Source organism: Psychrilyobacter sp., assembly GCF_037132775.1.
GTDB lineage: Bacteria > Fusobacteriota > Fusobacteriia > Fusobacteriales > Fusobacteriaceae > Psychrilyobacter.
On record NZ_JBAHZY010000121.1, the window covers coordinates 1 to 44,728 of the forward strand.

The window sequence follows — 44,728 nt, forward strand, 5'->3', positions numbered from 1 at the left end:
TATTCTCTAATTAGCTCTTTTCGTGCTAATTCATCAGGGGATAAATCTTTTCTTCTTTTTCTCATAAAAAAACCTCCAAATTAATGTAATTGTAGTTTACACTAATTTGGAGGTTTACACAAAATATGAGACAGACCCGGATTCCATCAAGAATCCTTCTTTTTTTATCCCATTATTTTTTCCATTAACTCATCTGAAATATCAAAGTTAGCATAAACATCGTTTACGTCTTCGTTATCTTCTAGGGCTTCAAATAATTTCATTACTTTTTCAGCCACCTCTTCGTCTTCTACTTTTACCATATTTTCAGGAAGCATCACTATCTCCGCTTCTTCATATTTATATCCAGCCTCTGTCAAGGCTCCTACTACAGTTTGTAGTTCAGTATGATCAGTTAATATTTCAAATGTGTCACCTTCTACAACTAGATCTTCTGCACCCATTTCTAGCGCTTCCATCATAAACTCATCGGCATCTAAACCCTCAGAATTTAATATGATTTGACCTTTTTTATTAAACATCCATGCTACTGCTCCGTCAGATCCCATATTTCCACCATTTTTAGCAAAATTTGACCTTACAGATGAAGCAGATCTATTTTTATTTTCAGTAACTACGTCTACGATAAATGCAGTTCCACCGGGACCATACCCTTCATATCTAATCTCTATATAGTCTACACCGGCTAGTTCTCCAGTACCTTTTTTTATTGCTCTATCTATATTATCCTTTGGCATACTTTGTTTCTTTGCCTTCTCTAGTGCTAGTCTTAATCTAGGGTTAAAGTTTAAATCTTTCCCACCTTCTTTTGCTGCTATTGTTACCTCTTTTGCTAACTTTGTAAACAATTGAGCTCTTCTCTTATCTTGAGCTCCTTTTCTATGCTTAATATTAGACCATTTACTATGCCCTGCCATCACTATTACCTCCGATTATTAGTTTCCTTTATATAACCTAATAATTTTATCATATTTAGAATAAGTTATCAAATTCCCTCTATTTTTGTCATTTTATAATGATATAATAAAAATTACTAATATATCCTCAAAAATAACTTAATAAAATTTAAAGAATAAAGATTATAAGTATATCCATGGTATTATCTATTGAGATAAATTTGAAGGAGATGAGTATAGAAAAAAATTATTTTTAAAATACACCATCCCAGGTGTTGTAGGGATGATGGTAACTTCACTATATATAGTTGTAGATGGAATATTCATAGGTAAAGCTATGGGGAGCGATGGTTTGGCTGCTGTAAATATGGTAGAAGCTGTTATTGCGCTCTCATTTGCACTAAATATTATGATTGCCACAGGAGGTGCTACCATAGTAGCTATAAAGATGGGGGAGAAAAAAAGCTATGAAGCCAGTAAGGTATTTAGTTTTTTTGTACTGATACTTATTTTAGTAGCTGCCGGGATAAGTCTTTTCGTTTTAGGATTTATAGAAGAAACTGCAAGTTTTTTGGGTGCTACCGGAACTTTAAAAACCATGGTTATAGAATATATGACTATAATCATGTATTTTAATATTTTTTTCATGGGGACATATTTTTTAGAGATTTTTGTTCGAACAAACGGTAGACCTACCTATTCAATGAATGCATTGATAATAGGTGGAGTATTAAATATAATTTTAGATTATATTTTCATTATTCGGCTAGGCTATGGTCTAAAGGGAGCTGCCCTTGCAACAGAAATATCTCAGACCATCGCTACAACAATACTTGTCATTGATTTCTTTAGAGAAGACAGTCAGCTCAAATTTGTAAAGCCTAATTTTCCCCTTAGTCTACTCATAAAAGGTATCTTTAATGGATCTTCAGAATTTGTAAGTGAATTCTCTTTAGGATTTATAATATTTATATTCAACCTTATTATCATGAGAGAAATCGGAAAAGTAGGCGTTTCAGCTTTTAGTATTATAAACTATATCAATACAGTTGTTTTTGCTATCCTTTTGGGAGTCTCCCAGGGGATACAACCAATTATAAGTTATAGTTTAGGAGCTGACGAAAAATACGTGATTAGAAGTATCTTTAATCTAGCTATAAAAACAGTTTTTATTATTGGCATTGTTGCTTTTGCATGTATGTTCATATTTAGCGAAAAAATAATCGGGATTTTTTCTGATAATAAAGAGTTCTTAGTATTTACTACTAAAGCCGCCAAGATCTACAGTTTTGCTTATTTTTTAAACGGTATCAATATGGTTATAGCAGCATATTTTACAGCTATTGAAAATCCTAAACTTTCTGCTTTTATCTCAGCCCTTCGGGGAATAATATTTGTTATTATGGGGAATATATGGTATATGGTTAACCATGCCTGTGGCAGAGGTTGTAACAGCTTTTATTGGATATAGATTTATTAAAAAATGTAAGATATTAAACCTAAAGGACTCTATGACTACAGTTTTATAATTAAAAGGAGGTGATTTCTTCGTGAAGAAATCACCTCCTTTTAATTATTTACTCACCTGTTTTATATATCTATACATTGTAGCCTCTGAGGTTTTTAATTTTTCAGCTACCTTGACTACCGACCCCTTTATCAAAAATACCCCTTTTAAATTTAATTTTTTAGTTTTCTCTATTTTTTCTAGATGATTCATCCGATCTACAGAGACCCTTGATTCTGTAATAACTTCATTTATTATGGAATCCATAATATCTTCAATGGAGCTTTCAAAACGCTCTTCCTCTCTATCTTCTTCTATATTGTTTCCGCCATAGTTGATAAAGTCTTCCATTTTTTTCTTCAGATCTACAAAATCTGAAATATCGGTATTTATTCCCAATAAACCGATAATATCTTCTTTTTCATTCCTAATGAAGTATGTAGAAGTTTTAAGCTGTCTTCCATCCTTCGTTTTCCCATATAGAAGTAAATATTTTTTATCACTATTTCTATTTTCTTTTATGTGTTTAAAGGAAAGATCAGCAAGTGGTCCTCCTACCTTTCTTCCAGAAATATGTCCATTTTTTATAGCTATTATAGAATTATTTATATTTCTTACATCATGAAGTACAATTTCATAACTAGGTCCTAGAAAATCAGCCATAAAATTAACTAGATGTATATAAGGTTTTAATTTAGAATCTATCATAATCATTCCCCCTTAAATTTTATAATTTATTTTACCATAAAAGTTTTTTTTGCCATAGAAATTAATTTATCCAAAAGATTCCCCCGTGCAATAACAGTGCATATATGATATAATGTATAGTATTTTAGAATAATTATTTTAGTGTAATGTAATAGAGGGAGAAAGATATGTTTTTACCAACTACCAGAGAAGAGATGAAGAGATTAGACTGGGATTCTTTGGATATAATCCTAGTTTCTGGGGATTCCTATGTCGATAGTTCATATAATGGAAGTACTGTTATAGGAAAATTTCTGTCAAAATATGGATTTAAGGTGGGAATCATTGCCCAGCCAGATATAGATAATAATGACGATATCAAAAGATTAGGAGCACCCAACTTATATTGGGCAATCTCTGCAGGATGCGTTGATTCTATGGTGGCGAACTATACTGCTACTAGAAAAAGAAGACAGAAAGATGACTTTACTCCAGGTGGGTTAAATAACAGACGTCCTGACAGAGCCACTATTTCATATACAAACCTTATAAAGAGAAATTTTAAGCAGACACCTAAACCAATTGTTATTGGTGGAATAGAAGCTAGTTTACGTAGGACTGTTCACTATGATTTTTGGACAAATAAATTACGTAAATCTATATTATTCAATTCAAAAGCTGATATCCTTTCCTATGGAATGGGTGAAAAATCCATGTTAGAACTAGCTAGTGCCATTCAAAACGGAGACGATCACACCAATATTCGTGGGATCTGCTATGTTGCAAAGGAACCCAAAACTGGATATTTGGAGCTACCTAGTTTCGATGAATGTAAAGCTGACAAGCATAAATTTATAGAAGCCTTTGAAAAGTTTTATGTAAACAATGATCACATTACAGCTGTTGGATTATCACAAAAACAAGATACCAGATACCTGATCCAAAATCCACCGTCGATTATTCCTTCAACCGAGGAGATGGATGAGATCTATGGATTAGAATATGAGAGAGCACTCCACCCATACTATAAAAAAATGGGAGATGTAAAAGCTCTAGAGACTATTAAACATTCGGTTACTACCCATAGAGGTTGTTATGGAGAATGTAATTTCTGTGCCATTGCAGTTCATCAAGGTAGAACCATCACTGAAAGAAGTATAGATTCCATAGTAAAAGAAGTGGAAGATATCTCTACAATGAAATCATTTAAGGGATATATATCTGACCTAGGCGGTCCTACAGCTAATATGTATGGAATTGAATGTCTGAAAAAGCAAAAATTAGGAGCCTGTAAGGATATCAGGTGTCTGTATCCTAAAACTTGTAAGGTCTTAGATGTAAATCATAATAAACAATTGGAATTACTGGATAGAGTCAAAAAAGTAGAAGGAGTTAAAAAAGTATTTATAGCTTCTGGAATAAGGTATGACCTTATTATGGATGATAATAAATGTGGCTCTCTATACCTTGAAAACTTAGTCAAAGACCATGTATCAGGACAGTTAAAGATAGCTCCTGAGCATACTGAAGATGAGATTTTAGGTCTTATGGGAAAACAAGGAAAAGATGTACTGAAAAGATTTAAAGATGCATTTTATAAGATAAATGACAGATTGGGGAAAAAACAATTTTTAACTTACTATCTAATTGCAGCTCATCCAGGGTGTAATGAGAGACATATGAAAGATCTCAAGAATTTTGCTAGTCATGAGCTGAAGGTTAATCCTGAACAGGTTCAAATCTTTACTCCTACTCCATCGACATATTCTACCCTCATGTATTATACTGAGATAGATCCATTTACAGGAAAATCTATGAAGGTGGAAAAAGATACAGCCAGAAAGTATAAACAAAAGGATATTTTAATCGATAAAGATGCTAGGAATGGATATATGGGAAATTCTTATAATAAAAACCATAAAGCATCTAAAGATAATATAGATCACGCTAACGAAACAAATAACAAACCTAATAAACCCAAAAACAATAAGTTTAAGGGTACAAATAAATTTAAGAAGAATTAAACAAATTACTCTTCCATCTTAATGAAGATTTCATGATTATTTAAATTAACTTCATATTTAAAACTTAATTTAAAATATGAATCGATCACTAGTGAAAAGAAATCGACGTACTAACAAGGAAAGAGTTACAGGAGGAAATAAATTATGAAACCAATAGTTGCCATAGTTGGTAGACCAAATGTTGGAAAATCTACTCTATTTAATAAATTAGTAGGAGATAGAGTGGCTATCGTTGATAACCAACCAGGTGTTACAAGAGACAGACTTTATAGAGAAACTGAGTGGTGTGGAACAGAATTCATCTTAGTAGATACAGGTGGATTAGAGCCTAGAAATAATGATTTTATGATGGTTAACATCAGAAAACAAGCTGAGGTTGCCATGAATGAAGCTGACGTTATTCTATTTGTTGTAGATGGAAAAGCAGGTGTTACTGCCTTAGATGAAGAGGTAGCATATCTACTTAGAAAGAAAAATAAACATGTAATCCTATGTGTAAATAAGATCGATAACTATCAAGCTCAATTAGAGGACACATATGATTTCTGGGGATTAGGATTTGAAGAGCTAGCTCCTGTATCAGCAGAGCATAAGGTAAACTTAGGAGATATGCTCGATACCGTTGTAAAACATATCAATCAGTTAGAGATGCCTGAAGAGAAAGAAGGGATCAAGATTGCCCTTATCGGTAGACCAAATGCCGGAAAATCATCTTTAACTAATAGATTATTGGGAGAAGAAAGAAGTATAGTCAGTGAAGTCGCTGGTACTACCCGTGATGCTATAGACTCAGCTTTTGAGCACAATGGAGAAAAATATGTACTTATAGATACTGCCGGTATTAGAAGAAAATCAAAAATAGAAGAAGATCTAGAATACTACTCTGTACTTAGAGCAATTAAGAGTATAAAAAGAGCCGATGTTTGTTTTATGATAATAGATGGTAATGAAGGTCTTACTGAACAAGATAAGAGAATTGCTGGTATCGCACATGAGGAACAAAAGCCTCTCGTTATTGTTGTAAATAAATGGGATATTGTAGAAAAAGAAACTAAAACTATGCATAAAATGAAAGAATATTTAAGAGTTGAATTACCATTCTTAAGCTATGCTCCTATCGAATTTGTATCTGCACTAACCGGTCAAAGAACATTAAAGTTAATCGATCATGTAGACTTAATTCATGCAGAATATAATAAGAGAATCAGTACTGGATTATTAAATACTGTATTAAAAGAAGCTATGATTTTAAATGCTCCTCCTACTAGAAAAGGTAGAGCTATTAAAGTTAATTACTGCTCACAAGTTTCATCTGCTCCTCCTAAATTTGTTATATTCTGTAACCATCCAGAATTATTACATTTCTCATATATTAGATATATTGAGAATAAGTTTAGAGAAGCCTTTGGATTTGAAGGTTGTCCACTTACCTTCGTAGTAAATAAAAAGGGTGACTAAAAAAAGAGATTCGAAGCCAAGGGCTTTGAATCTCTTTTTTTATAACTATATTATTTCTTATCTTTTTAATATCTCTTTTACAGGAACATTTACTATAAGTGCTCCTCTATTTCTATTTCTATTTCTATTTCCAGTCTCTACATCAAATTGAATATTTATCTCTTCTTGGTCTATCTTTATATATTTCGAAATCACTTGAATAAGTTCATCTTTCATTTGATTTAAAACAGTATTAGATATCAATCTCCTGTCATGGATTAAAACCAATTTTAATCTATCTTTAGCCACTGCACTTGATTTTTTTCTTCCAAATAATTTTTCAAACATATTTATCCCCCCATCTACCTAGAAAAAAAGTTTTTAAATTTGCTAGCAAAACTTCTCTTTTCATCTATATTTAAAAATGGGATATCTTCTCCTACTATCCTGCCTGCAATATTCATATATGCTTTGCCAGAAGGTGCTAAGGCTTTTACAGTAACAGGTTCCCCCTTATTTGTAGAGATCACTATCTCCTCATCATCTGGGACTACACCGATTATATCAAGTCCTAATATATCTACAATGTCATCCATATGTAGCATATTCCCCTCATTTACCAGCTTCATTTTTACCCTGTTTACAATAAGTTTAATCTCTCCCATCTCACTGGCAGTAAGTAAACCTATTACCCTGTCTGCATCTCTTATGGCGGATATCTCTGGAGTTGTTATTATTAGTGCCTCATCTGCCCCTACTATGGCATTTTTAAACCCCTGCTCTATACCTGCTGGACAATCTATCAATACATAGTCAAACTTTTCCTTCAGCTCAGCTACTAATTTTTTCATCATATCTGTTGAAACGTCCATCTTATCATTTGTTTGAGAAGCTGGCAGTAAAAATAATTTGTCATATCTTTTATCTTTTATTAGTGCTTGTTTTAACCTACAAGTCCCCTCCATAACATCCATAGAATTATAAACTATTCTATTTTCTAACCCCAATATTACATCTAAATTTCTAAGACCTATATCCGCATCCATAAGGACTACACTATAACCATTTTTGGCTAAACCAACTCCTAGGTTGGCTGTTGTTGTTGTTTTCCCTACCCCACCTTTTCCAGATGTAACCACATATACTTTTCCCATATCTGAGTTCCTCCTAAGTTATGACAATATTTTGTAATGTTTTTCTTGTTAATTTATCTATTATCATTATATTATTTTTTAAATAAGCTATATTATTTTTATTTCGTATAATTTGTTTACTTCGAAACAATATATTGCTACTATAATTTTTAAATAAAACTTCATCTATCTTAAGTTGAAATGGATTCATATTAGAGGCAACAATGAATGCTTCATCATTTCCCTTTGTTCCAGCATGAGCTACACCATTTAGAGTTCCTATGACTACTATATTCCCTTCAGCTTTCACAATAGAGCCCGGATTGACATCTCCTAAGACTACTATATTTCCAGAATATTCTAAAATTTCACCTGATCGGAGTGTCCCTATATGAAATTTTGTCATCCCTTCACTGACTATATTTGTAAGCTTTTCGACCTCTTTTGAAGCTAATTCTTTCCCGTCAGTCACAAATAAAATATTCATATCAACTGTTTCGTTTACAATATTCAACAATTCTAACTCTTCGTCTTCGTCCATCTTTCTACCTTTAAACTCAATAATTGATTGATATCCTATAAATAATTGCTTAGATTTCTCAAGCTTTTTCACTAAGTGATCCTTCAATTCCTGGAAGGAAATTGAAGGATTTAATATTATTATCAATTTGCCATTAGACCCCTTAAATATTACATTATTTTTCATATTTTCCTGCCTTCTAAATGTAATTTATATATCTGTTTTTTCTTCATCCGCTTTCAAATCACTATTACTTTCTATTTTTTTTAAAGTTTTTTCAATATTTCTTACTTTTTTATTCATCTCATTGATCTTAAATTCCAATGAGTTTAAGATCCAGAATTGAAAATGACTAACTTTTTGTGCCTCATTAATCATCCAAGCAACCTTTAATACGACCAGCAATATCGCTGCTGCAATTTCTATTTCCAAAGATATTTTTTTTAGTACTGCTCCAAAAATAATAAGTACAAATAATATTCCAAAAAAAGCTATATTTATTAAATTATTACTTGAATTACCCTTACTTCCACCAATCTGTCCAACTATATTACTTATTCTATCTTTTTCTTTTTTAAAATCATCCAATTCTTGCTTTAACTGATCTTCACCCTTCATAGTTTCTCCTTATTTCAACTTTTTATTGATTTCACAGCATCTGTCATCTTTAATGCTCTCACGGTTTCTTTCACCTCGTGAACTCTTATTATAGAAGCACCATTATAAGCTGATATCACTGCAACTGCTAAATTTCCTTCCAATCTATCTAAGGGAGGAGTTCCTAATATGTCTCCAATAAATCCTTTTCGAGAAGCACCTATTAATAAAGGATACTCTAGTTTTCTAAATTCACATAATTTTTTTATGATTTCTAGGTTATTTTCAAAGGTTTTACCAAACCCAATTCCTGGATCTAATATTATTTTTTCAGGTGATATTCCTGCTTTAACAGCAATATCTATGCTTTCTTCCAGACTTTTCTTAATATCTTTTATTATATTATCATATCCAGGATTTCTCTGCATATTTTTAGGGTTTCCCTGAATATGCATAATTATAACAAAAACCCCATATTTCGCTATCACTTTAGCCATATTGAAGTCATCTTTCAAACCTTTTATATCATTTATAATGTGTGCCCCTGCTTTGATACATTCCTCAGCTACGCGAGGTTTATATGTATCGATAGATATAGGAACATCCACCTCTTTTATTAACTTTTCTACCACAGGAAGTATTCGTCTCAACTCTTCCTCTTCTTCTATATAGGCAGCTCCAGGTCTAGTAGATTCAGCTCCTATATCGATTATGTCCACTCCCTCTTCTACCATCTTCTTTGCTCTTTTTATAGCACTATCTAGATTGACATATGATCCCCCATCTGAAAATGAATCAGGTGTAAGGTTTAATATTCCCATGGTATAAGTTTTATTTTCAAAATCAAATTCCTTATTATTAATCAACATCGGCATATACTCCTTTTTTATTAGCCACAGCCCCAAAATTAAATTTCTAAACACCGTATATGATATAAAAGATAGACTGCCTAGGCAGTCTACCTCTTAATTTTTGAGTCTGGTTATATCCCCCAGTCTCTAGGATATCTAAATTCTCTTCCCATAGTTCTATTAGATATTTTAGCTATGAGAGGTAGTTTTCTCTTATATTGATTGGTTTTTATTCTCCAAAGGATGGAATCTATAGTTTTTTCAGAGTACCCTATCTCTAAGATCTCATCCTTTCTATACCTTTCATCTACCAATAAATTAATGATTTCATCAGCTAAAAAGTATGAAAATCCCAATTCATCCTCATCGGATTGCCCTTCCCAAAGGTCGGCACTTGGTTTTTTCTCTATAACTTCCTTTGGAACTCCCATATGTTCAGAGAGTTCCCAAACTTGAGTTTTTAAAAGATCCCCTATGGGATTGATTGCCGAAGCTGAATCCCCCCACTGAGTACTGTAACCTAGCAAAATTTCGGTTTTATTAGAAGTTCCTAGTACCAATGATTTTTCCTTGGCTGAGTAGTCATATAGGATAGTCATTCTTTCACGAGCCATCTTATTTCCTTTTCTCAAATCTGAAATATCAGGTTCTTTGGCAAAATATACATCTAGCATCTCTGTAATTTCTATCTTTTTAACTCTCATCCCAGTAGCTTCCATTACCCTTTGAGCATCTTCTAAACTTTCACGACTAGAAGTTTTATAAGGCATCATTATCCCCAATACATTTTCAGGTCCCAGTGCTTTTACAGCTAGAAAAGCTACTATGGCAGAATCTATTCCTCCAGATAATCCTAAGACTACCTTTTCAAATCCAGCACTTCTAACCTCTTCTCTGATAAAATTTACCAGTATTTTTTCAGTCAATTCCATATTTAATTTTATTTTTGATTTAATATCATTCATATAAAAATCTCCTATTCAGACATATTCTTGTCTAAACCAAATTTACCTAATTTTTTGGATCTATAATCACGTAATAAGGTCAAGGCGGCCTGCTTTGTATTTACCCTGTCACCACTTAGAATCATCCCCATTCTAAGGGCAATTCTATCCAGTATAATTTCAGGTATCTCCTGCATATCTTCATCTGTTAATTTATATTTTTCTTGTAGAATTTTTGATTTTTTAAACCCGAACATTTTTTTTATAAGCAGACTAGCTACCTCTTCAATAGGTAAGATCTCATCTTTTATAGCCCCTGCTATTGCTAAATTATATCCGATTCTTTGGTCTTCAAATTTAGGCCATAAGATACCAGGAGTATCTAATAACTCCAATCCTTCTTTTATTCTAACCCATTGCTTACCTCTGGTAAATCCTGGTTTATTTCCTACTCCAGTTATCTTTTTACCAACAATTCTATTGATTAACTTGGATTTTCCAACGTTGGGAATACCGGCAATCATAAGTCTCGTCTGAACCTTTCTCAGACCTTTTTTCTTCATTCTTTCTAATTTTTCTTTCGCAACTTCATCTATTATTTGAAATAAAGCTTTCATGTTGTATCCAGTTTCAGCTGAGATTTCTAGTACATAATCAGCTGAATTATTTTCTTCGAAATAATTTTTCCAATATGCCAATTCATATTTTTCGACTAAATCAGCCTTATTTAAAAGAATTATTCTTTTTTTACCTTTCGAAAATTTTGCTATTTCTGGATTCTTGCTTGAAAGTGGAATTCTTGCATCTACGATATCTAATACGATATCTATTATTTTCATATTCTCAACTATCATTTCCTTGGTCTTTTTCATATGACCAGGATACCAGTTTATTTTTGTCATCGACATAATTATTTATCCTTTCTAAATTTATTTTTGGCTGTTTTATTCTGACCAATGTTCTTATCTTTAGTGAGAAAAATGACTCCTAATCCCTTGCATATTTATTTACTTTTTCTTTTTTCTTAGTCACTTCTTCTTGCTTTATCAAAAGAACGATCTCCCCTTTTATAGGATTGGCTTCCAATCTTTCGATTAATTCCGATGTCTTACCTCTGATTATCTCCTCAAACATCTTTGTAATCTCTCTAACTATGATTACATATCTGTCCCCAAAATATTCATTGACATCCTTTAGGGTTTTTAGGATTCTATGGGGAGATTCGTATAATACAACTACCCTCTCCTCTTTAGCTAACTCTTTTAACAGAGTTTGTCTACCTTTTTTCTTGGGTAAAAAGCCCTCAAAAGCAATTCTTTTCATGGATATTCCAGCCACTGAAGCGGCTGCCGTAAGTGCACTTACGCCTGCTATAGGAACTACTTTTATATCATTATTAAGAGCAGCATCTACAGCTTCATATCCAGGATCAGAAATACAAGGTGTTCCAGCATCTGTAACTAATGCTATATCCTTTCCCTCTAAAAGTAAATTTACTATATTCCCTACTTGATGACCCTTGGTATGCTCATCGTATCTATACACCATATTTTTAATCTCAAAATGATTTAATAATTTTCTGGTCACCCTAGTATCTTCAGCAAATATGTAATCTACCTCTTTTAGAATTCTTACCCCTCTGTAAGTCATATCCTCTAGGTTTCCTATTGGAGTTGCTACAATATATAACATATTTTCTCCTCTTACTCTTCTTTTTTTTATCTTAACTGTTTACTCTCTTCTACAACTTTATTTATATCTACAGTGTTTTTAGTCTCTGCTAGTGAAAATAATGAGATATATTCTATATTTCCCTTTCCTCCTGTTATAGGAGAAAAGTCCAATTGATGTAATTTTATTCCATATTCAGCTGCACTTTCTACGACCATATCTATGGCCATCTTGCGCTTCTTAGGATTTTTTATTACCCCACCTTTTTCAACATTTTCACGTCCTACCTCAAATTGTGGCTTGATTAAAGCCATTAATTTAGTGTCTTCATTCATAAATTTAATTAGATGAGGAATTACCTTAGTTATAGAGATAAAAGATACATCCATAACAATAAAATCTATGTCGCTATTATCAATATCTTCTAAAGTAAGATCTTTTATATGCGTTCCTTCAATAGATTTTACCTGCTCATGATTACGAAGTTTCCAATCTAATTGATTGGTCCCAACATCCATTGAATAGGCAAAAGATGCACCACTTTGCAGGGCACAATCTGTAAATCCGCCTGTAGAGGCTCCTACATCCAGGATTGTTTTCCCTAAAAAATCGAGATCCCATATTTTTATAGCTTTTTCTAATTTTAATCCTCCACGACTGACATACTTCAAAACATCACCTTTGATCCTAATCTCAGGGAGTTCATCGGTCCATTTTATCGCGGTACCTGCTTTTTCTATCTTTTTATCATCTACTATTACAACTCCTGCCATAATAGCTCTTTTAGCTCTTTCTCTAGTTTCAAAAAAACCCTGTTGTACCAAAAGTACATCTAATCTCTCTTTCATCTACAACCCCTTTACAGTCCTCTATCAAATATTTGATTGTCGTTAAAATGATTGAATAACTTACATCTTTTTACCAGTGTTTCAAATCCTGATTTATCGACTTTTCTAATTAATTCCTCTGTTTCGGTGATTCTTTTTATAAAAAATTCATCCCCTATAACTATTTTTTTATTAGCATTATAATAACTAAGTAGTTGTTTGTTTGTTTTTAATTTTAGTTCTACTTTTGACCTTTTAAGTCTGTCTTTTATAATACCGCTGGTACAGTCTAACTTTTCTTTGATTTCATCCAAACTATGACCTTTAGCCATTAATTCTACGATTTTATCTGCACCAATTGGATTTATCCTATGATATTTTGCAGAGTATTCATCGGCTTTATGTACCATAAGAGCTTCTTTATTACTAGGAGTAACTCTTCCCCATCTACCATGGTGAGATAGGACAATATGAACTATCTTTCTTTCAGTATTAGGATTTAAAACCAAACCTGTTTTTTCTTCCATATTCTTTAGTATTCCTACAGCTTCCTTCCTTATCCTATCAGGTTTTTTTAACATCACCTGACTATGAGATAAGATAGAATCTCCACCTGTTCTCAAACTTGCTTTTGAAGTATCATGGATTATTATTCCTACAAGCATGGCAAATAGATCCAGTTCTTCTCCTGCTCTTTTTAAACTACGATAAGATTTTTTTAAATCTCTTATGGCAATTTCTAAAACATCATAGGTATGAGTTGTTACTGAAACCCCTAAATCTTCCATTTCTTTTAATTGCTCTATTACAGGAAAATCTAACAATACGTTTATATATTCTTTTGCTTTTTTATTAATATTTTGCATTTACACACCTTTCAATATCATTCACAAGAGGTTTCCCTCTAAGCCCAAATTCTTCTAGAAGTTTCCCTCTTTCCCCGTGAGGTATAAAATCACACTCTATTCCTAATCTAAATATTTTCTTGTAGATATCCATAGAATTTGTCATCTCCAAGAGAAAACTTCCAAAGCCACTTTTTACCCGACCTTCTTCTAACGTTATTATATTTTTATATTTTTTAAAATTTTCTTCTATATATTTTTTGTCCAAAGGTCTGATACTAGACACTCCTACAATAGTAGGAGAAATACCCTTAGTTTTTAATTCTTTTGTAATATTTACCACTTCTTTTACCATACTTCCAACAGCGAGTATCAAGGTATCACTACCTTGTTCAACTTCTTTCCACTTGCCAAATTCAAATACAGGGGAGTTATAATCCCAAGCACTATCTCTAGGAATTCTAATACTCAGTGGTCCACCTTTATAGATGGCTGAAAATTCCAAGATCTCTTCTAATTCTTTTTTAGTTGTAGGAGCTAGTACATTTATATTTGGTACTGTTAGTAGGTATGGTATATCATATAATCCTTGATGAGTTTTCCCATCCTCTCCTACTATTCCTGACCTATCTAAGATAAAATTCACAGATAGATTTTGAATGGATATGTCGTGAATAAGTTGAGCATAGGCATGTTGTAAAAAAGTTGAGTAGATTGCTACGTAAGGTGTCTTCCCTTGGGTAGCTAGCCCACCTGCAAATGTTACTGTATGTCCTTCGGCTATTCCCATATCATAGGCTCTTTCCTTAAACTTGTCAAAGTAATCTGATAATCCTGTCCCTTTGACCATTCCACAACACAGAGCATAAATATCACTATTATCTTTTGCCATATCAGTTAATTTATCACCAAATATTTTAGAATAAGATGGTTCACCCTTAGGTGCTTCTCCTGTTTCTATATTAAAAGGTGATATCCCATGGAATTTCTCTGGATTTTCCTCTGCAGGAATATATCCCTTCCCCTTGTGGGTTTTTATATGTAAAAATATAGGTCCTTTTAAGTATTTAGCTTTTTCTAGTGCCGGTAACAGTTCCTCAAAACTATGTCCATTCACTGGTCCTATATATCTAAATCCTAAAAATTCCGACATACTTATAGGAGCAACTATGGTCTTCACTCCGTGCTCTACCCTACCAATTATATCAGCTATCTTATTTCCAATCTTTCCACGCCTAACTATTCCTTCAACTTCATTTTTTAATTCTAAATAAAATTTACTCCCCATTACACGGCTAAAAAAACCTGAAAGCGCTCCTACATTATTTCCTATAGACATCTCATTGTCATTTAATATAACTATAAGATTTTCACATCTTCCACCCATATTATTTAATGCTTCCAAAGAGTGGCCATTAGCTATAGATGCATCACCTATAACTACTATAACCTTATTCTCCTTATCAGCTATTGCTATCCCAAATCCTGCTGAAAGTGCTGATCCTGCATGCCCAGATATAAAATGATCATGGGGAGATTCATCCCTGTCTGTAAACGGTCCTATTCCATGTCTTTGACGAAGGGTAGAAAACCTATCTTTCCTACCGGTCAATAGTTTATGTACATAGGACTGATGCCCAACATCAAATAAAATTTTATCCTTAGGTGAGTCAAAAATACTGTGGATTGCTAGGGTTAACTCTACAACTCCTAAATTAGGACCTATATGTCCACCATTTTTACTCACTGTTTCAATTATTATTTCTCTAATCTCATTAGATTTAATTGTTAGCCCCTCTATCAGTTGTTTTTTATCCATGTAAAACCCCTAATTAAACTTTTTTAGTTATATTCTTCTAAGATCTTCAGATACCACTGGATGATCCCTGTTTTCTTTGTATAAAGTTATGATTCTACCTGTAATTCCTACTACTTCACAACCACTTTTTTCAGCTAATTTAGCAGCCAATTCTTTCTTGTCTACCTCTGAGTTTTGTAATATTTTTACTTTGATTAACTCTCTCTTTTCGATTGCATCTAGTATACTCTTTACTATGTTTTCGTTAAATCCATCTTTTCCCACTCTTACTAATGGTGACATCTCGTGTGCTACCTTTCTTAAATATGCTCTTTTTTTACTTGTTAATTTCATTTTTTTACCGTCCTCTGTTTTTATTAATGGGCAGGTATAATATACTGCCCTTATATTTTTTGTTTTACATTTTTAACTTCGAAACTTTATTTTTACTATACTTCCATTACTATTGGTAAGATAATCGGTGATCTCTTGATCTTCTCATAGAAAAATTTATTGGCTGTATCTTTCGCTATAGTTTTTAACGTTGACCAATTTTTAGCATCCTCTTCTTTTAGAGCTAATATTTTCCCTCTAATAATTCCCTTAGCTTCATTGATCATGATATCTGCATCTTTAGAGTATACAAATCCTCTAGTGACTATGTCTGGTCCTGCTAATAATTTACCACTTGTTTTATCAATCGTAAGAACTACTATTACCACACCATCTTCAGCCAGCTGCTGTCTATCTCTAAGAACTACCTTACCGATATCTCCTACTCCTAATCCATCTACCAATGTAATCCCAGAAGTTACCTTCCCTGCTAATTTAACATAAGATTTTGTTACCTCTACCCTACTTCCATTTGTAGCTATAATTATTCTTTCTTCTGGTATTCCTGTTTCCATTCCTGTTTTTTTATGAGCTATTAACATCTTATAATCCCCGTGCACAGGCATAAAGTTTTTAGGTCTAACTAAGTTTAACATCAATTTTTGCTCATCTTGACTCCCATGTCCAGATACATGAACACCAGCTATTTTTTTGAAGACAACATCTGCATCATTTTTTAATAGGCTATTTATGTTGTTATAAACTGCTCTCTCATTTCCAGGAATTGGCGTTGCAGATATTATTACTGTATCACCTTTTCTAATCTTAATATGTTTATGCATATTTTTAGCAATTCTTGATAGCGCCGCTAACGGTTCTCCCTGAGTTCCAGTACATAGTAGTACAACTTTCTCATCTGGTAATTTTTCGACCTGCTTTAGACTTACCATTATTCCTTCTGGTAACTTTAAATACCCAAGTTTAGAAGCTATATCAAATACTTTTACCATACTTCTTCCCTCTATAGCTATCTTTCTGTTAACTCTATGGGCTTCATTGATAATTTGTTGAAGTCTATATATATGAGATGCAAAAGAAGCTATGATTATCCTTCCCGTTGCTTTTTCAAATTCCTTTCTTATAGATTCTCCTACACTTCTTTCAGATGGAGTATACCCCTCTAATTCCGAGTTTGTACTATCTGAAAGTAACAGATCTATCCCTTCGTCCCCCAATCTAGCAAATCCACTGAAATCAAACCCCTCTCCATCTACTGGTGTTAAGTCTATTTTAAAGTCTCCTGTGTGTAGAACTTTTCCAGCTGGTGTCTTTATGCAAATAGCATATGCATCTGCTATACTATGAGTTACACTTATGAATTCTACTTCGAAATATTTTCCTATCTTAAATTTACTTCTTCCACGAGCTTCCTTCATCTTAGGTGTAAAGTTTCCAAAAGATGATTTTTCAAACTTTGATTTTGCCAGAGCTAACGCTAATTTACCACCATACATAGGTACATTATGATCTATAGTCCGGTAAAGGTATGGCGTTCCGCCAATGTGATCCTCATGACCATGGGTGATTAGTAATGCTTTTATCTTGTCTTTATTACTCGCTATATAGCTATAATCAGGAATTACTACATCTATTCCCGGCAATGCTTCATCTGGAAAAGCTATCCCTGCATCTACTATTACGATCTCATCTCTATATTGAAATAAAGTCATATTTTTTCCTATCTCGTCTAAACCACCTAGAGGTATAACAAATAATTTTTCCTCTTTTTTATTGGATGAAGGGACTTTTTTTTCATTTGGAACTATTTTTTTAGGTCCTTTATGAACCTTCTTTCTATGTTTTATATCATTTATCGAATCTTTCGCTACTACATCATTTTTCACTTCTACAGTTTCTACTTTTTTTTCAGTTCCTAGTTTTTCTAGTCTTTCTAGTTTTTTTAGTTTTTCTGATTTTTCCACAGTCTCAACATTAGTTTTTTTAGGTCTTTTAAAAAAACTTTTGACTCTTTTTACAGGATTATCAGATAAAGATTTAGGTATCTCTACCTTTTCTGTTGTATTCATTTTTCTCCTCCTTAATTTTTGAAGGAAGGCTTCTTTACCGACCCTTAAAAATTTAACAATAACATCTCTTCAATTAAGGGTAACCTTAATTTATCATTACTTTTTTTCACTATTTTTTTCATCTTTTTTCTTTTCTAAATAAGCATCTATAAAAACTTTGGCTACTTTGGCTGCATCTTTACCTCCAGAACCTCCGCCTTCTATAAAAGCTGTAAACACTATTTCCGGTTTATCAGCTGGAAAATATCCTGAAACCCAAGAATGAGGTTCTTTGTATTTTGAGTTTTGAGCTGACCCTGTTTTAGCGGCCACCCTTACTCCATTTGTTCTCAATCTTTTCGCTGTCCCATTTTTAGCTTCTACAGCTTGTACCAAGGCTTCTTTAATCTCTTCCATATATCTATTATTGTACTTTACTTCCTCTCTCTCTCCTTTTATTTCCTTTATTTCCTTTATTTCTCCTTTTTCAGTTACTATTTTTTCAACTAAATGGGGAGTATAAGTATACCCCTTATTAGCTAATATCGAATAAGCTTTTGTCATTTGTAGAGGGGTTACCAAGAGGTACCCTTGTCCTATAGACAAATTTATAGAATCCCCCGTATACCATGATTCTTTTAATCTTCTTTTTTTCCATTCATTACTCGGCAAGAGACCGGGTTTTTCTCCTGGTATGTCGATTCCTGTTTTTTTACCTATTCCAAAAGCATCTGCCACTTCTAGCATCTTCTTCCGCCCATATTTATCTGCTGCTCTATAGTAGTAATAGTTTACAGATTCTATCAAGGATTTAGCCAGGTCTGTATACCCATGTCCCTGTCTTTTCCAACTTCTCCATTTCCATTTACCTATCTGGTAATACCCGGGATCAAAAAAAATCTCGTTAGGATTCAATCCTTCCTCCAAAAAAGCTAATGCTGATAAAACCTTAAATATTGAACCAGGTGGGTATCTCCCTGTTATGGCTCTATTTTCTAAAGGTCTATCTTCATTAAACATAATATCATTCCATTCCTTAGTTGTCATCCTAGAGATCATGGTGTTCAGTGGATATTCGGGATTACTTACCATAGTTATTATCTTGCCGGTTTTTGGTTCTATAGCCACGAAGGCACCCTTCATTTTTTTCATATTCATATACTCAGTTATTTTCTGTTGAAGATCAAAATCTACAGTAAGATAGATATCATCTCCCATTTTAGGTTTTTTCTCTTCTAAGGTTTTAACAAACCTGTTATGTGCATTTACCTCAATATAGTTATAACCATTTTCTCCTCTGAGATAAGACTCGTATTCCTTTTCAATTCCCTGTTTCCCTATTATATCATTTTTTTTATATCCACGGTCCTTCATTTTTTCATATTCACTTGGAGAAACACTTCTTACATATCCCAGAATATGGGATCCCAACGACTCATTAAGATATTTTCTTTTAGAATAAATTTGAACTTCTAAATATGGAAAATCTGAATTTTTTTCTATTATTCTATGAGCTTTTTCTTTGGAAATATCATCAAAAATAACATTTTCTCGAGTATAACTATAGATTTCCCCATACTCTATCCTCTTTTTTATTGTTTTTTTATCATATCCCAAAAGTTTTGACATCTCATTTAATTTTTTTTCATCATATTTTCTTTCATTTAGATAAACTAGTCTATACCCAGCCTCATTATTTACCAAGAGTTTACCGTTTGAATCATATATTTTACCACGATAACCGTTTATCCTCTTTATTTTAACACTATTTTTGTTGGACATTTTTTTATACTTTTCTACTTTTATTATCTGCATAAAAAAAAGTCGTGCAAATATCAAACTATATATTATTGCAACTATTACAAGAAAGTTTTGTCCCCTTCCTTTTTCCGATCTTTTCAATTTTACCGACAACGTTTTTCTTTTTAATTTCATATGTTTTCCCTTAATTTTTCTATAAAGCCATAATTAAGTAGCAGATATCCGCCAAACATAAGTACCCCTTGGTAGGGATAAAAGTACGGCAATTTTATATATAAATATGCTCCATAAATAACAAATTGTATCAAACTATAATAAACTATATTTATCTTCTCGTATCCTAATACCTTAGATAAAAAATAATTTACTATAAATACAGTCGCAAAAATAATCCCTAGTTCTACTAAAATATTTTTGTCCTTAGATATTATTATGCAAATTAACATAACCTTAAATATCCCATATTTACCTCTCTTATAAGCTAAATAAGTTAAATAAGGTAGTGCTATTACATTATAAGGAAAAGTCACCACTAAAGAATTTTCTAAAAAAATTAAAATTAGAATAATAACATTAAACATCTAACCTAGGAAATACTACGTTAGCATCCCCCCATAATTCCTCTAATCTATATAGATCTCTCGTTTGTTGATCTAAAACATGAATTATTACATCATCTCCGTCGATCAATATCCAATGAGCTTCATCTTGCCCCTCTATATGTAATCTTCTTTCGTCTAATTCCATCAATCTAGCTTCTACTTCTTCTGATATAGCCCTTATATTTCTGTTAGATGACCCTGTACATATTACAGCGTAATCACATAGAGAGTTCTTTCCTTCAAAATCAAGAATAATTAATTCTTCTCCTTTTTTACTCTCAATAACTTCCACTACCTTTACTAATTTTGCTAACATAGCTCCCCCTATTCTTTTATATAGACATTTATTATGTTATTTTCTCCATCGTTATTTTCTACCATATTTTTTATCCCCAATTTTTTAGCGATCTTATAGGCTATATAGTAATCTTCTGTTCTGTAGTCTACTACAGTTAGATTCCCATTTTGAGTCCCTGTAGAGATATTTTTGTACCCGTCTTTGACCAAAATATTTTTAGCAGATTTAGTTACTTTATCTACACCATGGATATTAATTTTAGTCTGTATTTTATTTTCTTTTCCTAAAATTATTACAGCATTAGCCAAAGTTGGCAGATCTAATTCTGATTTTATTTTAATGTATTTTTCATCTAAACTCATAATCAAAGCTTCTATTTGATTAGTTTGTAAATCTTTATTTATTATATAACTATACTCAATATCCCTTTCATAGTTGGCAGCATTATATTTATACGAAAGAGCTTCTTCTATCTTTTTTCCTGTTCTACCTGCATAACCAGATTTCCCATTACCGTTCAATACGTCCACTATTACGTTTTCTGCAATTTTACCATTAGATTTGTAATATTTTTTCATAAATAGTGAGTTTAAATTAGAAGTCAATACATACCTTTTATCCTCTATCATAACTTCCGGAACATTGTATTTATGAGCTACATTTAGTCTGATTTCACCTTTTTTTACCACTTCAAAACTATCAATTTTTTCTGGAAGTAATTCATTTATTCCATCCATAATTCCACGATAGTTTCCTATTTTATCTAAATCTGCTATGGTATTGTCCCCGTCTAGCTGGATACCAAAGGGTATACTAAGTGTTAATTTATCCTCATATACAACAAATACATTTTCTTTTCCTATAACCATATACCTCGGAAGGTCTATTATCCTTTTATTACTACTTTTTATATTCATATACAATAATCCTATTAAAGTTACCACGAGAAATATTATAATGCTCAATAATTTAGATTTTTTTTGTCTCTTTGCCATAAAGTTTCCCCTCTTCTAAATATATTTCTACCTCTACTATCTCACTTACTTTATATCCAGAATCACCTATTTTAATCCTATGATAGTTTTCTGTATATCCATAAGCATATCCATCTTTTATAGTTTCCACCAATACCTTAGTTTTCTTTCCGATATTTTTTTCTTTAGATAACTGCTCCATCTCTTTTCTTAAACCTTCTAGTTTTTTAGTTCTATTTTTCTTATCATTCCCATCTACTTTCCCAGACAATTTACTGGCTACAGTATTTTCTCTATCAGAATATGGAAAAATATGCAGGTTTGAAAATCCAATTTTACCTATCAGGTTATAAGTATTTTCAAAATTCTCATCTTTTTCCTGTGGGAATCCAACAATTACATCTGCTGTAAATTCTAAATCTTTTACTTTTTCTTTCAATCCTAATAATTTATCTTTTATGAGATCTGTTCCATATTTTCTCTTCATTAGCCTTAGAACTTTGTCATCACAAGATTGCAAGGAGATATGCAAGTGTGGCATCATTTTAGAGTTGTTTGTCATAATATCTATGAATCTGTCATTTATTTTATCTGGATAGATAGATCCTAGTCTTACCCGCTCTACACCCTCTACTGCCGTAACTGCTCCTAACAGATCTTCAAAGTTTTTTTTTTCTTCTAAATCTTCACCATATACACCCATATTTATACCAATTAATATGATTTCCTTGTACCCTTCCCCGGTCAATATCTTGACCTCGGCTAAGATACTATCTAATCTTCTACTTCTGCTTCTTCCTCTAGCAAATGGGATTTTACAATAAGAACAAAATTCATTACACCCATCTTGGATCTTTACATAGGCTCTACTCATCTCTCTCATAGTAGCAAATTCTAGTTCACAATATTCATGATCGTCAAATATATTATGAGAAACTACTTTTCCTATCTCTTTTTCACCTTCTATCGATCTTACTAATTTCAAAATATCAGTTTTATTAGTATTTCCTACAACATAGTCAATATAATCTTTTTCTAGCAAACTCTCACCATCAGTCTGAGCATAACACCCCGTTATTATAACTACAGAGTCTTTATTTAATTTCTTTGCACGACTCAATATATTTCTAGTTTTTTTATCAGCTATACTAGTTACAGTACATGAATTTACTATATAGTAATCTGACTTCTCTTGAAAACTTACCTCATCATATCCTTCTTCTAAAAACTGCTTTTTTATACTTTCAGTCTCATATTGATTTACTTTACATCCTAGAGTATAAAAAGCTACTCTCTTACCAAATTTCATTTAAAATTATTCCTCCTGCCACTATAGCTGCTGTTTCTGCTCTCAGTATCCTTCTACCCAAAGAAATTATTTTCACACCTTTTCTTTGTAAAAATTCTACCTCTGAATCATCAAATCCACCCTCTGGCCCTATAAGATATAAGATTTTATTTAATTTATCCAACCCTTCATAGTCAGTTATTTTATTTCCATTGGCTCCCTCATAGGGTAAAAACACTAGATCATAATCATCGTAATTAATATCCTTTAACTTAGTGGGTTCAGCTATCTCTACTTTTCTTACTCCTTGACATTGCTTCAAGGCTTCTGTAGACACTACAACCCACTTTTCTTTTTTCTCCTTTACTTTTACAACTGTTCTTTTGGTTTTCATAGGAATGATTTTATTTATTCCTATTTCAGTTAACTTTTGTATAGATAGGTCCATCTTGTCATTTTTTAGTAGTCCTAAAGCGATATCAACCTTTACAGAAGTTGAATAGTTATCATCTAAAATTTCCTTTATATCTCCTAGGATCTCTTTTTTATCCAGGGAAAGTATCACACACCTATATTCTTTTTCACCGTCAACAACTCTAATTTCATCTCCCACATTCAGGCGAAACGAATTTTTCAAGTGATTGATATCTTTTTTATCATTTATCTCAACTATATTTCCCTTTATATTTTCTTTTTCCACAAATATACTTATCACGGACTATACCATATTCTTATTTTTCATCAGATCTGCCAAGGTAGTATTCCCCATAATTTCCTTCAACGCATTATCTAATCGAGACCACAGACAGCTGGTTCTACAATCTTCTTTGATACATTTTTTATTAGCTCCCTCATTACAGTCTACTACCCTTACCTCTTCATCCAAAATTTCATAGAGTTCAAGTACTGTAATGTCCTCAGGAGCTTTGGTAATTTTATATCCGCCATTAGGCCCTCTTTTCCCTTTGATTATATCTTTTTTCTTTAATTTAAACAAAATCTGCTCCAAATACTGAACAGATATATTTTGATCTAGAGATATCTCTTTTATCCTTACCAGTCTATTCTCATTCAAATTTCCTTCTGCTATATTTATAACGGCTCTTAGTCCATATCTTATTCTTGTGCTTATTTTCATAGGTTTTCCTCCGTTTTTTCTTTTTTATTAAAATGCTTATATGCTTTTGGGGTCACAACCCTTCCCCTATGGGTTCTTTTTATGAATCCAATTTTCACCAAATAAGGTTCGTAGATTTCTTCTAGAGTTCTTCTATCTTCGCCCAATAAAAGAGCTAATGTTCCGATTCCCACTGGTCCTCCACCATAGTTATCTATAATAGACAAGATGATTTCACGATCTAATTCATCGAGTCCATAGTCATCGACTCCTAATAAACTAAGAGCTTCCTTAGCTATCTTTAGAGTTATTACTCCATCTCCACGAATCTCAGCATAGTCCCTGACTCTCTTTAAAAACCTATTGGCTATCCTAGGTGTTCCTCGACTTCTAAGGGCTATTTCCAAAGCTCCCTCAGATTCTATTCCAACTTCTAGTATATTAGCTCCCCTCATGATGATCTTCAAAAGATCCTCAGTAGAATAATAATCCATCCTATGAACCAAACCGAACCTATCTCTCAGGGGTGCACTGAGTAATCCAGCTTTAGTTGTAGCTCCTATCAATGTAAAACTTGGTAGTTCTATCCTAATAGATCTTGCTGTAGGCCCCTTACCAATTATAATATCAATCTCACGGTCTTCCATAGCTGGGTAGAGGATCTCCTCCACCGATGTATTCAACCTATGGATTTCATCTATAAATAGGATATCCTGCTCTTCTAAGGATGTCAAAATTGCTGCCAAGTCTCCTGCTTTATCGAGAACTGGTCCAGATGTTACCTTTAAATTAGTTCCCATCTCCGTAGCTATAACTCCTGCTAAAGTAGTTTTTCCTAATCCAGGTGGCCCGTATAAAAGGGTGTGATCCATAGATTCATTTCGATTTTTAGAAGCAGTCATAAATATTCCTAATTTTTCCTTTAACCTGTCTTGACCTATGTATTCATTCAAAGTTTTAGGTCTAAGATTTCTTTGTACTTCCACTTCACCGTCAAACTCAGCTGTTGATAACAATCTTTCATCCATAAAATTCCCCTATTCGTCTATATATACATACTAATTGCAAATTGTATTCCGCCTATTACAGCTCCTAGGATTGCTCCTATAACTTCAATATGCTTCAACTCATTGTTTGCTATTTTATATACCATCTTTTCCAATTTATCTAACTCAAAATTTTGAATTTTTTCTATAATTATATTTTTCATATCTACACTATCTTCCATCTTTTTTATTACTACTGTAAAAAATTCATCTTTATTCTCTTCAATAGCATCTTTTATATGACCTTTGATCTTAAGTATCATACTATCTGTTATAAATAAGCTGGCCATTGGAATCTTTGCCAACACTTCTTTTTGTAATTTATCCTCTACAATTCTGTCTACAATTATATCAATTTCTTCTCCTAATTCTATATCTCCGATATTTGCAGTGATATCTTTCATAGATATCAATTCCTCTTGGATAGTATCAGCTATACTTTCTGCCATTTCCATCTTTCTTTTTGGAATAAGCCCCTGCACTTTAAATCCTAATACATTTATCTCTTTCATGGGTCTAAATAACATCTTGATTGCAAAATAATTTGTTATCCACCCAATTAATGCTCCTATCACTATCATTAAACTTGCTTTTAATAACATCTTTTCCTCCTATTTTTTTTCTAATACAGAATAATCATAAAGATCACCACCAAAACTCTTTTTTCTTTTCTTCTAGACCTTTTTTTATATCGATTGCTAGTGTGTTCTTGTTATTTATTTTTATTTAAAATGGTATATTGTTTTAATACTTAAAACAATATACCATTTTATCATATTTAGCTCTTTTTTTCAATTCCCTTATTAATTTAGTAAGGAAAACAAAAAGAATAAAAAATTGTTCTTTTATTCTTTTCAAAAACTAAAAAAAGCAGTAGATAAATCTACTGCTTTTAAACATTTCAAATATATAAATTATACAGTTTCGATGTTTGAAGCTTGAGGACCTTTAGCACCTTCAGTGATTTCGAAAGTTACTTCTTCGCCTTCTTTTAAAGTTTTGAATCCTTCTTTGTTGATTTGAGAGAAATGTGCAAAGTAGTCATTTCCATCTTCAGCAGAAATAAATCCGAATCCTTTATCATCGTTAAACCATTTAACTGTTCCTTTTAACATGTGTGTTACCTCCGTAAATTTTAATACAGTGAATTCTACTCAATTTCCAAATGAAATCTTGTTAACTCCTGTTACTGTCTATATAGTATCTTAAAAGTTATATAAAGTCAACCTTTTTTCTATTTATTTATTCTAACTTTAAAAATTCTGTTTTTATCTTATATTCTTCTCCTACATTTCCCCTAATTATCTCCTCGTATTCATCTAGCTGACTCTGTTTCATCGTTTCTCCAGACTTATAGTCGTATATTATGATCTCCTTAGTTTTTTCATCTACATTCAATCTATCAATTATTTTCTTTTTCCCATTATGTAGTAGCTCTAATTCCCTAAAAACTTTCCATCTTTTTTCAAATACTTTTGGGTTTTTAGATATAAACTCCTCTACTCTTTCCATAATTCTTTTTGTTTTTTCAATCCCCATCATATTACTATACTTATTTAATGTCAGCTTTTTAGCTATTTTTTTTTCTTCCAATCCACCATATTCTATATTTTTTAAATAATAATGGATAGCCAGGCCTGATTTTCTTTTCAATTCTTTTTCTACATTGTGCTCTATAGTATTTTCGTTGTCTTCATCAATTTTTCCTACTGTTTTTTCACTGTTTTTTAGAGTCACAGCTTCTCTGTATAGATTAGGTTCTATATAGAACTTTTCACTTTTCCCGTCATCCTCTGTTTTTTCCTCATAGGGAATAAATCTACCAATTGTCTGAGTACCGCCATCTAATAGGTCTTCTCTCGTCACATTAAAATATTTTTCAATAGGAATTATTAGAAGATCATTGTTAAGTACAAATGTTTCCTCTTTTTTCACCTTAGTTTTTGTAGGTTCAACACATAGAAATAAATTTGCACGGGGTCTAGTCATCCCTACATAGAGGGTATTTATCTCCTCATCCAAAAATATCTGTTCACTATGCTCATATATTTCAGTTTTTTTTATAACGCCATTATAGATAGAATTAGTAAACAAATAATCTTCTATATATTCATAATTTTTATCTAATTTAGCCAACAGCTGAACTTTATGCTGCATCCCTTTATCTGAATACCCTGTTAATTTATAACTAGATCCCTTATCCGATAAAAACATATATTCTGTATGAAAATCCAATCCCTTAGATCCATGAATTGTCATTAAAATTACAGAATTTAGTTCAGATATCCCCACTTGTTTCAGCCCATTAGAGTCACTGTTCATCTTCAAAAAGTTCATAAAATCAGACAAATAATTATGCTCCTCCATAAGTTCTAGAAAAAAGTTAATATTTTTTATATCCCTTGTAGCACAGTATGTTTCTACAAAATTATATTCCTCGACTGTACCTCTACCCATATTTTCATATAGGAGATTTTTTATTTTTTTTATCCTATCCAGTTCTATCCTCAGGCCTTCCTTTATCTTAATTTTTTCTATACTTTCTGTTTCTATTTTTTCACCTTCACCTAATAAGTACCCCAGTATATCCTCCCTATTATTCAGCAGATATTTAAGATCTTCCTCTCCAATTTTGATAGTCTTCCTAAAAAACTCTACCAGTGACATAAAATCATTATGAATAAAAAAGTTAAACAATCGTAGTATCTCCTCTATACAGGGATGTTGTACGATGGAAAGACTATTTTCCATTATATACGGTACTCCTAACTCTTTTAATTTGTCTCCAATCTTACTGAGGTCCTTCTTTTTTCTTCCGACTACCCCTATTCCTCTATAGTCAGGTTTCCCTCCTTCATCTTCATTTACAAATCTATCTTTAATATCTATTGCAATTTCAGAATGAATCTCAGAGTCGACCATAACTGCTACAAACCCCTTATCATCTTTTTTACAACACTTAACTTCTTTATATTCCCACCTATCATCTTCATTTTTGGTGAGATAATTTTTAGAAATATGATCAAAAAATAAGTTAACAAAATCTATTATCTTCTTTTCACTCCTATAATTTGTAGGCAATGATTCTACACTGGCATCTAATATCCTATCAAAACTAAGGAATAACCCTTTGTCTCCTCCACGCCATGAATAGATACTCTGTTTTTCATCTCCTACAATGATTATATTATCACACCCTTTAGCAATGGGCTCAATTATCCTCCACTGGGATACACTGGTATCCTGTGCTTCATCTAAGAATAAAGTTGATATTTTACCGCCGATTATCTCATAAAAATTATCTGTGACCACACCATTTTTTACAAGATCTAAGTCTTCCTCTACCATATATTCACTTGTATAATTAGTTATATCTGAAAAAGTAAATTTTTTCTCCCTGAATTTTATATCATCATAGATAGATCTAGTAATTTTTTCTATCTCTAATATATCCTGTTCATAGGGAACTACCTCTTCAATAAAAATCACCCTTTCTAGTAACCTGTGGATCTCACTTTGAACTTCCAAAACTTGAACTTTTATATGTTCCCTGTCTTTTCCTCCCATTTGGATTCCGCTGATAATTTTATTTTCCAAAAAATCTTTTCTTTTCTCAAGTATAAAGGTAATTAATCTTTCTTTATTATCTAAAACCCCATGAAATTCTTCAACTATAATCTTTCCTGCCTTGGCCAAAACTTTTTCATAGATTTTACCGTGATCTGTCACCAATTCATCAACTAATTCAAAAGTTCTCACTATATTTCTGTATAATTCATCTTTTATACTTTCTGCATCATCGCTTATTCCTTTTTTTTCTATAAGAGCAAATTTCCACCTCTCCTCAGATATTTTTTTTATGAGGTCGATATATTTTTCTACCTCTCTATCCGCTGTTTTTTCTAAGAACTCTTTTATTTTGTCAAACTCTTCCCCTTTTATAATCCTACTGAATACCTCTCCATAAATCTCCTCAGCTTCCACAGTATTACTCATAGAATAATTATAAATATTGAGAGACGGTCCGATAGCTTTTTTAAAAATTTGGGCAATAAATGAATCTATTGTATAGATCCTTATCTTGTCTTTATTTAATAGGAGGTCCTTTTTGATTTTTTTTACCCTCTCCGTATCTATCTCAATTTCTGGATACAAACTCCTTATATTTTCTTCTAGTTCTTTATTTCCACAACACAATTCATCTAAAAACTCAAAAATTCTGACTTTTAATTCTGCTGTTGCTGCACGGGTAAAGGTCATAAATAGTATCTCGTTGTAGTCCTCACCCAATAATATTCTAGATATATATTCTATTGCAAGCCTATAAGTTTTCCCGGTCCCTGCACTTGCCTTCACTACTTTTCTATTCTTAGTTTTCTTTGATTTCATCTAATTCACCAACCTTACAGATATCTAGGTATTCGCACCTGTCACACTTGCTTGTTTTGTTTCTCTCAAAAACTCCTAAGTCTAAAAAATATTTTAGTTCCGTTTCCAAAACTCCTATTTTTTTTTCCTTCCCATCAGGATCTACTTTGTTTCTACCAGCTTCATTTTTTACTAGCTTAATTTTTTTACTTTTTTCTAGGTTTCCCTTATCCACATTAAATATATATTTTTCTGTCAGGTCTGCTTCTCCTGCATATAAGATACTATAAAAATCCAGTTGCCGCTCATTTAGGTTTCCGGTTTTAAAGTCGATAATATAATCTCTTCTTTCAGTTTTAATTATAAGATCTGCCTTAGCTCTGCCTTTAATAACTATAGTTTCATTCTTTATATCGCTCTCTAAAAATTCTTCTATTAGAAGCCCTTTTATCTTTTCACCACGTAATTCTTTCGCCATTTTTTCAAAGAATTTTTCTACACTGTATACTAGATTTTTATACACTATTTCTTTATAATATTTTTCATTTAGTTTCGGTAATTTCAATTTTCTATCTCTCACTAATTTTTCTAAATCTTTCATTATAGATTCCCTACTTATATTTACAATTTCTATCGTTGAATAATCTTTTCCTTTACTTATTCTATTCAGCACTGCCTCAAAAAGTTCGTGGGCAAGGTTTCCATACTCTCGACGGGTGAGATCCCTCTCTACCTCGAGTTCTTCCCTATTCAACTTCACTAAATACCTGAGATACATCTTATATTTACAATTAAATAATTCATCACACATATATGCCATTATCCCCAAGGGGTTCTTTAATTCTTCTACCTCAAACTTCATCTCACTGGGTTTTTTTCCCCCAAATGATTTTTGACCATCTTCTATATTTTTCAATCTAGAGTCAGGCCTTATCAACTCTAAATAGTTTTTGGTGGTCTGTTTCAAATGTTTAGGAATTATTCCAAATTCTTCCATCAACTCCTCCACAAATGGAGAAAGGGAACTATCTGAACCCATATTTTTTATAGCTAATATAATAGAGTTTTCACTGGTCATCACAGCCCTAAATAAATTGTATTTCTCTTCTAGTCTTACCTCGTCTATACCTTTTATACCTAAGTTTTTTTTCTGTTGTTCTGTAAATAAAAATGTATTCTGCTTATTTTTTGGTATAAAACTATCTGAAATGTTCATCAATAAAAGATTTTTGGTTTTTGTAGTTTTAATCTCTTCAAGACCTTGTTTCCTAGATACCGTATCAATATTACTTGATATCTCTTTAAATTCTAGATATTTTAAAATTAATTTCAATAATCCCTCTGCTGTTTTTTCATGTTCAAAAAAGTTTTTCCACCCATCTACCACATCCAAGTCTTCTATAACGTCTATCTCGCTGAGAGCCTCAAAATACTTACCAATATTTTCACTTCCAGCTAATAATTTTTCCAGCTTTTCAGTGGAGAAAGTAAGCTTTTTAGTCCATTTTTTTAGATCATCATAGGATCTCATCTGTTCTATATCCTCAAATATCCTGTAGATAAAATTTTCTTCTCCCAATCTTTCTGCTATGACATATTTCGTCAGGTATTTATAACCTTTATTTACCAACACTTTGAATTTATCCAATTCTTCTGGTACAATCTTATAGTATTTAGAAATTTCATCTCCTTTGATTATATCTACCACAGTATGAAGTTCGAGAGCCAGTTCCCCATCTATCTCTTCCAAGGTAGATAGCAACTTATACAGCCCCTCCAAGAGTGAAAAAATAGGTAGATCTGATATATACCGAGTTTTATTAAAAAAATTGTTATATTTATAGTTATCATTATTTGCATCAAAAATTTTAATATCTACATTTTTTCCATCCAAATCTTTAACTTTTTCTTGTATATCCAAAACTTTTAAAAGTTCTGTAAATTCATCATCTACAGTATAAACCTCTATTTTTTTAGTGATCTTAGATACTCCTATATTTACACCCTTTATTGTCCAAGTTTCCTCACAAAAATCCTCTTTATCCATCTGTAATTTTAGAGTTACTGTAAATCCTTCACTCTCTAACTTTTCAATTATCCACTTTTCCAAAGGGGTAAAATTGATCTTATTATATATAACTATATCCCTGTATTCACCCAGACTTTTAGAACTATAGTTTTCATCCTTTATTATAAAAGTAGGGTCTGTGTAATTTTTATCTAACAAAAATTTCATATAATTTTTTTCAATATCTAGGAACGTTTCATATATTTTTTTCTGCCATTTTCTGAGGTCTTTAACCTCTGTTAACCTGTATTCTTTCAGTAGTTTGAAGAAATTTAAAAAATTAGCTGCAATATCTATAACATCATAGTAACTTTCTACCCCTAACTCCTTTCTATTTTTAGAACTGAGGGATCTATAAAAAGCTATCACCTGTTTTTCTTCCCGCAATACCATCTCATCACTTAAAAATAAGTTGGTTTTAAATTCACCTAACCCCATAAATTTAGGTTGTTTCAAGAATATATTGGGAGATCCCCCATCTTTATTTTTTTCCAAACTTTCCAAATATTTTTCTTTGGCTAAATTTTTATCCACCGATTTAGGAAAAACATGGATCTTTCCTGCCTCTATATTTTCTATGCTCTCCTCGGTGTAGGAGTAGTATTTTATCCTCATTTTTTCATCTCCCGTATAATATCTATAAAACTTATCTTTTTAACACAGATCAAATTTTAACTTAACTCTAAAATTATACAACAATCTCCACATATAAAAAAGGTAGCATACAAAATATTTGTATATCATTAGTGTCGACTCGTGAAAAAAAATTCTAAGTTTCAGCTATCTGTGTTGAGAGAATGTAAATCACTGTAATTTAGCCTCTTTTTATAGCTCCAAAACGTCTCTTGGTTAGACTAATTGTCTCTTCATTAGACGTTTTGTCTAACCAGTGAACATTTTTCAAAATATGCTCTCAACACCAATAGCACCAATGGATCTATGACCTCCTTATTTGACGTATTTCGATTGTAAGGGTACAATCACAAGGGGAAGTTTTTAGGAGGCCTTAGGAGGGGAATGAGAGAGCCTTTAGTATATCTTGAAAAAATCTTGGTAATTTGAGACAAAAGTTTTAAAAATTCCTGTGCTGTAGCAGTAGATGTTTATAGATTGGTGAATATTGGTCGAAGCAATAAATATTTTTGATTTTAGACACAAAATATGGTATAAAGTTAAAAAAATATAATGTGAAGTAAATTAAATGATTACTTAATTGGCGAGGTTTACAATATTTTATTAATAGTGTAGATACGAACTAATTGAAAAAAAGGAAAATTTAATCTGAAAAATATTTGTAGAACTGGGGTTTACTTAGGGTTTTATTTGAGGCAATGAGTTATGCTATTTATGTGGCATATTGTGAGTCTATATTGTGAGTCTATATGACGAAACTTAAACACTCTAATTCTACTACCTTTATGGTAGTAGAATTAGAGTGTTTTTTATTTTTAAGGAGTGATGTATGTTAAAAAAAGATATTAATAAATTGGATATATTATCGTTGGCCATAGGAGCTATTATTGGATGGGGAGCTTTCGTTCTTCCGGGAGATTTATTCCTAAAGGCAGGAATTTAAAACTCAACTATCGCAATAATTACAGGGGCATTAATAATGGTCGGAATAGAAAAAAATTACGGTTATTTGCTTCATAAATTTCCAGTAGCAGGTGGAGAATATGCCTTTACCTATGATGCTTTTGGATGGAAACACGCCTTAGCATGTGGATGGTTTTTAAGTTTAGCATATACAAGTACCGTCCCATTAAATGCTACAGCATTAGTAGCCAAATTTACCATGCCGGGAATTTTAGAAGTAGGTCACCTCTATAGTATAGCGGGATCTGATATCTATTTAGGAGAAGTAGGAATAGCTTTATCTGCCCTTTGTTTATTTGCCTATTTAAATATTAAAGGGGTAAAATTAGCTTCTCAACTACAGAAAATAATGGTGCTTTTATTGGTAGGAATAGTTTTTTTATTCTTAAGTCTAGTTATCGCCAGAGTAGGAATAACTAATCCTAATACCATGTCGTTTCTAGATTCAGAAACCGTAAGCTTATCTAAAATATTAAAGATCCTATCTATTGCTCCAATGTTATTTATAGGATTTGATTGTATTCCACAGGTAGCAGAAGAATTAGATTTTGAAGCTAAAGAGGCATCCCAACTTGCTATAATTTCTATTTTAGTAGGAGGACTTGTCTATGTTTTAATAATCCTTTTTACTTCTTTCGGAGTTACAAGCGAAGAAATAATGAATGGGCAAATATCTTGGGCGACAGGATATACTGCAGAATATTATTTTGGGAAAATAGGAGTAGTGTTTTTAATAATAGCACTTACCTCAGCCATCGTAGCAGGCATAAATGGATTTTATATGGCAGCCAGTAGATTGTTGTTTGCCATGTCTAGAGGGAAGATATTACCAGAATTTTTTGGGGTATTAGATCCTAAATATCATACTCCTAAAAATGCGATTTTATTTACTTTGGGTATATCTCTGATAGCTCCTTGGTTTGGTAGAAATGTATTGTTATGGATAGTTGGAACTTCTAGTGTAGGAGCGTCCATTGGATATCTATACACAAGTCTTTCTTCTTATAAACTATACAAAGAAGAATATGGAGGGTATTCATACCGAGTATTTTTGGTTCTATCTCAGGGATAATATTTTTAGTCCTGTTATTAACACCAGGATTAGACAGTTCCCTAAGTTTTCCCTCTCTAATAGTTTTAGTAGTATGGGGTATAATCGGCCTGTCATTTTATAAATTTTATGATCTCAAAGTCGTGCATTATACCAAGGAAGAGTTATATGAATTAATTCTAAATAGAGATTCTGAAGGGAATTTCAAAGAAAAATAAAAGTATTATTAATTTAAAAAAGGTGATATACAGTTAACTGTATATCACCTTTTTTTCTACCTTTTTTTCATATTTTCTAGTTCTTTTTCCCTCTGCTTCATCCTTTCATCAGGTGAAAGTGACTTATCAGGTTTAGACATCATATCTTTAAAACTATTTAAATCTATATTCCTATTATTTCTTCTGTCCTCTTGTTTTTTCTGTATTCCAGTTCTTCTTCGTTTATCAAGTGTTTTAGAAGTAGAATTTTCTCTGTCATTAGACCTCATATTTTTCTTTTTATTCACCTTAATCATGATTATCCGAACTATTATCACGTAAATAATAATTTTTACTATAAAATCAAATTCCATATCTATCACTCCTTACATACTTTTAAAACTTCCTCTACATGCCCTTTAACTTTTACTTTTCTCCACTCTTTTATGATTTCATTATTTTCATTCAGTAAAAATGTAGATCTTACTATCCCTATGGATACTATCCCCATGAATTTTTTCTCCTGCCAGACACCAAATCCTTCACATACTAGGCCATCAATATCACTAAGTAAATTAAATGGTGTTTCTAATTTTTTAGCAAAGTTAGATTGTTTTTTCACAGTATCTTTACTTATTCCAAAAATTTCTATTCCTAATTTTTTAAATTCTCTGCAGGATTCACCGAATCCTTTTGTTTCTGCTGTTCAACCAGGTGTATTTGCTCTTGGATAGAAAAACAATACTTTTTTTCCTCTATAAGCAGATAGGTCAACCATATCTCCATTTTGGTTTTCCAAAATAATTTCCATTAAAACCTCCATATTTTTTATAAATTTTCTAAAAAAGGCAATATACAAAATATCGTATATTACCTTCATTATTAATTACTGATTACTAATTTTTCCCTTTATTTTCTCCTACTGCTGTAAAAGCTGTAGCTAAATTAACTATATTTTGTAATTCTGATGGAATTATAATCTTAGTTGCTTTTCCATCTGCTACCTTAACAAATGCTTCCATAGCCTTAAGTGAAAGCACTTCCGGAGTTGGATGTGAAGCATTTAATAGTTTCAATGATTCAGCACGAGCCTTTGTTACTTCTAAAAGTGCTTCCGCTTCCCCTTCTGCTACTCTTACTGCAGCTTCTTTCTGTGCTTCCGCTCTCAATATAGCCGATTGTTTTTCTCCCTCTGCTATTAATATTGCTGAAGTTTTTTCTCCTTCTGCAATCAGTATTTTCTGTCTTCTTTCCCTCTCTGCCTTCATCTGTTTTTCCATGGCATCCTGAATTTCTGCAGGAGGCATGATATTTTTCAATTCTACCCTATTTACCTTGATTCCCCAAGGATCTGTAGCTTCATCTAATATAGCCCTCATCTTGGTATTCACAATATCTCTAGATGTTAATGTGGCATCTAACTCCAATTCTCCTATTATATTTCTAAGGGTAGTAGCAGTTAAATTTTCAATAGCACTGAGGGGATATTCTACCCCATAGGTATATAATTTTGGATCTGTAATTTGAAAATATATTACAGTATCTATCTGCATAGTTACATTATCCCTTGTGATTACTGGTTGCGGTGGGAAATCTATAACCTGCTCCTTCAACGATACCTTTTTAGCTATCTTGTCTATGAATGGAATCTTAAATTTTAAGCCTACACCCCAGGTATCCATATAGGCTCCTAACCTCTCTATAACATACGCCCGTGATTGCGGTACTATTCTAATATTTGTTACAATTAATAATATTACTACTAATATTAATGGAAAAAATAATAACATATCTGCCTCCTTTTATATTTTCTTCTTAAGTATCAATTTATTTCCCTCTACTCTTTCTACAACTCCTCTATCTCCTATTTCTAACTTTTCATCACAAATAGCTCTCCAGTATTTACCGTCTAATTTCACCTCATAGAGATTCTCCTCTATTTCTTTAGATATTTCAACCTCTTGACCATATATTCTATTTTCAATAGGCTTTCTTTTCTCTAAAAGTTTTCTGACTATCGGCCTAGTCAATACCAAAAACAATCCACTGAGTCCCACAAAGATATAAAATTCATTTATAGGATTTTTTATCATTCCTGATATCAGTGTCAGTATTATCGCTGCAAAGGCAAACCATATACTGACTAATGCCGGCATTGCCAACTCTACCCCTATGAATATAATGGTCAACAAAAACCACCAAATTATTCCATTATCCCATACCATCCTATCACCCCATCTTTTTCTTTATCCACTCTTTTATCTCTGTATCCTCTATAGTTAATTTCCCTGTTTCATTATATAGATCTGGTTTTATCATAAAAAAGTTTATATATATATAATTATCTTTTTTATAGAATAAATCAAGGTGTAACGGTAAAAAAATAACCTCTCCATCTCCTAAATCTTCTAAACTTAATTTTTTCAACGGATCTATTACCATATTCATATAGTCCATGTCCTCTAACATCCACATATTATTATTCCAAAATCTTCCTTCATTTTTTGTTCTGCCTTTAAATGGTTCCCTGTTTGAAATAGCACTGAGTACCTTTCTTACAGATTCCGCATCAAAATCTTCACTGTATGTAGCTTTCATTCCGTCATTTTCAGATATAGAAGCCAGATACTGTTCTCCCACTTTTTCCCTATCCGATACAGAGTTTCAGTAATATATCATCGATTCCAATACTTCTAAACTTTTTTTCATTTTTTTACCTCCTATTAATTATCTATTTCTCAAGTTCAGTATACCAAAAAATTGAATTTTTACCTACCTTTTTTTGTATAAAACAAAGAGTTTAAATCACTTATTGTTTTATTTTTTTATGCCATCAAATGAGTTCGATACATTAATAAGAACAATTTATAGAGTTTATTAAAAAATAACAAAACTAAATGATCTAGTTTTTTTACCAGATCTTTTAGTTTTTATTTTATTTTTGGATAGATTGCCATTCCAAATAATGGTCCTGTATGGGACCCAATAGTTGATCCGATTTCACATCTCGATTGATAATCTACATTATCATATTTTTCTACGAATTTTCTAAGTTCATCTGCATTTTCAGATTGATGCTTAGTCCCGCCCCATCCTGTGTATAGAACTATCGATCCATTTTTAGACTCCTTTTTTAGAAGTTTTTTCATATATCTCATGGCACCCTTGTCTCCAATAGCTTTTGTTTCATTATGAACTTCTCCATCTTCTACTTTAAGAATTGGTTTGATATTAAATACCCCTCCTATTATAGAAGATGCCTTACCTATCCTTCCACCTCTTTCAAGATATTTCAATTCATCCACAACAAAGTAGATCTTACCTTTATCTCTCATCTCTTCTATATTTTCTATGATTGTCTCAAAAGATTCCCCTTCTTTAGCCATCCTAGCTGCTTCTAAAACCAGGTGTCCAGATCCTAACCATGCATTTTTAGAGTCAACTATGACTATATCCTTTTCCTCCAATAACATTCCACGAGCTACCTTGGCAGCCTGCTGTGTTCCACTTAACTTACTGGAAATCAAAATTGTTATTATCTTTTTATACCCTCTTTTCAATAACCTTTGATATAAATTTTTAAATTCTGCTGGAGAAGGTTGAGAAGTTTTAGGTACAACTCCCTCGGTTATGATCTTATTCCAAAATTCTGTTTTAGATATATCTACCCCATCTTTATAGTATCTATCCCCATCAAATTTTATTTTTAGAGGAATTATATTCACCGATAGATCTCCAATAAGTGCCTGTGTCAAATCCGAAGTAGAGTCTGTAATTATTGCTATTTCAGGCTGATTTGGATCTTTATTTACTATATATATATAGTAATGATAATTATCCTGTTTCCCTATATATTCCTCATGTTTTACCCCTTTTGTATTTATAATAGCCAAGTTTCCTTCATCCGTACTTTCGTTTCCTAATACTGCAAATATATTTAAAGTATTCTCATCTATATTTCCCTCATATAGATCGAATATAAGATCCTTTATATCTTTATTTTCATACATAATCTTTCCATTTACCAAAGCTATATAGTTCCCCTCGGTAATAATTAGATCTCCTACCTTTGTATTCCTTACAGCTTTTGTAATCTCAATAGATTTATTTCTTCTAGCATCTTTCACTACTTGTTCCAAATTTCCTGACTTATTTTCTACATAAAAATTTCCCTCTAACATAGTCTTAGTCTCATAAATTTCTACATTTTTAGTTGCTCTTTCAACGACTATTTTTGCAGCCGAAATAATATTTTTATTATTTGGTAAAAGCACTATTTCCTTTGCGTCTATTTTAGCTATTGCCATTTCCATATCTGCCACACTTGGATTCTGTCCTTGCCCGCCAATAAGTACACAGGTAGCTCCAGATTTGATGAATAACTCTCCCATTTCATAGGTATCAGCTATGGCAAAATAAGCTTTTTTTTCTGTATTTTCATTTTGAATCATCACGTGCGCTGAGTTTTTATCCGTTAAGTCTTCCTCTGCTAGGTGTAAACTTCTATGTTGTAATTCCATATTATCTATCTTGATATTATCTAATCCACCGTATTTCATAGCTACCTCTAATACAGCTCCAGGATTGTTTGTATGGATGTGTGTTTTAGTTTTTGTGGAACTTTGAGCTACTACCATTGAATCTCCCAGTCCTTTTATCTCTTCTTTTAGATCTTCTAGGTTAAATTTTCCTGCTTGTACAATAAATTCAGTACAATATTTAAATTCAATATCAATATCAATATTGGTAGCTCCTAACCTTTCTCTTCTATGAGCCTGACTTTTCACTATTCTTTCTAAATCTTTTAACATCTCAGGATCAGTTATTGATTTTTCAAATCCTTCAATAAGATAGAAAACACCCATCCCACCTGCATCTACAACTCCTGCTTCCTTCAACTTCAATAATTGATTTGGAGTTTCCTCTACAGCTTGGTAAGCTGCTTCTTTTATATATGAGAGGTATGGAACAAAGTTATCCTTTGGTCCATCGTATTCTTTCGCTTTTTCAGCTATAACTCTAATTACAGTAAGCATAGTCCCTTCTACAGGGTTACTTACAGCTTTATAAGCCAATTTAGAAGCCTGTTCAAAAGATCTTGTTATATCATCTATATTTAGTTCTTTCTTATCTTCAAATCCATTTAAAAATCCTTGGATAATTTGAGATAAAATCGTCCCTGAATTCCCTCTAGCCCCTAACAATACAGCTTCCGATACTAATTCACAAAATTCATGCATTGTAGGTTCATGATTTAATTTTACCAATTCATTCTCTACTGCCTGCATAGTCATAGACATATTTGTCCCTGTGTCTCCATCTGGTACAGGATATACGTTTAAGTCGTTTAATATATCTGCATACTTAGACATCCATCTACTACCTGCTATAAATAACTTAATTAATCTCGTAACATTCAAATGTTCTATCTTCATAATTCTACTCCTTCTTTTTAGGCAGGCACAAGACTCTACCCCTACATTTTTCTATTTTTTACTCTTGTAGCTATCTATAATCTGGCTCCATATTCCATTTGCTCTTAATATTGTTTCTATAAATTCTCTTACAGCACCATGTCCACCATTATATCTACTTTTAAAATGTGAAAACTCCTCTATATCTGATACCGCATCTGCCGTTATTCCTACATAACTTGCTCTCATCATAGCAGGGATATCATTGATATCGTCCCCCATATAAGCCACATTTTCATAAGTATAATCATGCTTTTCAAGGAGTTTATCCAAGATAGCAATTTTATTTCCTATCCCTTGATATATATCTAAAATCCCTAATTCTGAGGCTCTATATTCTACTATTTTAGAGGTTCTTCCAGTTATTATAGCTACTTTTATCCCATATCTTATAGCCTGAGCTATAGCCATCCCATCTTTTACATCAAATGACTTTGTCTCTATTCCATTGTTATCATATGTGATCTTTCCATCGGTCATGGTACCGTCTACATCTAAAATTATTATCTTTATTTCTTTTAAATTTAGTTTCATCTTTCACCACCTTAAAATGTTGGAGGAGTTACTACCCATATTGCCCTCACTAATTTATCTCCCGGATTTCTAAATTTATGTTTTTGAGTAGATTTAAAATATAAACTATCTCCCTCATCTAATATATAACTCTTACTTTCAATCTGTACTTCTATTTGTCCTTCAAGAACAAATATAAACTCTTCACCATTATGAGTATAGTAATCTCTTCCACTCTCCCCTCCAGGTTCAATTTCATATAGTATTGGTTCCATATGTTTTTCTATATCCGAAGTAGTCAATAATGATATCATTGTTTTAGAACCTATACTCTCTACCTTATTTCTTTCGTTTTTTCTTACTACATCTGTATCTTTTTTTCCATCATCTTCCTCTATCAACGAACTTACTCTTACATCCAATTCATTAGCAATTTTCTTTAAGTTTTCGATAGATGGAGATGCCTTACCTTGCTCTATTTGAGATAAAAAACTAGCTGATAAGTTCACTTTAGAAGCTAGCACTCTCAGAGAGTATCTCTTATCTTTTCTACATTTTTTTATTTTTTCTCCTAGTGCCATCTTACCTCACCCCTTTAAAATTTTAAGTACTTCAAACATTGCTCTCATCATGGTAAGTCTTCTTATTCTTTCCCTATTTCCACTAAAGAGATATTTTTTTATGTATTCTTTTTCCCCTACAACTACCCCGATATATACAGTTCCGACTGGTTTTTCTTCTGTTCCGCCATTTGGACCCGCTATCCCCGTTATAGCTATTTTTACGTCTGTATCTAATCCACCTAACATCTCCTTACAAGTTTCATAGGAAACAGCTCCATGAACGTCTAAAGTCTCCGTCTTTACTCCTAGTCTAGTTCGCTTAGATTCATTACTGTAGCACACTATTCCCTCTTTAAATACACAAGATATTCCATCTACCTCGATAAATTTTGAAGCTATCATCCCCCCTGTACATGACTCTGCAAGAGATATATGATATTTTTTTTCCTTTAAATATTTGTAGATTACGGTTTCTAACCTCTCCTCGTCTTCACCTATCACATTTTCACCTATTATTTTATATAGACTTGATGTTATTTTATCCACACTAAGTTTATTAGTACTTATCGTTTGTAGTCTTATTATTATACCATAATCTTTTACTAAGAACTCATAATGAATTCCCTTTACCTCAAATAAATGAATAACTTGAGTTTCTAATACTGATTCCGGGATCCCCCAAACTAAAATATCTTTTATATAAATACTTTTTTTCAGTTCCCCCTGGGATACCAGTAATTTTAAAAACTTAGGAAATAAATTATAAAGTTCTCTGGGCACTCCAGGAAATGCTACTATTTTATCTATATATATCCCTTTACACATCCCTACATCATTAATAATCGTTTGACTTCCATATGGTTTTTCAGCTTCCCTAAGATTTTTATCTTCTAGTATAAGTTTATAGGAGTCATATTTTTTCTTTAAATCTATATAATCTTCTCTGTCTACCACTAAGTCTACATTTAAAAATTTAGAGATAGCTGATTTTGTCAAATCATCCATCGTCGGACCTAATCCACCACTCAATATAACTAAGTCTGATTTTGAATTTCCATATTCTATGGCTTCTATAATATCTTTTATATTATCACCTACCACCAATTTATGTCTTATCTCTATCCCATATTTATTTAGTTCTTCTGCCATATATATACTATTGGTGTCCACAGTCATTCCGTTTAGAAGTTCTGTCCCTACCAATATAATCGTTGCATCCATATTATTTCTCCTAGAAAATTATTGTCATCAACATTATCAGTAAGAAATTCGCCACAACTCCTGCTAAGAAATCATCTAAAACTACTCCTAATCCATATCCATAATGCTGTGATTTATCTATGGGACCTATCTTAGTTATATCAAAAAATCTGAACAATAAAAATCCTAAAATTACCGCTACTATTGTTTCTTTATATCCCACTGGGTTAACTAAAAACATTGTAACCATAAATCCTAAAACCTCATCTATCACTATATTTTGCGAGTCTTTTTCCTTGAAAATCTCCCTTTCACACCTGTCTGATACATATATTGACAGGGCAAAAAATCCCATTAAAAATATAAAATAAAATGAGTTATATAATCTAACATCAGCTATTATTAATCTAAATGAGTTCAACATAAAAAATAACGGTATTGCACCTAGTGTTCCCATCGTTCCTGGTGCTTTAGGTAGATCTCCTAACCCAAACCAAGTACCTAAGCCTCTTACTACCTCTTTTTTCATAATCTTCTCCTCCATTTTTTATATACAAACTAACACCGCATGGGTGCTTCAACTAGTCATTATAACATATTTTAACTTTGAACTCAAAGTAGAGAGGCTTTCATTTAAAAGCTACTTCTACTTTAATTATTTTATTAGTTGACTATATATTAGTTCAACTTTTTTTAATAATTCCTCTAAGTTTTCATTATTTTCAATATATAGGTCCGCTTTATTTAATTTTTCCATCATGGGCATCTGGACATCAATTATTTTCTTTGCCAAGGCCTCCTCTAGCCCATCTCTGGTTTTTATCCTCCCTATTTGAATTTCCTCATTGGTACATACCACTAATACCTTGTCACAAAGATACTCTAGCCCTGTTTCATAGAGAAGAGGAATATCTAGTACTATCAACTTCTCTCCTCTATTACTTTCTATCTCTTCTATTATTTTCCCCACTATAACAGGGTGCATTATATTATTTAAAAGTTCTCTTTTTTTCTTATTCTTAAATATTATTCCCCTTAGCTTTTGCCGGTTCAAATGACCGTTATCTATTATCTCAGAACCAAAGTTTGCCTCTAACTTTTTCAATACTTCCAAAGAGTCTGAAACTTCCTTTGAAATTTTGTCTGCATCTATTATATAGCTACCTAATTCTTTTAATTTTTTACTCACTGTACTCTTTCCATTGGCTATTCCACCTGTTAGCCCTAAAATCATAAATTTCCTCCCTTTTTCAAGACATTTTTTTACTTAAACTAAAATCTGAATTTTTATTCACTCCTATAGGTTATCACTACCTATTATACCTCAAATTAATAAATAAATTCCAATATCTTATGGCAACTTAAAAAAGCCCCAGCAATTGCTAGAGGCTTTAATTTATAATTTATTATGTAAACTGTTACTAGTGCTACACTTACACCCTAGAGCTACCTCGATACATTGCTTCTCATCTATATATCGCACTTCCCATCCTATACATTCAGGATCGCCGTCATCAAATTTTATAACTTCTTTCTTTCCCATCTTTAATTTTTCCTCTGTTGTTCCTATTGATTTTAAAAAATTTTCTTTTGTCATATGTTTTCATCCTCCCGGTATACTCCATACAAACTAATAACTAAAAAAGGTTGTTCAAAACCTTCCTTATCTATATATTTTTTTATTATGCTAACTTCATGATTAAATATTTTTAAGTTTGAATTTGAACTTATTATACCATATTTTTATGAATTATTTACACTACCCTTTTTTATCCTCTAAACAATCCGTAATTAGATTTCGAAATAATTTTTTCATCTGTTTTATAATACCCTTTTGAGTCTCCCTCAAAAAGTAGCCCTGCTTTCTCTAAAACCTTCTTTGAACCTATATTTGTAGAGTAACAATTAGCTTCAACTCTATGAGCTTTCATTTTCTTAAAGGCGTATTCAATAGCTAATTTAGCTATGTAAGTTCCAATTCCTTTTCTCCAGAATTCTTCTGTTATTTGATACCCTATCTCAAATACTCCTTCATTCATAGGATTTCCCATAATTCCATAGTTTCCAATAAATTTATTAGTACCTTTTTCTCTTAAGATATAGACCATACTACTAGGAGTTTCAGAATTAGCTATAATTTCAGCCATAGGCTCAAAATATCCTCTATACATCTCTTCTGGTGCAGGTGCGAAAGGAAGATATATCCACATATTTGGATTATTTAACATCCTAACTATGTCATCTATATCTTCTTTTTTTAATGGTGTAATTATTATATTTTTGAATTTCATTTTTGACCTCCAAAACCTTAATTTTTATAAATTATTATAGCATAGAATATAATGGTCGTATAAATTCATACAAAGAGTGTTTAACCTTAAGCAAAAAAATAGGGTATAATTTAAGAAAACAATATGGGGGATTTTGATTATGAATACACGAAAAACTTACTCTTCTAAGTTTAAATTTAAGATCG

43 protein-coding genes and 1 pseudogene are annotated in these 44,728 nt (G+C 32.0%); 4 read left to right on the top strand and 40 right to left on the bottom strand.

Annotation, left to right across the window (positions count from 1 at the left end):
* Window positions 1-164: 164 nt before the first annotated feature.
* Complete coding sequence (locus V5784_RS07915) at window positions 165-917, bottom strand: YebC/PmpR family DNA-binding transcriptional regulator (RefSeq protein ID WP_336888492.1); 753 nt, start codon at window positions 915-917, stop codon at window positions 165-167.
* Between the two features lie 262 nt (window positions 918-1,179).
* Between V5784_RS07915 and V5784_RS07920 the strand changes: the two genes are divergently transcribed.
* Window positions 1,180-2,367 carry an MATE family efflux transporter gene (locus tag V5784_RS07920; protein WP_336888493.1) on the top strand — a complete coding sequence of 396 codons (1,188 nt, stop codon included), beginning with the start codon at window positions 1,180-1,182 and terminating at the stop codon, window positions 2,365-2,367.
* 102 nt (window positions 2,368-2,469) lie between these two features.
* Here V5784_RS07920 and V5784_RS07925 read toward each other — a convergent pair whose 3' ends face one another.
* Window positions 2,470-3,111 carry a PAS domain-containing protein gene (locus V5784_RS07925; protein ID WP_336888494.1) on the bottom strand — a complete coding sequence of 214 codons (642 nt, stop codon included), beginning with the start codon at window positions 3,109-3,111 and terminating at the stop codon, window positions 2,470-2,472.
* A gap of 167 nt (window positions 3,112-3,278) precedes the next feature.
* Here V5784_RS07925 and V5784_RS07930 point away from each other — a divergent pair, with 167 nt between their 5' ends.
* Window positions 3,279-5,114, top strand: a complete 1,836-nt coding sequence (locus tag V5784_RS07930; protein WP_336888495.1) for a YgiQ family radical SAM protein — start codon at window positions 3,279-3,281, stop codon at window positions 5,112-5,114.
* 144 nt (window positions 5,115-5,258) lie between these two features.
* Window positions 5,259-6,572, top strand: coding sequence for a ribosome biogenesis GTPase Der (gene der, locus V5784_RS07935; protein WP_336888496.1), 1,314 nt, complete (start codon window positions 5,259-5,261; stop codon window positions 6,570-6,572).
* Between the two features lie 57 nt (window positions 6,573-6,629).
* Here der and minE read toward each other — a convergent pair whose 3' ends face one another.
* From minE to V5784_RS08060, 25 genes are all read right to left on the bottom strand, one after another.
* Window positions 6,630-6,899: a cell division topological specificity factor MinE gene (gene minE, locus V5784_RS07940; protein WP_336888497.1), complete on the bottom strand. Its 270-nt coding sequence runs from the start codon at window positions 6,897-6,899 to the stop codon at window positions 6,630-6,632.
* A gap of 14 nt (window positions 6,900-6,913) precedes the next feature.
* Entirely contained in the window at window positions 6,914-7,705 is a 792-nt protein-coding gene (gene minD, locus V5784_RS07945) for a septum site-determining protein MinD (RefSeq protein WP_336888498.1), read from the bottom strand.
* A 13-nt stretch (window positions 7,706-7,718) separates the two neighbouring features.
* On the bottom strand, window positions 7,719-8,390 hold the full coding sequence (locus tag V5784_RS07950) for a septum site-determining protein MinC (RefSeq protein WP_336888499.1): 672 nt from the start codon (window positions 8,388-8,390) through the stop codon (window positions 7,719-7,721).
* Window positions 8,391-8,414: 24 nt separating this feature from the next.
* Window positions 8,415-8,822, bottom strand: coding sequence for a hypothetical protein (locus V5784_RS07955; RefSeq protein WP_336888500.1), 408 nt, complete (start codon window positions 8,820-8,822; stop codon window positions 8,415-8,417).
* A gap of 14 nt (window positions 8,823-8,836) precedes the next feature.
* Window positions 8,837-9,670: a dihydropteroate synthase gene (gene folP / locus V5784_RS07960; RefSeq protein ID WP_336888501.1), complete on the bottom strand. Its 834-nt coding sequence runs from the start codon at window positions 9,668-9,670 to the stop codon at window positions 8,837-8,839.
* Between the two features lie 113 nt (window positions 9,671-9,783).
* A complete protein-coding gene (locus tag V5784_RS07965) occupies window positions 9,784-10,617 on the bottom strand; it encodes an NAD+ synthase (protein ID WP_336888502.1) in 834 nt (277 codons plus the stop codon).
* An 11-nt stretch (window positions 10,618-10,628) separates the two neighbouring features.
* Window positions 10,629-11,504 (bottom strand): ribosome biogenesis GTPase YlqF, encoded by an 876-nt coding sequence (ylqF, locus tag V5784_RS07970; RefSeq protein WP_336888503.1) that lies wholly within the window; start codon window positions 11,502-11,504, stop codon window positions 10,629-10,631.
* A 79-nt stretch (window positions 11,505-11,583) separates the two neighbouring features.
* Window positions 11,584-12,288: a 16S rRNA (cytidine(1402)-2'-O)-methyltransferase gene (rsmI, locus tag V5784_RS07975; protein WP_336888504.1), complete on the bottom strand. Its 705-nt coding sequence runs from the start codon at window positions 12,286-12,288 to the stop codon at window positions 11,584-11,586.
* 26 nt (window positions 12,289-12,314) lie between these two features.
* Window positions 12,315-13,115 carry a TlyA family RNA methyltransferase gene (locus V5784_RS07980; RefSeq protein WP_336888505.1) on the bottom strand — a complete coding sequence of 267 codons (801 nt, stop codon included), beginning with the start codon at window positions 13,113-13,115 and terminating at the stop codon, window positions 12,315-12,317.
* Between the two features lie 11 nt (window positions 13,116-13,126).
* Window positions 13,127-13,960, bottom strand: coding sequence for an HD domain-containing protein (locus tag V5784_RS07985; protein ID WP_336888506.1), 834 nt, complete (start codon window positions 13,958-13,960; stop codon window positions 13,127-13,129).
* Window positions 13,947-15,758, bottom strand: coding sequence for a 1-deoxy-D-xylulose-5-phosphate synthase (dxs, locus tag V5784_RS07990; RefSeq protein ID WP_336888507.1), 1,812 nt, complete (start codon window positions 15,756-15,758; stop codon window positions 13,947-13,949). Before dxs ends, V5784_RS07985 begins: the two co-directional genes overlap by 14 nt.
* Window positions 15,759-15,785: 27 nt before the next feature.
* Window positions 15,786-16,091 (bottom strand): ribosome assembly RNA-binding protein YhbY, encoded by a 306-nt coding sequence (gene yhbY, locus V5784_RS07995; protein WP_336888508.1) that lies wholly within the window; start codon window positions 16,089-16,091, stop codon window positions 15,786-15,788.
* 95 nt (window positions 16,092-16,186) lie between these two features.
* Complete coding sequence (locus tag V5784_RS08000; protein ID WP_336888509.1) at window positions 16,187-18,157, bottom strand: ribonuclease J; 1,971 nt, start codon at window positions 18,155-18,157, stop codon at window positions 16,187-16,189.
* Window positions 18,158-18,253: 96 nt separating this feature from the next.
* On the bottom strand, window positions 18,254-20,071 hold the full coding sequence (gene mrdA, locus V5784_RS08005; protein WP_336888510.1) for a penicillin-binding protein 2: 1,818 nt from the start codon (window positions 20,069-20,071) through the stop codon (window positions 18,254-18,256).
* A complete protein-coding gene (locus V5784_RS08010) occupies window positions 20,068-20,343 on the bottom strand; it encodes a hypothetical protein (RefSeq protein WP_336888511.1) in 276 nt (91 codons plus the stop codon). The genes mrdA and V5784_RS08010 overlap by 4 nt, the downstream gene beginning before the upstream one ends.
* A 127-nt stretch (window positions 20,344-20,470) precedes the next feature.
* A complete protein-coding gene (gene rsfS / locus V5784_RS08015) occupies window positions 20,471-20,815 on the bottom strand; it encodes a ribosome silencing factor (RefSeq protein WP_336888512.1) in 345 nt (114 codons plus the stop codon).
* Window positions 20,816-20,823: 8 nt separating this feature from the next.
* A complete protein-coding gene (locus V5784_RS08020) occupies window positions 20,824-21,792 on the bottom strand; it encodes a LytR family transcriptional regulator (protein ID WP_336888513.1) in 969 nt (322 codons plus the stop codon).
* The gene (mtaB, locus tag V5784_RS08025; protein ID WP_336888514.1) at window positions 21,767-23,080 is read right to left on the bottom strand and encodes a tRNA (N(6)-L-threonylcarbamoyladenosine(37)-C(2))-methylthiotransferase MtaB; all 1,314 of its coding nucleotides are present in this window, start codon (window positions 23,078-23,080) and stop codon (window positions 21,767-21,769) included. Before mtaB ends, V5784_RS08020 begins: the two co-directional genes overlap by 26 nt.
* A complete protein-coding gene (locus V5784_RS08030) occupies window positions 23,067-23,774 on the bottom strand; it encodes a 16S rRNA (uracil(1498)-N(3))-methyltransferase (RefSeq protein ID WP_336888515.1) in 708 nt (235 codons plus the stop codon). The genes mtaB and V5784_RS08030 overlap by 14 nt, the downstream gene beginning before the upstream one ends.
* Window positions 23,775-23,777: 3 nt before the next feature.
* Window positions 23,778-24,197 (bottom strand): Rrf2 family transcriptional regulator, encoded by a 420-nt coding sequence (locus V5784_RS08035; protein ID WP_336888516.1) that lies wholly within the window; start codon window positions 24,195-24,197, stop codon window positions 23,778-23,780.
* Window positions 24,194-25,204 (bottom strand): Holliday junction branch migration DNA helicase RuvB, encoded by a 1,011-nt coding sequence (ruvB, locus tag V5784_RS08040; RefSeq protein ID WP_336888517.1) that lies wholly within the window; start codon window positions 25,202-25,204, stop codon window positions 24,194-24,196. Before ruvB ends, V5784_RS08035 begins: the two co-directional genes overlap by 4 nt.
* A 17-nt stretch (window positions 25,205-25,221) precedes the next feature.
* On the bottom strand, window positions 25,222-25,824 hold the full coding sequence (locus V5784_RS08045; protein WP_336888518.1) for a DUF445 family protein: 603 nt from the start codon (window positions 25,822-25,824) through the stop codon (window positions 25,222-25,224).
* Between the two features lie 312 nt (window positions 25,825-26,136).
* Window positions 26,137-26,337, bottom strand: coding sequence for a cold-shock protein (locus tag V5784_RS08050; protein WP_028855210.1), 201 nt, complete (start codon window positions 26,335-26,337; stop codon window positions 26,137-26,139).
* Window positions 26,338-26,464: 127 nt separating this feature from the next.
* A complete protein-coding gene (locus tag V5784_RS08055; RefSeq protein WP_336888519.1) occupies window positions 26,465-29,611 on the bottom strand; it encodes a UvrD-helicase domain-containing protein in 3,147 nt (1,048 codons plus the stop codon).
* Window positions 29,592-32,273 carry a PD-(D/E)XK nuclease family protein gene (locus V5784_RS08060; RefSeq protein ID WP_336888520.1) on the bottom strand — a complete coding sequence of 894 codons (2,682 nt, stop codon included), beginning with the start codon at window positions 32,271-32,273 and terminating at the stop codon, window positions 29,592-29,594. The genes V5784_RS08055 and V5784_RS08060 overlap by 20 nt, the downstream gene beginning before the upstream one ends.
* Before the next feature lie 979 nt (window positions 32,274-33,252).
* Between V5784_RS08060 and V5784_RS08065 the strand changes: the two genes are divergently transcribed.
* A complete protein-coding gene (locus V5784_RS08065; protein ID WP_336888533.1) occupies window positions 33,253-34,326 on the top strand; it encodes an APC family permease in 1,074 nt (357 codons plus the stop codon).
* Window positions 34,327-34,579: 253 nt separating this feature from the next.
* Here the strand turns inward: V5784_RS08065 and V5784_RS08070 are convergent, their stop codons facing one another.
* The 13 genes and pseudogenes from V5784_RS08070 to V5784_RS08130 all read right to left on the bottom strand — a co-directional run bounded on the left by V5784_RS08070 (window position 34,580) and on the right by V5784_RS08130 (window position 44,543).
* Window positions 34,580-34,876, bottom strand: a complete 297-nt coding sequence (locus V5784_RS08070; protein WP_336888521.1) for a hypothetical protein — start codon at window positions 34,874-34,876, stop codon at window positions 34,580-34,582.
* Between the two features lie 5 nt (window positions 34,877-34,881).
* Window positions 34,882-35,196: pseudogene (locus V5784_RS08075) on the bottom strand (redoxin domain-containing protein); the annotation flags it as partial.
* Window positions 35,197-35,398: 202 nt separating this feature from the next.
* On the bottom strand, window positions 35,399-36,292 hold the full coding sequence (locus V5784_RS08080; RefSeq protein ID WP_336888522.1) for an SPFH domain-containing protein: 894 nt from the start codon (window positions 36,290-36,292) through the stop codon (window positions 35,399-35,401).
* Between the two features lie 12 nt (window positions 36,293-36,304).
* The gene (locus V5784_RS08085) at window positions 36,305-36,727 is read right to left on the bottom strand and encodes an NfeD family protein (protein ID WP_336888523.1); all 423 of its coding nucleotides are present in this window, start codon (window positions 36,725-36,727) and stop codon (window positions 36,305-36,307) included.
* A 4-nt stretch (window positions 36,728-36,731) separates the two neighbouring features.
* The gene (locus V5784_RS08090) at window positions 36,732-37,142 is read right to left on the bottom strand and encodes a hypothetical protein (RefSeq protein ID WP_336888524.1); all 411 of its coding nucleotides are present in this window, start codon (window positions 37,140-37,142) and stop codon (window positions 36,732-36,734) included.
* Between the two features lie 290 nt (window positions 37,143-37,432).
* The gene (locus V5784_RS08095) at window positions 37,433-39,937 is read right to left on the bottom strand and encodes a DegV family EDD domain-containing protein (protein ID WP_336888525.1); all 2,505 of its coding nucleotides are present in this window, start codon (window positions 39,935-39,937) and stop codon (window positions 37,433-37,435) included.
* A gap of 51 nt (window positions 39,938-39,988) precedes the next feature.
* A complete protein-coding gene (locus tag V5784_RS08100; protein ID WP_336888526.1) occupies window positions 39,989-40,510 on the bottom strand; it encodes an HAD family hydrolase in 522 nt (173 codons plus the stop codon).
* 11 nt (window positions 40,511-40,521) lie between these two features.
* On the bottom strand, window positions 40,522-41,070 hold the full coding sequence (locus V5784_RS08105) for a cupin domain-containing protein (protein ID WP_336888527.1): 549 nt from the start codon (window positions 41,068-41,070) through the stop codon (window positions 40,522-40,524).
* Between the two features lie 6 nt (window positions 41,071-41,076).
* Window positions 41,077-42,273 (bottom strand): CinA family nicotinamide mononucleotide deamidase-related protein, encoded by a 1,197-nt coding sequence (locus V5784_RS08110; protein ID WP_336888528.1) that lies wholly within the window; start codon window positions 42,271-42,273, stop codon window positions 41,077-41,079.
* 10 nt (window positions 42,274-42,283) lie between these two features.
* On the bottom strand, window positions 42,284-42,781 hold the full coding sequence (locus tag V5784_RS08115; RefSeq protein WP_336888529.1) for a phosphatidylglycerophosphatase A: 498 nt from the start codon (window positions 42,779-42,781) through the stop codon (window positions 42,284-42,286).
* A gap of 126 nt (window positions 42,782-42,907) precedes the next feature.
* Window positions 42,908-43,486 carry a dephospho-CoA kinase gene (gene coaE / locus V5784_RS08120; protein WP_336888530.1) on the bottom strand — a complete coding sequence of 193 codons (579 nt, stop codon included), beginning with the start codon at window positions 43,484-43,486 and terminating at the stop codon, window positions 42,908-42,910.
* A gap of 162 nt (window positions 43,487-43,648) precedes the next feature.
* A complete protein-coding gene (locus V5784_RS08125) occupies window positions 43,649-43,849 on the bottom strand; it encodes a hypothetical protein (RefSeq protein ID WP_336888531.1) in 201 nt (66 codons plus the stop codon).
* 172 nt (window positions 43,850-44,021) lie between these two features.
* The gene (locus tag V5784_RS08130) at window positions 44,022-44,543 is read right to left on the bottom strand and encodes a GNAT family N-acetyltransferase (RefSeq protein WP_336888532.1); all 522 of its coding nucleotides are present in this window, start codon (window positions 44,541-44,543) and stop codon (window positions 44,022-44,024) included.
* Window positions 44,544-44,728: the final 185 nt, after the last annotated feature.

What these genes read in the sequence shown, in the direction of transcription:
- V5784_RS07915 (WP_336888492.1), bottom strand. Translation starts at nt 917, where the DNA reads ATGGCAGGGCATAGTAAATGGTCTAATATTAAGCATAGAAAAGGAGCT.
- V5784_RS07920 (WP_336888493.1), top strand. Translation starts at nt 1,180, where the DNA reads ATGATGGTAACTTCACTATATATAGTTGTAGATGGAATATTCATAGGT.
- V5784_RS07925 (WP_336888494.1), bottom strand. Translation starts at nt 3,111, where the DNA reads ATGATAGATTCTAAATTAAAACCTTATATACATCTAGTTAATTTTATG.
- V5784_RS07930 (WP_336888495.1), top strand. Translation starts at nt 3,279, where the DNA reads ATGTTTTTACCAACTACCAGAGAAGAGATGAAGAGATTAGACTGGGAT.
- der (WP_336888496.1), top strand. Translation starts at nt 5,259, where the DNA reads ATGAAACCAATAGTTGCCATAGTTGGTAGACCAAATGTTGGAAAATCT.
- minE (WP_336888497.1), bottom strand. Translation starts at nt 6,899, where the DNA reads ATGTTTGAAAAATTATTTGGAAGAAAAAAATCAAGTGCAGTGGCTAAA.
- minD (WP_336888498.1), bottom strand. Translation starts at nt 7,705, where the DNA reads ATGGGAAAAGTATATGTGGTTACATCTGGAAAAGGTGGGGTAGGGAAA.
- V5784_RS07950 (WP_336888499.1), bottom strand. Translation starts at nt 8,390, where the DNA reads ATGAAAAATAATGTAATATTTAAGGGGTCTAATGGCAAATTGATAATA.
- V5784_RS07955 (WP_336888500.1), bottom strand. Translation starts at nt 8,822, where the DNA reads ATGAAGGGTGAAGATCAGTTAAAGCAAGAATTGGATGATTTTAAAAAA.
- folP (WP_336888501.1), bottom strand. Translation starts at nt 9,670, where the DNA reads ATGTTGATTAATAATAAGGAATTTGATTTTGAAAATAAAACTTATACC.
- V5784_RS07965 (WP_336888502.1), bottom strand. Translation starts at nt 10,617, where the DNA reads ATGAATGATATTAAATCAAAAATAAAATTAAATATGGAATTGACTGAA.
- ylqF (WP_336888503.1), bottom strand. Translation starts at nt 11,504, where the DNA reads ATGTCGATGACAAAAATAAACTGGTATCCTGGTCATATGAAAAAGACC.
- rsmI (WP_336888504.1), bottom strand. Translation starts at nt 12,288, where the DNA reads ATGTTATATATTGTAGCAACTCCAATAGGAAACCTAGAGGATATGACT.
- V5784_RS07980 (WP_336888505.1), bottom strand. Translation starts at nt 13,115, where the DNA reads ATGAAAGAGAGATTAGATGTACTTTTGGTACAACAGGGTTTTTTTGAA.
- V5784_RS07985 (WP_336888506.1), bottom strand. Translation starts at nt 13,960, where the DNA reads ATGCAAAATATTAATAAAAAAGCAAAAGAATATATAAACGTATTGTTA.
- dxs (WP_336888507.1), bottom strand. Translation starts at nt 15,758, where the DNA reads ATGGATAAAAAACAACTGATAGAGGGGCTAACAATTAAATCTAATGAG.
- yhbY (WP_336888508.1), bottom strand. Translation starts at nt 16,091, where the DNA reads ATGAAATTAACAAGTAAAAAAAGAGCATATTTAAGAAAGGTAGCACAC.
- V5784_RS08000 (WP_336888509.1), bottom strand. Translation starts at nt 18,157, where the DNA reads ATGAATACAACAGAAAAGGTAGAGATACCTAAATCTTTATCTGATAAT.
- mrdA (WP_336888510.1), bottom strand. Translation starts at nt 20,071, where the DNA reads ATGAAATTAAAAAGAAAAACGTTGTCGGTAAAATTGAAAAGATCGGAA.
- V5784_RS08010 (WP_336888511.1), bottom strand. Translation starts at nt 20,343, where the DNA reads ATGTTAATTTGCATAATAATATCTAAGGACAAAAATATTTTAGTAGAA.
- rsfS (WP_336888512.1), bottom strand. Translation starts at nt 20,815, where the DNA reads ATGTTAGCAAAATTAGTAAAGGTAGTGGAAGTTATTGAGAGTAAAAAA.
- V5784_RS08020 (WP_336888513.1), bottom strand. Translation starts at nt 21,792, where the DNA reads ATGGCAAAGAGACAAAAAAAATCTAAATTATTGAGCATTATAATATTT.
- mtaB (WP_336888514.1), bottom strand. Translation starts at nt 23,080, where the DNA reads ATGAAATTTGGTAAGAGAGTAGCTTTTTATACTCTAGGATGTAAAGTA.
- V5784_RS08035 (WP_336888516.1), bottom strand. Translation starts at nt 24,197, where the DNA reads ATGAAAATAAGCACAAGAATAAGATATGGACTAAGAGCCGTTATAAAT.
- ruvB (WP_336888517.1), bottom strand. Translation starts at nt 25,204, where the DNA reads ATGGATGAAAGATTGTTATCAACAGCTGAGTTTGACGGTGAAGTGGAA.
- V5784_RS08045 (WP_336888518.1), bottom strand. Translation starts at nt 25,824, where the DNA reads ATGTTATTAAAAGCAAGTTTAATGATAGTGATAGGAGCATTAATTGGG.
- V5784_RS08050 (WP_028855210.1), bottom strand. Translation starts at nt 26,337, where the DNA reads ATGTTAAAAGGAACAGTTAAATGGTTTAACGATGATAAAGGATTCGGA.
- V5784_RS08055 (WP_336888519.1), bottom strand. Translation starts at nt 29,611, where the DNA reads ATGAAATCAAAGAAAACTAAGAATAGAAAAGTAGTGAAGGCAAGTGCA.
- V5784_RS08060 (WP_336888520.1), bottom strand. Translation starts at nt 32,273, where the DNA reads ATGAGGATAAAATACTACTCCTACACCGAGGAGAGCATAGAAAATATA.
- V5784_RS08070 (WP_336888521.1), bottom strand. Translation starts at nt 34,876, where the DNA reads ATGGAATTTGATTTTATAGTAAAAATTATTATTTACGTGATAATAGTT.
- V5784_RS08080 (WP_336888522.1), bottom strand. Translation starts at nt 36,292, where the DNA reads ATGTTATTATTTTTTCCATTAATATTAGTAGTAATATTATTAATTGTA.
- V5784_RS08085 (WP_336888523.1), bottom strand. Translation starts at nt 36,727, where the DNA reads ATGGTATGGGATAATGGAATAATTTGGTGGTTTTTGTTGACCATTATA.
- V5784_RS08095 (WP_336888525.1), bottom strand. Translation starts at nt 39,937, where the DNA reads ATGAAGATAGAACATTTGAATGTTACGAGATTAATTAAGTTATTTATA.
- V5784_RS08100 (WP_336888526.1), bottom strand. Translation starts at nt 40,510, where the DNA reads ATGAAACTAAATTTAAAAGAAATAAAGATAATAATTTTAGATGTAGAC.
- V5784_RS08105 (WP_336888527.1), bottom strand. Translation starts at nt 41,070, where the DNA reads ATGGCACTAGGAGAAAAAATAAAAAAATGTAGAAAAGATAAGAGATAC.
- V5784_RS08110 (WP_336888528.1), bottom strand. Translation starts at nt 42,273, where the DNA reads ATGGATGCAACGATTATATTGGTAGGGACAGAACTTCTAAACGGAATG.
- V5784_RS08115 (WP_336888529.1), bottom strand. Translation starts at nt 42,781, where the DNA reads ATGAAAAAAGAGGTAGTAAGAGGCTTAGGTACTTGGTTTGGGTTAGGA.
- coaE (WP_336888530.1), bottom strand. Translation starts at nt 43,486, where the DNA reads ATGATTTTAGGGCTAACAGGTGGAATAGCCAATGGAAAGAGTACAGTG.
- V5784_RS08125 (WP_336888531.1), bottom strand. Translation starts at nt 43,849, where the DNA reads ATGACAAAAGAAAATTTTTTAAAATCAATAGGAACAACAGAGGAAAAA.
- V5784_RS08130 (WP_336888532.1), bottom strand. Translation starts at nt 44,543, where the DNA reads ATGAAATTCAAAAATATAATAATTACACCATTAAAAAAAGAAGATATA.